Source organism: Streptomyces sp. NPDC001493, from assembly GCF_053597235.1.
Map to the genome: position 1 here is coordinate 1 of NZ_JBSFHV010000007.1, position 54,997 is coordinate 54,997.

The following is a 54,997-nucleotide window of genomic DNA, read 5'->3' on the forward strand; positions in this document are numbered from 1 at the left end:
CTCGCCGACCGCATCGCCGTCCTCCACGACGGGAAGATCGCCGCCGAAGGCACCGCCGAAGAACTCAAGCGCCTCGTCCCCGGCGGACACGTCCGTCTCCGCTTCACCGACCCCACCGCCTACCGCGACGCCGCCACCGCCCTGCCCGACGCCTCCCGCGACGACGACGCCCTCGCCCTCCAGATCCTCAGCGACGGCAGCCAGCGCGAACTCCGCACCATCCTCGACCGCCTCGACGCCGCCCACGTCGAAGCCGACGAACTCACCGTCCACACCCCCGACCTCGACGACGTGTTCTTCGCCCTCACCGGCGGCGCCCGCGTCCCGCACCAGTCCGACCCGTCCGGCGCGTCGGCCAAGTCAGTCAACTCCCAGGAGGACGAAGTCCGATGAGCTCCCTCTCCCTCGCCGTGCGCGACTCGTCCACGATGCTGCGCCGCAACCTGCTGCACGCCCGGCGCTACCCCTCGCTCACCCTCAACCTGCTGCTCACGCCGATCATGCTGTTGCTGCTCTTCGTCTACATCTTCGGCGACACCATGAGCGCGGGCATCGGCGGCGGGGACCGCTCCGACTACATCGCCTACATCGTCCCCGGCCTGCTGCTGATGACCATCGGGAGCACCGTGGTCGGCAGCGCGGTCTCCGTCTCCATGGACATGACCGAGGGCATCATCGCCCGCTTCCGCACCATGGCGATCCACCGGGGATCGGTCCTCATCGGGCACGTCGTCGGCAGCGTGCTGCAGTCGGTCGCCAGCGTGGTTCTCGTCGGGGCCGTCGGCGTCGCCATCGGCTTCCGCTCCACCGACGCCACCGTCCTCGAGTGGCTGGCGGCGTTCGGCCTGCTGGTGCTCTTCGCCCTGGCGCTCACCTGGATCGCGGTCGGCATGGGCCTGGTCAGCCCGACCGTCGAGGCGGCGAGCAACAACGCGATGCCGCTGATCCTGCTGCCGCTCCTCTCCAGCGCCTTCGTCCCCGTCGACACCATGCCCGGCTGGTTCCAGCCGGTCGCCGAGTACCAGCCCTTCACCCCGGCCATCGAGACCCTGCGCGGACTCCTGCTCGGCACCGAGATCGGCAACAACGGCTGGATCGCCGTGGCGTGGTGCCTGGGACTCTCGGTCCTCGGCTACCTCTGGTCTACCTCGACCTTCAACGCCGACCCGAAGTAACCGCCGTGACCACGCGGGCCGCAGCCCGCACCCCGTACCGCCCGAGGGCGGCGTGACCCGGCACCGAGCCGGAGAGCGCCGCCCCTCGGCGTTCCCGCCCCGGTCCGCACGCGGCCGGCGCCCACGTGACGCGTCTCCGGTCCTTGTCCGTACGCGCCCGGCGCCCACGTGACGCGGGTATCCGGCCCTTGTCCGCACGCGGCCGGCGCCCACGTGACGCGCGTCTCCGGACCCGGTCCGGCATCGGCTCTGGCGCGCAAAAACTAACAGCGTTAGTTTGGGTTCGGACGGCCAGGCCCGCGCGGGAGACGTCGGACGCCCAGGTCCGGCGACGCCAGTGGGCGGCCCGCACGCAGGTACCGCAAGCCCGGGAGGAACAGCCATGAAGGCCCATGACGGGATGTACATCGGCGGCGCCTGGCGGCCCGCCGAGGGGCGCGACACCATCGCGGTCGTGAACCCGGCCGACGAGCAGGTCATCGCTCATGTGCCCGCCGGTACCGCCGCCGACGTGGACGCCGCCGTACGCGCCGCGCGTGCCTCGTTCCCCGGCTGGGCGGCCACCCCGCCCGCCGAACGGGCCGCACGGCTCGCCGCCCTGCGCGACGCCCTCGCCGCCCGCGCCGAGGAGATCGCCGAGACGGTCACCGCCGAACTCGGCTCCCCGCTCAGGCTCTCGCGGGCCGTGCACGCGGGCGTCCCCGTGCTGGTCGCCGGTTCGTACGCCGAACTCGCCGCCGGCTACGCCTTCGAGGAGAAACTCGGCAGCTCCACCGTGCTGCACGAGCCGGTCGGGGTCGTCGGAGCCATCACCCCCTGGAACTACCCGCTCCACCAGATCGTCGCCAAGGTCGCCCCCGCGCTGGCCGCCGGCTGCACGGTCGTCCTCAAGCCCGCCGAGGACACCCCGCTGACCGCGCAGCTCTTCGCCGAGGCGACCGAGGAGGCCGGGATCCCGGCCGGTGTCTTCAACCTGGTCACCGGGCTCGGCCCGGTCGCGGGCCAGGCCCTCGCCGAGCACCCCGGGGTCGACCTCGTCTCCTTCACCGGCTCCACCGCCGTCGGCCGGTCGATCGGCGCCACCGCGAGCGGCGCCGTCAAGCGCGTCGCGCTGGAACTGGGCGGCAAGTCCGCCAACGTCATCCTGCCGGGCGCCGACCTCGCCAGGGCCGTCAACGCCGGCGTCGCCAACGTGATGTCCAACTCCGGCCAGACGTGCAGCGCGTGGACCCGGATGCTGGTGGACGCGGAGCGGTACGAGGAGGCCGTCGACCTCGCCGCGGCGGCCGTCGCCAAGTACGTACCCGGTGAACGGATCGGCCCCCTCGTCAACGCCAAACAGCAGGCGCGGGTGCGGAGTTACATCGAGAAGGGCCTGGCCGAGGGCGCCCGGCTCGTCGCGGGCGGCCCCGACTCCCCGCGCGAGAAGGGCTATTACGTCAGCCCCACCGTGTTCGCCGACGTCACCCCGGACATGGTCATCGCCCAGGAGGAGATCTTCGGCCCGGTCCTCACCATCCTCCGGTACGAGGACGAGGAGGACGCCCTCCGGATCGCCAACGGCACCGTCTACGGCCTGGCCGGTGCGGTCTGGGCGGCCGACGGCGAGCGGGCCGTGGCCTTCGCCCGCCGGATGGAGACCGGCCAGGTCGACATCAACGGCGGACGGTTCAACCCGCTGGCGCCCTTCGGCGGTTACAAGCAGTCCGGCGTCGGCCGCGAGCTCGGCCCGCACGGTCTCGCCGAGTACCTCCAGACGAAATCGCTCCAGTTCTGACAGCCGTCCCCTTCCGGAAGACTGTCCCGCCCGCAGCCGGGTCCCGCCGGGCCCGGTCGACCACACGAGGAGCCGTCCGTGGTTCGCGCCGCCGTACTGGCCGCCGTCCAGGCGCCGTTGGAGATCACCGACATCGAACTGCCGGAGACCGGACCGGGTCAGGTGAGAGTGGGCCTGGCCGCCGCCGGGGTCTGCCACTCCGATCTGTCCCTGAGCAACGGCACCATGCGCCTGCCGGTGCCCTGCGTCCTCGGGCACGAGGGCTCGGGCACCGTCCTGGAGGTCGGCGAGGGGGTCGAGCACGTCGCCCCCGGCGACGGAGTCGTCCTCAACTGGGCTCCCTCCTGCGGGAAATGCCACCCCTGCCGGATCGGCGAGGTCTGGCTCTGCGCCGACGCGCTGAAGGGCGCCGCGAACGTCCACGCCCGTCTCGCCGACGGCACCGAACTCCACCCCGGCCTGAACGTCGCCGCGTTCGCGCAGGAGACCCTCGTCGCCGCGAACTGCGTGCTGCCCGCCCCGGCCGGCATCCCGCTCACCGACGCGGCCCTCCTCGGCTGCGCGGTGCTCACCGGCTACGGCGCGGTCCACCACTCCGCCCGGGTGCGTGCCGGGGAGACCGTGGCCGTGTTCGGGATCGGCGGGGTCGGCCTCGCCGTGCTCCAGTCGGCGCGCATCGCCGGGGCGTCCCGGATCATCGCCGTGGACGTCACGCCGGAGAAGGAGGAACTGGCCCGGCTGGCGGGCGCCACCGACTACGTCGTCGCCTCCGCAACCACCCCGCGCGACATCCGTAAGCTCACCGACGGGGTGGGCGCGGACGTGGCCGTGGAGTGCGTGGGCCGTGCGCAGACCATCCGCACCGCCTGGGAGTCCACCCGCCGGGGCGGCCGCACCACCGTCGTCGGCATCGGTGCCAAGGACCAGGACGTCACCTTCAACGCCCTGGAGATCTTCCACTGGGGCCGCTCCCTGACCGGCTGCGTGTACGGCAACAGCGACCCCGAACGCGACCTGCCGGTGCTGGCCGAGCACATCCGCGCGGGCCGTTTCGACGTGTCGACGATGGTCACCGAGCGCATCTCGCTCGACGGCATCCCCGCCGCCTTCGAGAACATGATCGCCGGAAAGGGCGGCCGGGCCCTGGTCACCTTCTGAGCCGCGGCGCGCACCCGGTGGAGGGGAGCCGCCGCCCGCCCGTACCTCTCGGAACCGGCGGGCGGCGGCAGGACCGCGGGCGGTCCACCGGCGAGTCAGCGCACCGGGGCGTCGGCCCGTTCGACCTTCTGGGTGCCGTCGAGGGTGCGGTACGAGCGGACCCAGGCGGCCGTGGCGTCCTGGCGGGTCTTGTCGGAGACCGCGTAGTAGTCCATCTGCGCGCGCTCGGCGGTCACGTCGAGGACCCCGTAACCGTGCCCGTCCATGTCGACCCACTTGACGTGGCGGTTGGCGGACTTCACCGCGAGGGCGGCGACCTCGGAGACCGTGTGCGCGGGGACCCCCAGGATGTCGTCCAGGTTGTCCGAGGTCACCGACGTCACCACGAACTCGGTGGCGGCGGAGGCCGACAGCGGATAGGTCGCGGCCTTCACCGGCACGTCGTTGGCCCAGGCCATGTGGATGTCGCCGGTCAGGAAGACCGTGTTGGTCACCGACCTGTCCCGCAGGTGGCCGATCAGCTCCTTGCGGTCGTCGGTGTAGCCGTCCCACTGGTCGACGTTGACGGCGAGGCCGCCACCGGGCAGACCGAGCAGCTCGGCGAGGGGCGCGAGCACATCGGCCGGGACCGATCCGAAGGCGACCGGGGAGATCATCACCGACGTCCCGACCAGCTTCCAGCTGGCCGCCGAGGCGGCGAGACCGGCCTTCAGCCAGTCCAGTTGGGCCCGGCCGGTGATCGTGCGCTCCGGGTCGTCGACCGAGCCGCTGCCGACCGACGCCTGCGCGGAACGGAAGCTGCGCAGGTCGAGCAGGTGCAGTTCGGCGAGGCCGCCGAAGGAGAGGCGGCGGTAGACGGTGCCCTCGGTGGAGGCGCGGACCGGCATCCACTCGAAGTACGCCTGCTTGGCCGCCGCGACCCGGTCGGCCCAGACGCCCTCGGTCGCCGGGGTGTGGTTCTCGGCTCCGCCCGACCACGCGTCGTTGGCGAACTCGTGGTCGTCCCAGATCGCTATCACCGGGTGCGCGGCGTGCAGGGCCTGGAGATCGGCGTCCGTCTTGTACGTGGCGTGCCGGGTGCGGTAGTCGGCCAGGGTGAGGATCTCGTTCAGCGGGGAGTGCGGGCGCACCACGGTGTCCCCGTGGGCGTAACCGCCGGACGCGTACTCGTAGATGTAGTCCCCGAGGTGCAGCACGGCGTCCAGGTCGGCGCGGGCCGCGAGGTGCCGGTACGGGGAGAAGAAGCCGGCCTCCCAGTTGGCGCAGGAGACCACGCCGAAGCGGACACCGGGCGTCGCCGCTCCGGCGGCGGGCGCGGTGCGGGTGCGGCCGACGGGGGAGAGGACCTGCCCGTCGGCGGCCGAGAAGCGGAACCAGTAGGCGGTGGCCGGGCGCAGCCCCCGGACGTCCGCCTTGACGGTGTGGTCGGAGGCGGCCCGGGCGACCGAGGTGCCGGAGGCGACCGTCCGGGAGAACGCCTTGTCCTCGGCGATCTCCCAGCCGACCGGGGTGTCCGCGCCGAGGCCGGAGCCGGGTACGGCGTCCGGGGAGGGCGTGACGCGGGTCCACAGGAGGACGCCGTCGGGGAGCGGATCGCCGGAGGCGACGCCGTGCAGGAAGACCGGCCCGTCGGCGGCCCGGGCGGCACTCGCGCCGAGGAGGACGGGGGCGGCGACGGCCGTGGCGGCCGCTGCCTTGACGACCGTACGACGACTGGGTGCGGGAGCGTGGTGTGTGGTCACGGGCGCACACGCTACTGACGGGTACGGTCAACTGGCCTAAGAATGGCAGAAGTTCGCCGACCCGTCGGAATCCGGTCGCCCGGTGTTGTGCCGTGGTGCGCGTCGCTCCCGCCGAGGGCGGAAAAGCGGCCTCAGCCCTTCGGTGGCCTCAGCCCTTCGGGCCCTCCAGCTCTTCGGGCCCCCCAGCCCTTCGGCCCCCTCAGCTCTTCGGCGGCCTCGGGGCGAGCAGCCGGGCATCCATCTCGCCCTCCTCGAAGAGCCGGGACGCCGGGCCGACGACCAGCGGGTCCGGCGTACCGACCACCGAGGCGTCCTTGCCCGGGTAGTCGAAGCGGTCCAGCACGTGCCGCATCGCCTCCAGCCGCGCCCGCTTCTTGTCGTTGCTCTTCACCACCGTCCAGGGCGCGTCCGCCGTGTCGGTGTGGAAGAGCATCAGCTCCTTCGCCTCGGTGTACGCGTCCCACTTGTCGAGCGACGCCAGGTCGACCGGGCTCAGCTTCCACCGGCGCACCGGGTCGATCTGCCGGATCATGAACCGGTTGCGCTGCTCGTTGCGGGAGACCGAGAACCAGAACTTCACGATGTGGATGCCGTCGCGGACCAGCATCCGTTCGAACCCCGGGGCCTGGTGCATGAACTCCAGGTACTCGCGGGTGGTGCAGAACCCCATCACCCGCTCCACCCCGGCCCGGTTGTACCAGGACCGGTCGAAGAGGACGATCTCGCCCGCCGTCGGCAGATGGATGGCGTACCGCTGGAAGTACCACTGCGACCGCTCGCGTTCGGTCGGCTTCTCCAGGGCCACCACCCGGGCACCGCGCGGGTTGAGGTGCTCGGTGAACCGCTTGATGGTGCCGCCCTTGCCCGCCGCGTCCCGCCCCTCGAAGATGATCACCAGCCGCTCGTCGAGCTCCTTCACCCAGTGCTGGAGCTTGATCAGCTCGATCTGGAGGGCACGTTTCTGCTTGTCGTACGCCTTGCGGCCGAGCTTCTGCGGATACGGGTAGTCCTCCCGCCAGGCGTCCCGGGCGCGTCCTTCGGGGGTGACCAGCTCCGGGTCGTCGTCGCCCCGTTCGTGGAGCCCGAACCCCTCCAGGTGCGGCCCGCCGAACCGGGCGGCCCGGGCCACCTCCGACTCGGGCGGGGAGCTCTCGGCCGGGGAACCCTTCGCCGGGGAGCCCGCTCCCGCCGTTCTCCGCCGGGCCCCCCGGGCCCGCCCGTCAGACCCGTCCGGTTTCCTGCTGCTCGACGCCATCGGGGGTTCCCTCCACCGGCTCGGCCACGACCTTCCGCGTCCGCCCAGTCTGCGGACGGGTCCGGGAGACCGCCACCCCGGCCAGGCAGAGCAGCCCGCCGAGGACGGAGAGCGCGGCGGGCACCTCGTCGAGCACCAGCCACGACATCAGCACCACGAGCGCGGGCACCGCGTAGGTGGTGGAACCCATCCGGCCCGCCGTGGTGCGCGCCAGCGCGTACGCCCAGGTGGTGAAGGCCAGCGCGGTCGGGAAGACGCCCAGATAGATCATGTTGAGGGTGGCGGAGAGCGGGGCGTCGGCGGCCTCGTGGACCAGCACCCCGGTGAACGGAAGGCAGCCCGCCGCGCCGATCAGGCAGCCGAAGGCGGTGATCTGGAGGGGCGAACCGTGCCGCAGCGCGGGCTTCTGCGCGACCACGCCGGCCGCGTACGTCATGGCGGCGACGAAGCAGAGCAGCACCCCGAGCACCGAGGAACCGCCGTGCCCCGACATGGACAGACCGACGACGACGGCGCCCGCGAAGGACACCCCCATGCCCACGAGCAGCCGGGGCGGCAGCCCCTCGCCCAGCAGCCGGGCGCCGAGCAGGGCGATCAGGATCGGCCCGATGTTCACCACCATCGCGGCGGTCCCGGCGTCCACCTCCTGCTCGCCCCAGTTGAGCACCACCATGTAGAGCCCGAACCAGAGGAGCCCGGAGACGACGATGCCGGGCCAGGCGCCACGCGCGGGCAGCCCCTCGCGGCGTACGAGCAGCAGGGCGACGAGCACCACCGAACCCGCCAGCAGCCGGCCGAGGGCGAGCGCGCCGGGGGAGTAGGCGTCGCCCGCGCTGCGGATGGAGACGAACGCGGTCGCCCACAGCACGACGGTGAAGCAGGCGGCGGCGACGGCCCGCCGGTCGGGGCCGGATCGGGGCGGGGAGGCGGGGGTGGGCGGTGTGCTCATGGACAGGACCGTACGGGGCGTGAGGTCGGGCGCCCACCGAATTGCCGGGAAGAGTCAATCGTCCGCGCGACGGTCCCGGTCCGGTCGGTCCTGGTCCACCGCGCGAGGGCCCCGGGCGGAGGTACGGGCGGGATCCAGTTGCGCGTACTGGAGCGCCAGTCCGTCGAGCAGCGCCCGCAGCCCCGTCTCGAACGCCCCCTCGTCCACCTGTTGGCGCCGGTCGGCGAGCAGGTGGGCCTGGCCGAGGTGCGGATAGTCGGCGGGGTCGTACGCCGTCTCGTCGTCCACGAAACCCCGCGCGAAGGAGCCCAGCGCGGAGCCGGTGACGAAGTACCGCATCAGCGCCCCGATGTACGTGGCCTGGGCGCGCGGCCAGCCCGCGTCGACCATCGCGCCGAACACCGCGTCGGCCACCCGCAGCCCGGCGGGCCGCCGCCCGGGGCCCTGCGCCAGGACCGGCACGATGTGCGGATGGGCGGCGAGCGCGGCGCGGTAGGAGACGGCCCAGTCGCGCAGGGAACGCTGCCAGTCGCGCGGATCGTCCGCGTCGAACATCGACAGGTCGACCTGGGCGGACACCGCGTCGGCGACCGCGTCGAGGATCTCGTCCTTGTTCCGGAAGTGGTTGTACAGCGACGGCCCGCTGACCCCCAGCTCGGCTGCGAGCCGCCGGGTGGAGACCGCACCGAGGCCCTCCTGGTCCACCAGCGCGCCCGCCGCCTCGACGATCCGTTCTCTGCTCAGGAGGGGGGTACGAGGTCGGGCCATGCGGCACATAGTAGGGCCTGGCCGCCGGGAACCCGCTGGTCACGTTCTCCGGCGGCGGACAACGCCGGTCGCGGCCGTGCAACCGCTGAAGCGTGCTGCGGGAGTCCCACCAGTCCTCCGGGCGGACGGCGCTGCATTCGCGACGCGCATCAGCCCGTCGTCGCCCAGCGAACGATCGCGCCCACCCCCATCAGCAGCGCCGGCGCCGCCCACCACAGCCCCATGGTCCTGCGAACCGGCGGGAGGAGCAGGAGCCCTGCTGTCGCCGCGCCTGCCAGGAGGGTGAGGAGGCACGACAGCACGATGCCGGCGCGGGCATCGTCGTCCCAGCTGCCAGAGGGACGGATCGTCAGCGCCGTGTACAGGAAGAAGCCCGCGACCAGGTACAGGATCACCAACGGGACCATGAGGACCTGGCGCAGACAGCCCTGATCCCCGGACGCCTGCGGGGCGCCCTCGCGGCCGGTCATCGGTCCAGCGCTCCCCTCGCGTCGTCGAGGTTGTTGGTGAAGCCGCGGCCGTACGCCTGCGCGTCGGCGCCCTCCCAGTAGGGGCCACCGTTGTAGCGGGCCGCCAGCTCCTGGTACTGGGCGGGTGTCATCTCCGCCGCGGGCACGTCGGCGAACTCGCTCTCCGCCTTGAGCTGCGCCAGGTATCCGGAGGCGATGAATATGTTCTGTCCCGGGTCCTGGAGGGATTCCTCCACGATGGACCGCTGGTGCTCGGTGAGGCTGTCCGGATCGTAACCGAGCACTTCGGCGCCCCTGCGGATCTGGATGGCGATGGGGCCGAAGGACGTCTCGTCGGGGCTCCCGCCCAGCCGCCACGGCAGATTCTCGGGCGAGACCGGGCTGAGCCCCCAGGGGGCGTCCGCCTGTTCACGGATCGTGTCCGTGATGTCGTCCAGGTAGCCCGGCTGGCCACCGATCTCCTGCCAGGCGATACCGGCGACCATGTCCGCGGGCAGTCCCGAGTTCTCGGCGGCAGCCCGGATGATCTCCTTGTTCGCCGCGATCCAGGCCGCGCGGTCCTGGCCGGAGGACGGCGGGTTCCAGTAGCTGTCGGTCGCCCCCGGGAGTCCCGCGAGCTGAGTCCGGATGTCCTGCAAGGTGGGTGAGACGGGGCTGTCCCCGGTCGGCGGGGCGTACCCCTGTTTCGGGGCGCTGCCGGAGAGGTGAGTGAGAGGATTGCCGCTCGCCTCCCGGGCCTCGTTCCGTAGCGGTGCGACGGCTGAGGCGATGTCGACACGCTGGACGAACCCCAGGCGGAACTCGGGCAGCAGATCGTAGGCCTGCTTCAGCCCGTGCACGCAGATGTCCCGAGCCTCCTTCTCGGTCGAGCCCGCGCGTCGGAAGTCTTCTCCGGCGGCGTCGTGCAGCCGGTTCGCCTCGTCCCTGATGTCGTCGACGTCCATGGTGAGTTCGGCGAAGAAGTCGAGGACGCCCGTGGTCGCCCGCATGTCCTCCCACTGGCGCATCGGCTCCGCGTCCTGCGCCTCCCTCGTGATCGCGACGCCCTTGGTGCCGATCAGCCGCGCCAGGGCCTGCTCGTTGGCCTTCCCGTTGGAGTAGTGGCTCTTGGCGGATTCGAGCGCCCACGCGTAGGCGCGCAGCGAGCCACTGGCTTTGGCGTATCCCTCCGCGATGTTCCGCATCAGCTTGCGTGCCTCGGACAGACGTGCTTCGTAGTGCAGGCTTCCCTCGCTGCTCCAGTGGGTGTGCCGTTCCGCCCGTTCGGCGGGTTCATCGGTCTCCACCAGCACGTCGTGAATGCGCCGGAACTCGTCGGCGTTGCGCTCGACCAGAGCCGGATTGCACCCTTCCAGAAATTCGACGTCTTTGCGGTGGGTGAGCCCGCTCATTTCGCCTCCGGTGCCACGTACTGGCCATAGCGCAGGACTTCGTCGAGGAAGCGTCCGGCCTGGGCGTCGTCCACGGTCACCAAATCCGATCCTGCCGCTCTGAGGCGGGTGGAGAGTGCCGTGAACAGTGCGACGGTGTCCTGGAATTGATCATCGGCGAATCGGCCGAAACGCTCCACCTGTGCGGCTACGTCGCCGTGCGTCCTCGGCTCCCGCGCCATGGTGCACAGGTCGCCGTCCGGCCTGGCCTCGTACAGGAGCCCCGCTATTTCGATCAACAGATTCGCATTCCCGTTGATGGAATCGGTGTTGTAGTCCAATGCTGGTCCGGCGGGTGATCCGCCCGCTTCCGCGGGTAGTTGATCTATCCGCATGGCGGCATCCGCTTTCAGCTGAGCCCATTCCTCCGCGAACGACACGCAACCCCCCGTGGTTCTCCGTTCATCGCCGTATGAGCAGCCAGGGAATTTAGCAGGGGAAAGGAGAGAGGGCCATGCCCCGCCGCGTCCTCGGCCGAATCGTGTCGCCCATTGCCTGGGAGTGGTGGACGCACCCGTCCGGACAGGCGTCCGGAAGGGCTTGCGCCGCACGGCCCGGCGGCACATAGTGGGCTGCGACGGAAACTAGCAGTGCTAATTAAAGTGATCGGCGAGGTCGGGCGGCCCTGCGGTCCGGTACCCGATGGCGGAGGAGTGGAGTCCGATGAACCTGGAGCTCAGCGAGGAGCAGGAAGCGGTCCGCCGGCTGGCCAGGGACTTCGTGGCCCGGGAAGTGACCCCGCACGTCGCCGCCTGGGACCGTGCCGAGAGCGTCGACAAGTCGATCGTGAAGAAGCTGGGCGCTCTGGGGTTCCTCGGCCTCACCGTGCCCGAGGAGTACGGCGGCTCGGGCGGCGACCACCTCGCGTACTGCCTGGTCACCGAGGAGCTGGGGCGCGGCGACTCCTCGGTGCGCGGCGTCGTCTCGGTCTCCCTCGGGCTGGTCGCCAAGACCATCGCCGCCTGGGGCGACGAGGAGCAGAAGCGCCGCTGGCTCCCCGGGCTCACCGCCGGGGACCTGATCGGCTGCTTCGGGCTCACCGAGCCCGGCACCGGCTCCGACGCGGGGAACCTCACGACGAGGGCCGTGCGCGACGGCGACGACTACGTCATCGACGGCACCAAGATGTTCATCACCAACGGCACCTGGGCCGACGTGGTGCTGCTCTTCGCCCGTACCGGCGAGACCCCCGGCCACAAGGGTGTCTCCGCCTTCCTGGTGCCCACCGACACCCCGGGCCTCACCCGCAACACCGTCCACGGCAAGCTCGGCCTGCGCGGACAGGCCACCGCCGAACTGGTCCTGGAGGGCGTCCGGGTCCCCGCGGCCGCGCTGATGGGCCCCGAGGGCAAGGGGTTCTCGATCGCGATGTCCGCCCTGGCCAAGGGACGTATGTCGGTGGCGGCCGGCTGCGTGGGGATCGCACAGGCGGCCCTGGACGCGGCCGTCGGTTACGCGGGCGAGCGGCAGCAGTTCGGCAAGCCCATCGCGGGCTACCAGCTGGTCCAGGAACTTCTCAGCGACATCGCCGTGGACGTGGACGCCGCCCGCCTCCTCACCTGGCGGGTCGCCGACCTGATCGACCGGGGCGAGCCCTTCGCCACCGCCGCCTCCCAGGCCAAGCTCTTCGCCTCCGAAGCGGCGGTACGGTGCGCCAACAACGCCCTCCAGGTGTTCGGCGGTTACGGCTACATCGACGAGTACCCGGTGGGCAAACTGGTCCGCGACGCCCGCGTGATGACGCTCTACGAGGGCACCAGCCAGATCCAGAAGCTGATCATCGGCCGCGCGCTGACCGGGGTCTCGGCGTTCTGACCGGGGTCTCGGCCCGCTGGCCGGGTCTCCGCGCGATCGGGTCTCCGCCCACTGGCCGGGTTCTCGGCCTTCTGGCCCGGGTTTTCGCGTTCCGACCGCCCCGCACCGCGCCTGAGTACGGCCGTGAGTACGGGCACGGATGCGGCGCCCCCGCCCGGCGGCGGAAGCTCGGGGTATGAGCGACACGACACCGGTCAAGCAGCAGAGCACCGCCGCCTTCTACGGCCAGGCCGTCGCCTCCTTCGGGGTGGCGATGAGCGCGGTGGCCCTCGGTATCTTCTTCCTCCACGCGGACGGGTGGGTGCGGGGCTTCCTCGCCATCGGCGTCCTCTACCTCGTCACCTCGTGCTTCACCCTCGCCAAGGTCATCCGCGACCGCCAGGAGGAGGGCCGGATCGTCAGCCGCGTCGACCAGGCGAGGCTGGAGAAGATCCTCGCCGAGCACGACCCCTTCCAGAAGCTCTGACCGCCCCGCTCCCAATCCGCCGCCCCGCTCCCCGCCCGCCGCCCCGCTCCCCGTCCGCCCCTTCCGGGCGTGTCCCGTCCGCCGCCTTGGGCGTGCGGGCAGGAGCCCGCGGTCCCGCGCCCCGTACCGTGATCACGCGGTGCGGGGCGGAGTGGTTTTCGGTGAGGATCTCGTCCCACCTCCCCCTTTCGCACGGGCGGCGCTATTCTGCGGGCACGGTCCTAAGCGCTTGCTCAGGTTCGGGGTATGGTGTTCGTCCGGCGGACTGAGAGGGGCGCGTGACCATGGGTACGGCGGAGGAGACCGACGGCCAGGAGACGCCGTGGGGCGAAGTGACCCCCGAGGCCGCCCGGCGGCTCCTCGTGGCGGCGGTCGAGGCCTTCGCCGAGCGCGGCTACCACGCGACGACCACCCGTGACATCGCCGGCCGGGCCGGTATGAGCCCGGCGGCCCTCTACATCCACTACAAGACGAAGGAAGAGCTGCTCCACCGGATCAGCCGCATCGGCCACGACCGGGCGCTCTCCCTGCTGGAGGCCGCGGCGGACGGCGACGGCGCGGCTCCGGACCGGCTCGCCGTGGCCGTACGGGCCTTCGTCCAGTGGCACGCGGAGCGCTTCGCGACGGCCCGGGTGGTGCAGTACGAACTCGACGCGCTGAGCGACGAACACCGCGCCGAGATCATCGAACTGCGGCGGCGCACCGACGCGGTGATGCGGCGGATCATCAAGGACGGCGTGGACAGCGGGGAGTTCGACGTCCCCGACGTACCCGGCACCGCGCTCGCCGTCCTCTCCCTCTGCATCGACGTCTCGCGCTGGTTCAACGCGCAGGGCAGCCGCACGCCCGAGGAGGTCGGCGCGCTCTACGAGGACCTGGTGCTGCGCATGGTCGGCGCCCCGAAGTAGAACCGCCGGGCGCGCCCCGAAGTAGAACCTGCCGGGCGCGCGCCCCGAAGCAGAGCCCGCCGTCGCGCGCCCCGAAGTGGGGTCCGCCACCGCGAGCCCGGGCCACTCGCCTCCGGACGTGGCGACGGACCCGTCGCACCCCGCGTCCTCGCGGTGCGACGGGCCCGTCGCCGTCAAGGCCGTCCCGGGTGCGCCGGGTTCGGAATCAGAAGTAGTAGCGCGAGACCGACTCCGCGACGCAGGCCGGCTTCTCGCCGCCCTCGCGCTCCACGGTGACGAGCGCGGTGATCTGCACCCCGCCGCCCGCCTCCTCGACGCTCTTCAGCACGGCCGTGGCACGCAGCCGCGAGCCGACCGGGACCGTGGAGGGGAAACGGACCTTGTTGGTGCCGTAGTTGATGCCCATCTTCGCGCCCTCGACCGCCATGACCTGCGGGACGAGCGTCGGCAGCAGGGAGAGCGTCAGATAACCGTGGGCGATCGTCGTGCCGAACGGGCCGTGCGCGGCGCGTTCCGGATCGACGTGGATCCACTGGTGGTCGCCGGTCGCCTCGGCGAACTGGTCGATCCGCTTCTGGTCGATCTCCAGCCAGTCGCTGTGTCCCAGCTGCTCGCCCACTCCGTCGCGCAGCTCCTGTGCGGAGGTGAAGATCTTCGGCTCTGCCATGGTCCTGGTCCTGCCTTCCGGCTCACTGCCTCGATGTCTAAGCGCTTGCTCAGCATGGAGTGGCCGCAGGCTCCTGTCAACGAAGTGGCCGCGCTCCCGCTCCCGTAGATTTCGGGGCGTGCCCCAGATTCCCCAGTCGCTCCACGAGCTCACCGTCGGCCAGCTCGCCGCGCGCAGCGGCGCGGCCGTCTCCGCCCTGCACTTCTACGAGGCCAAAGGGCTGATCACCAGCCGTCGTACCAGCGGCAACCAGCGCCGCTACGACAGGGACGCACTCCGGCGGGTCGCCTTCGTGCGCGCGGCCCAGCGGGTCGGCATCCCGCTGGCCACCATCCGTGAGGCGCTCGCCGAACTGCCGGAGGAGCGCACGCCCACCCGGGAGGACTGGGCCCGTCTGTCGGGGGCGTGGCGCACCGAGCTGGACGAACGCATCAAGCAGCTCGGTCGGCTGCGCGACCATCTGACGGACTGCATCGGCTGCGGCTGCCTCTCGCTGGAGACCTGTGTCCTCTCCAACCCGGACGACATCTCCGGCGAGCGAATGGCCGGTTCCCGGCTGATGCCGGAGCGCCCGGCCGCGCCGGAGACGCGCGACTGACAGCCCGGGCCGGAGGGCGGGCCGGCCCGTCCCGGTCCCTCCCGGTCCTTCCGCGGCCGCGTCTCAGGCCGCCGAGGTCGCCCGCGTCTCAGGCCGCCGAGGTCAGTTGCTGGTGTCCGATCCGGTGGGCCCGGGCCAGGGTTCCCGGCGTCAGCGCCGACGGCGGTACGAGGATGCCGCAGCCTGTGCACACCGGTCCGGACCGGGGCTCGCGCCGCAGGTCCTGGCGCCAGACGATCCGGGTCTCCGCGCAGACCGGGCAAGCCGTGCCGGGCTCCGCGCCGAGCGCCGTGATCAGCCGGAGCAGCACCTCGGGGAGCGGGGCGCTCGGGTGCGTACCGGGGTCGGCGCAGCGGGCCACGCCGTTGCCGCCCCAGATCCGCCGGTGCCAGGCGTCGAAGCCGCCGGGCCTGCGCAGCCCCTCGCGCTTCTCGCGGCGCCGCCGTTCGGCGAACCCCGCCTCGTACGACAGCCAGAGGGCCCGGGCGGCCTCCAGTTCGGTCAGCGCGCCCGTCAGCCGCGCGGGGTCGGGGGCCCGGTCCTCCGGGGCGAACCCGTGCCGGGCGCACAGATGGTCCCAGGTCGCGCGGTGCCCGTAGGGGGCGAAGCGCTCCAGGCATTTGCGCAGCGAATACCGCCGCAGGGCCAGATCGGCCCGGGGGTCTCGGACCTGTCTCGCGAGGCTCCGGAAACCGGCCATGCCACCGCCACCTCCGTCGTTCGGTGTTCCTGTCGTGGAGTGGACGTACGCCTGCCCGTTCTGGTGCCCCCGAAAGATGATTTCCGGCCACGGATCGGACGGTGGTGCGCCGGGTGGTACGCGGCGCGGCGCGAGAGCCGGTACGCGGTGGGTGCACCGGGCAGTACGCGGTGGGGTGCACCGGGCGGTACGCGGGGCCGTGCGAGGGCGCCCGGCGAGGGCTCCGGCGGGGCGGGTGACGATTCGGCAAAGGTGACTGATGCTCACCTTACGGACCCGACTTACCGTCGGTAATCTCCGGCGCATCGGCCTCCCTGAGGAGTACGCATGCCCCCACGTACACGTACCGGCAAGCTCGCCGCGACCTTCGCGGCCGTCCTCGCACTCGGAACCTCCCTGCTGGCGGGATCACTCCCGGCCGGCGCCGCCCAGACCGCGGTCACCGCGGTCACCGACCACTGCGCCGGGCAGTGCGCGGACATCCTGCCGCCCGGCGCGAACGGCAACGCCACCCTCGCCGACATCCTCGGCAACAAGCTCTTCGGCACCCACCCCTCCCACAGCGACGACCAGCTCGACCGCTACACCTCGCTGATCTCCGGCCAGAGCACCCTCACCGACGCCAAGCTGACCGACTTCTTCAACGACGCCTCCTTCGGCGTCCCCTCCGGTCAGGTCGAGTCCACCGTCTCGCCCCGCAGCGACGTCACCATCACCCGGGACAAGAAGACCGGCGTCCCGCACATCGTCGGCACCACCCGCTACGGCACCGAGTTCGGCGCCGGATACGCGGCCGGCCAGGACCGGCTCTGGCTGATGGACCTCTTCCGCCACATCGGACGCGGCGAACTCACCTCCTTCGCCGGCGGGGCGCTGGCCAACCAGGGCCTGGAGCAGCAGTTCTGGCCGCAGGCCCCGTACACCGAGGCCGACCTCCAAGCGCAGGTCGAGCGGATCAGGACCACCGAGGGCACCCGCGGCGAGCTGGCCATGTCGGACGCGCAGGCCTACATCGACGGCATCAACGCCTACAAGGACAAGGCGAAGTCGAGCCGCAACTTCCCCGGCGAGTACGTCCTCACCGGCAAGATCGACTCGATCACCAACGTCGGCGAGATCGTGCCCTTCAAGCTCACCGACCTGATCGCCATCGCCACCGTCGTCGGCGGCCAGTTCGGCGGGGGAGGCGGCGGCGAGGTACAGGCCGCGCTCTCGCTGCTCGCCGCCCAGGAGAAGTACGGCGTCGCCGAGGGCACCCGGGTCTGGGAGTCGTTCCGGCAGCGCGAGGACCCGGAGGCCGTCCTCACCGTGCACGACGGCACCTCCTTCCCGTACGCCCAGAAGCCCGCCACCGCACGCGGCACCGCCCTCCCCGACAAGGGCTCCGTCACCGCCGAACCCCTGATCTACGACCGCACCGGCTCCGCGGGCACCAACCTCAAGGCCCCGGTCGCCGCGCCCGCCGCGCTCAAGCCGCTCCAGGGCGTCTTCGACGACGGTGTCATCCCCGAAGGGACCCTGCCCGGCTCCGGCACCGACGCCCAGAAGCGCGGCATGTCCAACGCCCTGGTGGTCTCCGGCTCCCGCACCGCCAGCGGGAACCCGGTCGCCGTCTTCGGACCCCAGACCGGCTACTTCGCCCCGCAGCTGATGATGCTCCAGGAGATCCAGGGACCCGGCATCAGCGCCCGGGGCGTCTCCTTCGCGGGCGTCGGCATGTACGTCCAGATGGGACGCGGCGAGGACTACGCCTGGAGCGCCACCTCCGCCGCCCAGGACATCACCGACACCTACGCCGTCCCGCTCTGCGAGGCGAGCGGCGCCACCCCGACGAAGAACTCCGCCTCCTACCTCTACCGGGGCACCTGCACGCCCATGGAGAAGATGGAGCGCGTCAACTCCTGGAAGCCCAGCACCGCCGACTCCACCGCCGCCGGCTCCTACCGGATGCAGGTCTGGCGCACCAACTACGGCATCGTCACCCACCGCGCCACGGTGGGCGGCAAACCCGTCGCGTACACCTCGCTGCGCACCACCTACCGCCACGAGGCCGACTCCATCATCGGCTTCCAGATGCTCAACGACCCCGCGTACGTGACCGACGCGGCCTCCTTCCAGCAGGCCGCGAGCAACATCGACTACGCCTTCAACTGGTTCTACGCGGACTCCCGCACCACTGCCTACTACAACAGCGGCATGAACCCGGAGCGGGCCGAGGGCGTGGACCCGGCGCTGCCGATCGCGGCGGACCGGGCGTACGAATGGCAGAACTTCGACCCCACGGCGAACACCGCCACCTACACGTCCTTCGCCGCGCACCCGCACTCCAGCGGCCAGGACTACTACGTCTCCTGGAACAACCGGCAGGCCAAGGGGTACGCCTCCGCGGGCTTCGGGTTCGGCGCCGTGCACCGGGCCGACCTGCTCGACGACCGGGTCTCCGCGCTGGTCGCCCAGGGCGGCGTCACCCGCGCCTCCCTGACCAGGGCGATGGAGCAGGCCGCCGTCACCGACCTGCGGGGTGAGCAGCTGCTGCCCGAGCTGCTGAAGATCATCCGATCCCAGCCCGTCACCGACACCGCCCTCGACGCGGTCGTCAAGCAACTGGAGACCTGGCAGGCGGCCGGCGCCCAGCGCAAGGAGACGGCCGCGGGCTCGGGGACGTACGCCAACGCCGACGCCGTACGCGTCATGGACGCCTGGTGGCCCGCGCTGATGGACGCGGAGTTCCGGCCCGGCCTCGGCGACGCGCTCTACGACGCCCTGGCCGTGAACCTCGCGGTGGACGAGTCCCCCGCCGCCAGCCACGGACCCAGCGGCGCGCACAGTGGCTCCGCCTTCCAGTACGGCTGGTGGGCCTTCGCCGACAAGGACCTGCGCCAGGTCCTCGGCGAGAACGTCCAGGGGCCGCTGGCCCACACCTACTGCGGCAACGGTGTCCTCGCCACCTGCCGCGACGCCCTGCTCACCACCCTGAAGCAGGCCGCCGCCAAGCCCGCCACCACCGTCTACCCGGGCGACGACAACTGCGCGGCGGGCAACCAGTGGTGCAGCGACGCGATCATCCACCGCGCGCTGGGCGGGATCACCCAGAAGACGATCCCGTGGCAGAACCGGCCGACCTACCAGCAGGTCGTGGAGTTCCCCTCGCACCGGTAGGGGAGCGGAACGGAACGCACAGGCGGTCCCGGTGCGGGGGTGTGGCCCACCCCTTCACCGGGACCGCGCGTCCGCGCGCGGGGGTCAGCCGACCGCCGGTGTGCCGAGGAGGGTGAGGAGTGCCAGGCGTTCGGCGTCCTCGGTGCGCGGCTCGGCCGTGTAGACCATCACGCGCAGATCGTCCCCGGCGACGGTGAGCACGTCGCAGTCGAGGGTGAGGGTTCCCACGTCGGGATGGTCGATCGTCTTCCGGGCCGACTCGTGGGTACCGACCGCCCCCGAGTCCCACAGCTCGGCGAACCGGGCGCTGCCCGCCCGCAGTTCCACCAGGAGGCTGGCGAGCCGTGGATCGCCCGGATAGCGGGCGGCGGCCGTGCGCAGGTCCGCGACCAGTACCGTTTCGAGCTTCCGCCGCTCCTCCGGGGTCTGGCGGACCCGGCTCGTGCCGGGGCCCAGCAGATTGCGCCAGACCCCGTTGCGCTCGTGGCCGCGCCACCCGGCCGGGTCGCCCATCAGCGCCGCGTACGGCGGGTTGGCCAGGAGCAGCGTCCAGGTGGCGTCGTACACCGCGACCGCGGTGCCGGTGAGCCGGTCGAGCAGCCGGTGGACGCTGGGCGAGATGCGGGTGGGTACGGTGCCGGGACCGGGCGGCGCGAGACCGGCCAGCCGGAAGAGGTGCTCGCGTTCCGCCCCCGACAGCCGCAGGGCCCCGGCGAGGGCTTCCACGATCTGCCCGGACGGGTGGGTGGCCCGGCCCTGTTCGAGGCGGGTCACGTAGTCGGCGGAGATCCCGGCGAGTATCGCCAGCTCCTCGCGCCGCAGCCCCGCCGCACGCCGGTGGCCACCGGGTACCAGCCCCGCGGCCTCGGGCGGCACCCGGTCGCGCCAGCGGCGCACCGCCTGCCCGAACTCCGCCTTCGCCATGCCCACCAGTGTGCACCGGCGCCCGCCCGTCTTCCTGGTACCGCCGGTCCCAGGAAGACGGGACGTCTGGCAGGCACCCCGGCCGGGCCGGACAGTGGGAGGCATGACGAAGACACTGATCACCGGAGCGAACAAGGGTCTCGGCTTCGAGACCGCCCGCCGGCTCGTCGCCGCCGGGCACACCGTGTACCTGGGCAGCCGCGACGCCGAACGAGGCAGGCGGGCGGCCGAACGGATCGGCGCCAGGCTCGTCCTCATCGACGTGACCGACGACGCCTCGGTCGAGGCCGCGGCGAAGACGATCGAGGACGGGGGCGGACTCGACGTACTGATCAACAACGCCGGGATCGAGGGACGTACCCCGGACGGAGGCGTCCTCGGCGCGGGCGCTGAGACGGCCGATTCGATGCGGACGATCCTGGAGACGAACGTGCTGGGCACCGTGCGGGTCACCCACGCCTTCCTGCCCCTGCTGGAACGCTCAGCCGCCCCGGTCGTGGTCAACCTCAGCAGCGGCCTCGCCTCGCTGGAGCGGATGGCCACCCCGGGCAACCCGGCCTCCGCGTACCCGGGCGTCGCCTACCCGGCGTCCAAGGCCGCGGTCAACATGATCACCGTGCAGTACGCCAAGGCGTTCCCCGGGATGCGGATCAACGCGGTGGAGCCCGGCTACACCGCCACCGACCTCAACGCGCGCACCGGCACCCAGACCGTGGAGGAGGGCGCGGAGATCATCGTGCGGATGGCGCTGGTGGGCCCGGACGGCCCGACCGGCGGCTACTTCGACGCGGAGGGCCCGCTGCCCTGGTGAGACCCGGGCCGGGCGGGGGAGCCGAGCGCTTCCCCGGACCCGGACCGCGTCCGCTCACCCCCCGTACAGCAGGTACTTCTTCCGCTTGGCCCGGAAGGCCGCGAGGTCCGAACGCCAGGCGGCCACCACCTCGTCGGTGTCCGCGCCCGCGTCGATCATGGTGCGGACCCGGGTGTTGCCGGTCAGCTTGTCGATCCAGTTGTCGGCCCGCCAGGCGAAGCCGCTCCAGGTCGCCTTGGCGGTCACCAGCAGCGCGATGCCGGTGCGTACCGGGTCGAAGACCTCGCGGTCGTCCACGTGGAGCTGCACCCCGCCGACCGTGACTCCGGAGAACTTGGAGAAGGTCGGCGCGAAGTACGCCTCGCGGAAGCGGACCCCGGGCAGCTCCAGCGCGTTGGCGGCGGCTGCCCAGCGGTGGTCGATCCCGGCCGCCCCGAGCAGCTCGAACGGACGGGTGGTGCCGCGCCCCTCGGAGAGGTTCGTCCCCTCGAAGAGGCAGGTGCCGGAGTAGACGAGCGCGGTGTCCGCCGTCGGCATGTTGGGGCTCGGCGGCACCCACGGCAGGCCCGTCGCGTCGAAGAAGTCGGAGCGCCGCCACCCCGACATCGTCACCGTGTCCAGATCCACCGGACGCGCGGAGAAGAACTCGGTGTTGAAGAAGAGCGCCAGCTCGGCGACGGTCATCCCGTGCGCCTGGGCGATCTCACGCCGCCCGACGAAGGTCCCGAACGCCGGGTCGAGCACGGGACCGAGCGCCGCACGCCCGGTGACCGGGTTCGGCCGGTCCAGGACGACGAACCGCTTGCCCGCGAGCGCCGCCGCCTCCATGCAGTCGTACAGCGTCCAGATGTACGTGTAGAAACGGGCGCCCGCGTCCTGGATGTCGAAGACGACCGTGTCCACGCCGGAGGCCGTGAACACGTCGGCGAGCGGCTGGCCGTTCTTCAGATACGTGTCGTAGACCGGCAGTCCGGTCGCCGGGTCGTCGTAGCGCCCCTCGGATCCGCCCGCCTGGGCGGTGCCCCGGAAGCCGTGCTCCGGGCCGAAGACGGCGGTGAGGTTCACCCGGTCGTCGGCGTGCATGACGTCCACGATGTGGCGCACGTCGGAGGTGATGCCGGTGGGGTTGGTGACGATGCCCACGCGTTCGCCGGCCAGCAGCCGGTAGCCGTCGGCGGCCAGCCGGTCGAAGCCGGTACGGACCGGCCCGCGCCCGCCGCGCCCGGGGCCGGTGCCGTGGCCGCCCGCGGCGGCCGCCGTACCCCCGCCGGCGGCGGTCACCGCGAGGGCTCCCAGGCCCCCGCCCGCCGCCAGTACACCCCGTCTGGTCAGGCTCATCCAGCCACCTCCATGATCGCGCGGACTGTCATGGGCATGCACGCTAGCGCGCGCGGGGCCCGTACGGAACGATCTCGGGCGGGCGGATTCACAAGCCCCGCCCGCGTCGGCTGGGCAGAACACCAGACCTTCCCGCGCCCCCTTCCCCGATCACATACCGACTGGTTAGTCTGCTGGGGAAGTCGTGCAGAGAGGCAGGACCCGATGAGTACGGTGCAAGGTGCCGGCGTAGTGGTCACGGGAGCCGGAGGCGGCATCGGCGCCGCCCTGGCCCGGAGATTCGCCGCCGAGGGTGCGCGGGTGGTCGTCAACGACCTCGACGCCGCACGGATCGAGCCGCTCGCCCGGGAGATCGGCGGCACCGCGATCGCCGGGGACGCCTCCGGGATCGTGGACGCCGCCCGGGACGCCCTCGGCGGCACCGTCGACGTGTTCTGCGCCAACGCCGGACTCGCCTCGCCCGGTGACGTCTTCGCCGACGAGGAGGTGTGGGCCGCCGCCTGGGACGTCAACGTGATGGCCCACGTCCGCGCGGCCCGGGCCCTGCTGCCCGAGTGGCTGGAGCGCGGCAGCGGCCGGTTCGTCACCACCGCCTCCGCCGCGGGTCTGCTCACCATGATCGGCGCCGCGCCCTACAGTGTCAGCAAGCACGGGGCCGTCGCCTTCGCCGAATGGCTCTCGCTCACCTACCGCCACCGGGGGATCAAGGTCCACGCGATCTGCCCGCAGGGCGTACGGACCGACATGCTCACCGCCGCCGGATCCGCCGGCGAGCTCGTCCTCGCCCCCACCGCCATCGAGCCGGACGCCGTCGCCGACGCCCTCTTCGACGCGATCGGCAAGGACCGCTTCCTCGTCCTGCCGCATCCCGAGGTGGCCGACTACTACCGGGCCCGGGCGAGCGACCCGGACCACTGGATCGGCGGCATGAACAAACTCCAGCGCACCTGGGAGAAGGGGACCCGCGCATGACCACCACCCCGGACACGAGCACCCCGGACACGGCCACCCCGGCCACGAACGTGCCGGACCCGACCGCCGCGGCCCCCTCCCCGTACGCCGCGAAGCCCTGGACCGGGCTGCTCTCCGCGACGCAGCTCACCCCGACCGAGCCCGCCGAGACGGTGGTGCACGCCTTCCGGGACGCCGTCGCCCGCGCCCCCGGACACACCGCCCTCGCCTACTTCGACGGACGGCTCGGCTACCGCGAGACCGACGAGCTGAGCGACTCCGTCGCCGGACACCTCGCCGCCCGGGGCCTGCGGCGCGGCGACCGCGTCGCGATCATGCTCCAGAACACCCCGCACTTCGTCCTCGCCCTGCTCGGCGCGTGGAAGGCGGGCGCCACCGTCGTACCGCTCAACCCCATGTACAAGGCCGGCGAGGTCGCGCACGTCCTGGCGGACGCCGGAGTGACCGCGCTGTTCTGCTCGGACCGGGCCTGGGAGTCGTACCTGCGCGACACCGCGGCCGCCGCGCCCGGGGTCACGATCGCCGTCACCGCCTGCGAGCTCGACCTCCAGACCGAGAACGACCCACGTGTCCTCGGCTTCGAGCGGCTGCCGGTCCCCGGCGACACCGACGACCTGGTGACCGTCGCCCGCAAGGGGCTCCCCGCCCCCGAGGACCGTGAGCTCACCGCCGCCGACACCGCGCTGATCAGCTACACCTCCGGCACCAGTGGCAAGCCCAAGGGGGCGATGAACTCCCACGGCAACGTCATGGTCAACGCCGAACGCCAGCGCAAGGACCACCCGGTCCCCGAGGGCGCCGCCTACTTCGCCCTCGCCCCGCTCTTCCACATCACCGGCATGGTCTGCCAGCTCGCCGCCTGCCTCGCCAACGCCGGCACCCTGGTGCTCGCCTACCGGTTCGAGGCGAGTGTGGTCCTCGAAGCCTTCGCCACCCACCGCCCCGCCTACACCGTCGGCCCGTCCACCGCCTTCATGGCGCTCGCCGCCCACCCCGACGCCACCCCCGCCCATTTCGAGTCCTTCGCGGTGATCTCCTCCGGCGGCGCACCGCTGCCGCCCGCGCTGGTGGAGAAGTTCCGGGCGGGCTTCGGCCCGTACATCCGCAACGGCTACGGCCTCACCGAGTGCACCGCCCCCTGCGCCGCCGTTCCCCCGCACCGGGAGGCACCCGTCGACCCCGTCTCCGGCACCCTGTCGGTCGGCGTGCCGAGCCAGGACACCCTCGTCCGCATCCTCGACGAGACCGGCGCGGAGGTGCCGCTCGGCGAGCAGGGCGAGATCGCGGTGCGCGGCCCCCAGGTCGTGTCGGGGTACTGGAACCTCCCCGAGGCCACCGCCGCCGCCTTCCCCGACGGCGAACTGCGCACCGGCGACATCGGCTTCATGGACCGCCAGGGCTGGCTCTACGTGGTGGACCGCAAGAAGGACATGATCAACGCCTCCGGGTTCAAGGTCTGGCCCCGCGAGGTGGAGGACGTCCTCTACACGCACCCCGCCGTACGCGAGGCCGCCGTCGTCGGCGTTCCCGACGCCTACCGCGGCGAGACCGTCCGCGCCTACGTCAGCCTCCGGCCGGGTGCCGAGGTGGGGCCGGACGAACTGGGCGCGTACTGCAAGGAACGCCTCGCCGCGTACAAGTACCCGCGCCAGGTCGAGATCCTGCCCGAGCTGCCGAAGACGGCGAGTGGGAAGATCCTCAGGCGGGAACTGCGTTCACCGCGTTAGACAGGTTCACGGTGGGAAGAAGGGCAGGTGGCGGCGATGGCCAAGGCTAGGGAAGGGAATGGGGTCCCCGTTCCCCAACGGCTGCTGGCCGCCGCCACCCGCCTCTTCGCGGAACAGGGGTACGACCGCACCTCCGTCCAGGAGATCGTCGAGGCCGCCGGGGTCACCAAGGGCGCCCTGTACCACTACTTCGGCTCCAAGGAGGACCTCCTCCACGAGGTCTACGCCCGGGTGCTCCGCCTCCAGCAGGAGCGCCTCGACGCCTTCGCCGACGCCGACGAACCGGTGCAGAAGCGGCTGCGCGACGCGGCCGCCGACGTGGTCGTGACGACCATCGAGAACCTCGACGACGCCTCGATCTTCTTCCGCTCCATGCACCACCTGAGCCCGGAGAAGAACAAGCAGGTACGCGTCGAACGCCGCCGCTACCACGAGCGCTTCCGCGCCCTGATCGAGGAGGGCCAGCGGTCCGGCGTCTTCTCCCTCGCCAGCCCCGCCGACCTCGTGGTCGACTACCACTTCGGCTCGATCCACCACCTCTCGACCTGGTACCGCCCCGACGGGCCGCTCACCAAGCAGGAAGTGGCCGACCACCTCGCGGACCTGCTGCTGAGGGCGCTGCGGCCGTAAGACCGAGTCGCCGGGGCGCTCAGCCCTTGAGCCCCCCGGCGAACCCCTTGATGACGTACCGCTGGAGCAGCAGGAACACCACGAGGACCGGCAGCGCGGCCAGGACGAGCCCGGCGAAGACGAGCCCGTAGTCCGACACGTACTGGCCGACGAAGGAGAACACCCCCACCGGCACGGTCTCCCTGGCCGACCCGCCCAGGTAGAGCAGCGGGGTGAAGAAGTCGTTCCAGACGAAGACGGCGTTCAGGATGATCACCGTGCCGGTGATCGGCCGCAGCAGCGGGAACACAATCCGGGTGAACGCCTGCCGGTGGTCGCACCCGTCGATCAGCGCGGCCTGCGCGTAGTCGGCGGGCAGGGTGCGGATGAAACCGGTGTAGAGGAACACGGTGAACGGCAGCTGGATGCCGGTGTAGAACAGCACCATTCCCTGGTACGTACCGAGCCAGCCGAGACTGTCGACCAGCTTGTACAGCGGGATCATCCCCAGCTGGAACGGCAGCACGATCCCCAGCAGGAAGAGGATGTACAGCCCGTACCCGAGCCCCTGGGCCCGGCGGGCCAGGAAGTACGCGCCCGTCGAGCCGACCACCACGAGCAGCACCAGGCTCAGGGTGGTGATCACCGCGCTGTTGACGAGCGCCGGACCCAGCGAGGCGGACGACCAGGCGTGGGTGAAGTTGTGCGCGGTGGGCGGGGCGGGCAGGCCCAGCGGGGAGTCGGCGATCTGCCGGGGCTCCTTGAGCGCCAGCGTGATCAGCGCGTACACCGGGAAGAGGAAGAGGACCGCGACGGCGACCATCACCAGCTCCAGGGCGTAGCTCCCGTACCGGGCGCGGCGGCGGACGGACTTCACGGACCGTGCCTGCTTCGCGGACCTGGCGGGCGTCGGACGGGTCACGCGGTCACCTCCCGCGCCCGCAGGAAGCGGAGCTGGACCAGCGAGACCGCCGCGACGAAGAGCGCGAGCACCAGGGCCACGGCGGTGCTGTAGCCGAACTTGCCGTACACGAAAGCCTCCTTGAAGAGGGCCGTCGACAGGGTCTCGCTGGCGGTGCCGGGACCGCCGTTGGTGGCCGCGTACACCTGGTCGAAGAGCTTCAGACCGCCGATGGTCGACAGCATGAGGTTGACGGTCAGCGCCGGGGCGAGCATCGGCCAGGTGACGTACCGGAACCGCTGCCAGGTCCCGGCGCCGTCGATCTTCGCCGCCTCGTGGAGCTCGGGCGGCACCCCCTGGAGCCCGGCGAGGAAGATGACCATCGAGTACCCGGCGTACTGCCAGACCACCATCGCGGCCACCGACCAGAGCGCCAGCGACGGATCGCCCAGCCAGTCCTGCCGCAGGGCGCCGAGGCCGACGGCCCCCAGCAGGCCGTTGAGCCCGGCGGTCGGCTCGGGGTTGTAGACGTACTTCCACAGGAACGCGACCATCACCGGACTGACGACCGCGGGGGCGAAGAAGACCACCCGCAGCAGCGACTTGCTCCGGATGTTGGTATCGACCCCCAGCGCGAGCAGCAGACCCACGACGTTCTGCACGACGACCACGGCGACGGTCAGCAGCAGCGTGTTCACCACCGAGTCCAGGGTCCGCTGGTCGTCCAGGAGCGCCCGGAAGTTCGCCAGACCGACGAACGAGGCGTCGCCGATGCCGGACCAGTCGGTGAAGGCGTACGCCACGCCCGCGATGCTCGGGTAGAGCACCACGAGCGCGTACACCAGCAGCGCGGGGACCACGAACCCCCAGGGCGGGACCGTGAGATCACGGCTCGGGCGCGTACGGGCGCGGGGGCGGGCCGGTGGCTGGGGCGGCGGGATCGGGATCGTGGGCGGGGTCTTCCCGGGGCGGCCCCTGGGCCCGGTCTTCCCGGGGTGAGCCCCGGGCCCGGTCTCACCGGGCCGGGTCCCCTCGGGCTCGATCTCTTCGGGCTGGGGGAGCGAGCGGCTCATGAGGCCCTCCGGTAGGCGTCGTCCATCTGCCCGAGCGCGCCCCGGACGTCCGTCTCGCCGGACAGCAGATCCTGTACGGCCGCGAAGTGCGCGGGCTGCACCTCGGCGTTGGGCCACCGCTGGTCCATGAACGGCACGGCGCGGCCTCCGTCCACGATCGGCAGGAAGGGCTCCAGGACCGGGTCGACGGCGGTGGACGCGTTCCGGCGGAAGGGGATCGCGAAGACGGCGGACGCCCAGCGGTCGATGTTCTCCTGCTTCCCGAGGAACGCGATGAAGTCCGCCGCCCGGGGGTCCCGTTTCGCCCGTACGGAGACGCCGAGGCCGACCACGATCCCGGCCGGGATCCACAGCCGCGCCGGATCGTCGCCGCCGGGGAAGGGGAACATCGCCAGGTCCTCCGGGCTCCCGGTGGCCTCCCGGAACACCCCGAGCACCGCGGAGACCTGGACGGCCATCGCCGCCTTCCCGGTGGCGACCATCGCGGTCTGCTGCTCGAACGTGGTGCCGTTGGGGTTGTCGTTGAAGAAACCTTTGCGCTGGAGCTCCTGGTACCGGCCCAGGGCATCGGCCCAGCCGGAGTCCCGGAAGGACGTCCGGCCGGCAGCCATGTCGTCGTCGAACCGGGCGTTGTGCGCGTAGACGGCGTTGGGCACCAGCGCGTAACTGATCAGCTGCGTCACCCACGGCGTCTGCGCGCCGAGCGCGATCGGCACGACGCCCCGCGCCCTGAGCCTCGTACAGACGGCGAGCAGCTCCTTCCAGGTCGAGGGCGGCTCGACACCGGCGCGGGCGAAGACCTTCTTGTTGTAGATCGCGCCGATCAGGCAGCTGCCCGCCGAGTAGAGGTAGGTGTGCCCCTCGTACCGGTAGGCCGTGCCGAAGGCCGCCGGGATGTTCGCCGCCCACGGCTGCGTACTGAGATCGGTGAGCAGCCCGGCCCTGGCCAGCTCGACCATGGACATCGCGCTGCCGCTGCCCGGGTACACCGCGTGCACGTCCGGGGCGTTGCCCCCGGCGAGCTGGGTGCGGACCACGGTCTGCATCTGCTCGGTGGGCGCGAACGAGGTGGTGAAGGACTCCCCGGGTCTGCTCCTGCGGTAGAGCTTCAGCAGCTCCTCCACCGGCTGCTGCTGGTCGGTGACCCCCACGATCCGCAGCCCGTCGCCGGAGCCGCCCGAGCATCCGGAGAGCACCGGCGTCAGCGCGGCGGCCGCCGCGATCCCGCCGCCGGCCCGCAGGAACCCCCGGCGGCCGCACGCGGGGGTGCCGCCCCAGCGGCCGGCGGCGCCGGTGCGAGCTGTGGTGCCTTCGTGGCCCTGACCCGTGGTCATGCGTGCCCTCCTGCCGAGGCGGTACGAGCCGGACGGCCGACCCGCCCTCCGGGCCCTCCCGCGCCGCGCGGGCCGAACCCGGGCCCCGGATCGCACGCGTGGACGGACACGACGGCATGGCGTCCGGCGCCTTTCGGGGGCATCCGGCCGAAAACTCTCGCCGTACCTTCGCAGCCGACCGCTCGCGCGCCGGGCAGCGACACGGAGCGGGCTTCCGCACGGGTGAGCCGCCGAGGAGGGCGGCCGGGAACGCGGGAGCGCGGGAGCGCGGCGGGCCGTCCGCCGTGACCGGTGGGCGAACCACGTAACGCCCCAACCTGCGGCGTCCGTTGACCGAACAGTCATGTCCGGTTCTTGCTCTTGACCGTGTACGGCTAACTGGCTGAATATCGGTCACGCACCGGCGTGCCCGGAACTCCGCACGCCGCGCCGCACCCGCACACGTACACCGCACGCCGCACCCGTACACCGCACACGTACGCCGCACGCGCGCCCGCACGCCGCATCGCACCGCGCACCACCAGCTCCAGGTCCGGCCGGGGGTACCGCCCCGGCCGGATACCCCCCGCGCCTTCCGTCACCTTTCACGGAAATCGGAGCATGTGATGAGACCGGTCCTGCGCAGAACCCTGCCCTCCGCCGCCGCCCTCGCGGTGGCCTCCCTGTTCGTGACGACGGGGGCCGCGCACTCCGCGGCCCCCGTCGTCGTACCCGCCCCCGCGACGGTGACGGCGGTCGCCGCCCCCGACATCCCGCTCGCCAACGTCAAGGCCCACCTGACCCAGCTCCAGTCGATCGCCACCGCCAACGGCGGCAACCGCGCCCACGGCCGTACCGGCTACAAGGCGTCCGTCGACTACGTGAAGGCGAAGCTCGACGCCGCCGGATACACCACCACCCTCCAGCAGTTCACCTCCAGCGGCTCCACCGGCTACAACCTGGTCGCGGACTGGCCGGGCGGCGACACCTCGAAGGTCCTGATGGCGGGGGCCCACCTGGACTCGGTGACCGCCGGCGCCGGGATCAACGACAACGGCTCCGGCTCGGCCGCCGTACTGGAGACCGCACTCGCCGTCTCCCGGGCCGGCTACCAGCCGGACAAGCACCTCCGCTTCGCCTGGTGGGGCGCGGAGGAGCTGGGCATGGTCGGGTCGAAGTACTACGTCAACAATCTGGCGGCCACCGAACGCGCCAAGCTCACCGGCTACCTCAACTTCGACATGATCGGCTCGCCCAACCCCGGCTACTTCGTCTACGACGACGACCCGACGATCGAGCAGACCTTCAAGGACTACTACGCGGGCCTCTCGATAGCGACCGAGATCGAGACCGAGGGCGACGGCCGCTCCGACCATGCGCCCTTCAAGACGGCGGGCGTCCCGGTCGGCGGACTCTTCTCCGGCGCCGACTACATCAAGACCGCCGCGCAGGCGCAGAAGTGGGGCGGCACCTCGGGCCTGGCCTTCGACCGCTGCTACCACGCCTCCTGCGACAGCTCCGTCAACATCGACGACACCGCACTCGACCGCAACAGCGACGCCATCGCCTACGCGGTCTGGAACCTCTCGGCCGCCACGGCCACCCCGCCGGCCGGGACGGTGTTCACCAACGCCACGGACGTGACCGTGCCGGACAACGGCGCTGCCGTCACCTCCGCCATCACCGTCTCCGGGCGCACCGGCAACGCGCCCGCCACCCTCAAGGTGGACGTGGACATCCGGCACACCTGGCGCGGTGACCTCGTGGTCGACCTGGTGGCACCGGACGGCACCGCCTACCGGCTGAAGAGCGCGAGCAGCAGCGACTCGGCGGACAACGTCGTGGCCACCTACACCGTCAACGCCTCGTCCGAAGTCGCCAACGGAGTCTGGAAGTTGAAGGTGCAGGACACGGCGTCCTCCGACACCGGGTACATCAACAGCTGGTCACTGACCTTCTGATCCCCGGCATCCGGCGGACACCGACCGGCGGTCCGGTGCGCGGAGCCCACACGCCCCGCGCACCGGCCGTCCGGCTTCTGCGGCACCCGTCGTCAGAGGTACTTCTTGATCTCCCGCCGCGCCAGCGAACGCTGGTGCACCTCGTCCGGCCCGTCCGCCAGGCGCAAGGTCCGCGCGGAAGCCCAGAGTTCGGCGAGCGGGAAGTCCTGGCTCACGCCCCCGGCGCCGTGCAACTGGACCGCGTCGTCGAGGATGCCGAGCACCGCGCGGGGCGTGGCGATCTTGATGGCCTGGATCTCGGTGTGCGCTCCCCGGTTGCCCACGGTGTCCATCAGCCACGCCGTCTTCAGTACCAGAAGCCGCAGTTGCTCGACGGTCACCCGGGCGTCCGCGATCCAGTTCTGCACCACGCCCTGCTGGGCGAGCGGCTTGCCGAAGGCCGTACGGGAGACCGCGCGGCGGCACATCAGCTCGATCGCGCGCTCCGCCATGCCGATCAGCCGCATGCAGTGGTGGATGCGCCCCGGGCCGAGCCGCGCCTGGGCGATGCCGAAACCGCCGCCCTCCTCGCCGATCAGATTGGCCACCGGCACGCGGACGTCGGTGAAGACGAGTTCGGCGTGTCCGCCGTGCCAGTGGTCCTCGTACCCGTACACCCGCATGGCGCGGCGCACTTCGAGGCCGGGGGTGTCGCGCGGGACCAGGATCATCGACTGCTGGCGACGGATGTCCTCGCCGTCCGGGTCGGTCTTGCCCATCACGATGAAGATCGCGCAGTCCGGGTTCATCGCCCCGGAGATGTACCACTTGCGACCGTTGATGACGTAGTCGTCGCCGTCGCGCGTGATCCGGGTCTCGATGTTGGTCGCGTCGGAGGACGCCACCTCGGGCTCCGTCATGGCGAACCCCGAACGGATCTCGCCCGCCAGCAGCGGCTCCAGCCACTGCTTCTTCTGCGCGTCCGTACCGAACTGGTGGAGCACCTCCATGTTCCCGGTGTCCGGCGCCGCGCAGTTCAGCGCGGTCGGCGCCAACTGCGGCGAGCGGCCGCTGATTTCGGCGAGCGGCGCGTACTGGAGGTTGGTCAGCCCCGCGCCGTGCTCGGCGTCCGGCAGGAAGAGGTTCCACAGACCCTGGCGGCGCGCCTCGGCCTTCAGCTCCGCCACCACCGGAGGGGTCTCCCAGGGCGAGGCGAGCCGTGCCCGCTGCTCCTCGGCGGTCTTCTCCGCCGGGTGGACGTGCTCGTCCATGAAGGTGAGCAGCCTGGTGCGCAGCTCCTCGGTGCGGGCGTCGAATGCGAAGTCCATGCGGGTGATCAGCCTTCCTGGAAGGTGGTGAGGCCGTGCTCGATGAAGAGGGGGACGAGTTCGCCGATGCGGTCGAAGCCCGCGCCGACCGTCTGGCCGAGGGTGTAGCGGTAGTGGATTCCCTCCAGGATCACGGCGAGCTTGAACCACGCGAACGCGGTGTACCAGGAGAGGGCGGAGGTGTCGCGGCCGGAGCGGGCGGCGTAGCGCTCGATCAGCTCGGCGGGGGAGGGGTGGCCCGGGGCGCCGCTCGTCGTGGAGACGGGCGACTTCGGGAGTCCCAGGTCGGAGCTGTACATCACCAGCAGGCCGAGGTCGGTGAGCGGGTCGCCGAGGGTGGACATCTCCCAGTCGAGCACGGCCTTGACGGAGTCGTCGGCGCCGATCAGCACGTTGTCCAGGCGGTAGTCGCCGTGCACCACGGTCGGGGCGGGCGAGTCGGGCAGCGCGCGGCCGAGGCCGGCGTGCAGTTCGTCGATGCCGGGCAGCTCGCGGTTGCGCGAGGCGTCCAACTGCTTCCCCCAGCGCCGCAGTTGCCGGTCGAGGAAGCCCTCGGGGTGGCCGAAGTCGCCGAGCCCGACCGCCGCCGGATCCACGGCGTGCAGGTCGACCAGGGTGTCCACCAGTCCCAGCACCACCTGCCGGGTCCGCTCGGCGCCGAGCGGGGCGAGCTGCTCGGCGGTACGGAAAGGGGTGCCCTCCACGTACTCCATGACGTAGAACGGCGCCCCGATGACGGAGTCGTCCTCGCAGAGCAGCACCGCCTCGGGCACCGGGACGGCGGTCGGGTGCAGGGCGTCGATCACCCGGTGCTCGCGCTTCATGTCGTGCGCGGTGGCGAGGACGTGGCCCAGCGGCGGTCTGCGGACCACCCAGGTGCGGACGGAGTCGGTGACGGTGTACGTCAGGTTCGACCGGCCGCCCTCGATGAGCCGCGCTTCGAGCGGTCCGCTCACCAGCCCCGGCCGCTCGCGGTCGAGATGGCCGCGCAGCAGGACGGGGTCGAGTCCTGGCGGGGGGACTGAGCTCATGACGCGCACCTCCGGGGGTGGTGGACCGAACGTGCCCATGATGCCGACCAGTCGGTATGTCGTCCAGTGAGTGGCCCGAATCCGCGGCCGTGAAGTGCGGCCGAGCCCAGGGGGCGGGCGTCCACCCGGGCCCCCGCCCCGGTGTCCACCGGATCCCCGTCCTGGTGGACGCCCTGGTGTTCGCCACGGCGTCCACCACGGCGTCCATGACGGCGTCCGCCCTGGCGTACGGACGTATCCCTGAATAGAGTTCACGTATGGATACAGCGTTGTTGATCGAGGATGTCCGGCTCACCCCGATTCTCATAGCCGACCCGCCGCTGCTCAACACCCAGGGCGTGCACCAGCCCTACACCCCGCGACTCATCGTGGAAGTGGTCACACGGGGTGGCGTCACCGGGATCGGGGAGACGTACGGCGACTCCGTCTACCTCGATCTCGCCCGCCCGCTCGCCCAGGCGCTGCCGGGCCGGTCGGTCAGCGATCTGAACGGCCTCTTCGCCGTCGCGGAGGAGGTGTGCGGCGACTCCCGTGCGGCCGGGGGCGAGGAGGAGGGCGTCGACGCGGGTGGCCTGCGGGGTGTCCGTACGGCCGACAAGCTCCGGCTCTCCGTCGTCTCCGGCTTCGAGGTCGCCTGCCTGGACGCGCTCGGCAAGGCGCTCGGCCTCCCCGTGCACGCCCTGCTCGGCGGCAAGGTCCGCGACGCCGTCGACTACAGTGCGTACCTCTTCTACCGCTGGGCGGCCCACCCCGAGGGCGGCGAGGCGGACGACTGGGGCGCCGCCGTCGACCCGGCCGGGGTCGTCGCCCAGGCCCGACGCTTCGCCCGGGAGTACGGTTTCGGCTCGTTCAAGCTCAAGGGCGGTGTCTTCCCGCCCGACGAGGAGATCGCCGCGATCCGCGCGCTCGCCGAGGCGTTCCCCGGCCGCCCGCTGCGACTCGACCCCAACGGCGCCTGGTCGGTGGAGACCTCGCTCCACGTCGCCCGCGAACTGGGCGGCGTACTGGAGTACTTGGAGGACCCGGCGAGCGGAACCCCGGCGATGGCGGAGGTATCGGCGGGCACGGACGTCCCGCTCGCCACCAACATGTGCGTCACCACGCTCGCCGAGCTGCCCGAGGCCTTCGCGAAGGACGCGGTGCAGGTCGTCCTCTCCGACCACCACTACTGGGGCGGACTGCACCGCACCCGTGAACTGGCAGGCATCTGCCGCACGTTCGGGGTGGGCCTCTCCATGCACTCCAACACCCACCTCGGCATCAGCCTCGCCGCGATGACCCACGTCGCCGCCACCGTGCCCAACCTCGACTACGCCTGCGACAGCCACTACCCCTGGCAGACCGAGGACGTCATCACCACCCGCCACGTGTTCGAGGACGGGCGGCTGACCGTCTCCGACGCACCCGGCCTCGGCGTCGAACTCGACCGGGACCGACTGGCCGCCCTCCACCGGCGCTGGCTGGACGACGACGGCACCATGCGCGACCGCGACGACGCGGCGGCGATGCGCAAGGCCGACCCCGCGTGGGCGACCCCGGCGATCCCGCGCTGGTGACACCGCCCGGGGAGCTGCCCGATGGTGCTGCTTGGTGACACCGCTTGGTGACACCGCTTGGTGACACCGCGCCGGCCGACCCTGACCCCGACCCCGATCCGGTGCGCGCCGGATCCGGATCGGGATCGGACCGGCGCGCGCCTCAGTCGTCCCAGCCCTGTGCCGCCACGAACGCGTCCCCGTGCTCGGCCGACCAGCGGCCCAGCGCCGCGATCGGCTCCAGCAGCGTCCGCCCGAGCGGGGTCAGCGCGTACTCGACGCGGCGCGGCGCCCCGGCGTGGACCGTGCGCTCCACCAGCGCGTACTCCGTGAGCCTGCGCAGGGTCTCGTTGAGCACCTTGGAGCTGATCGAGCCGATCGCCGCGCGCAGATCGCGCGGGCGCAGCGGGCCCGCTCCCAGTGCCTGGATCACCACGGCGTTCCAGGTGTTCGCCAGCAGGTCGAACCCGAGTCTCGCCCGGCAGTCGGCCAGCACCCGTTCCACAACGCCCCCTTTTCGCCGACCACTTGGGCACCACATGGTAGGTGTCGCATCTCCTAACGTCGCAGGAGCCGCTCCCGCACCGGAGAGCGGCGGCGACGGAGGAGGGAAGACGGATGCGCATCGGCGTGCTCGGTACGGGAAACATGGCGGACGCACTCGGTACGCGCTGGGTCGCGGCCGGACACGAGGTGCTCTTCGGCGGCCGGTCGCCGGAGCGGTCACGCGCCCTCGCCGCCCGGGCCGGCGGCCGCCCCGGCACCCTGGGCGAGGCGGCCCGGTTCGGGGACGCGGTCCTGCTCGCCCTGCCCCACGACACCCTGGCGGACGTACTGGCCGGACTCGGCTCCGGCACAGGGGCGTTGCGCGGCCGGACGCTGATCGACTGCACCAACGCGATCGGCCCCGGTCTGCTGCTCACCACCGGCACCGGCCCGGGTGCCGCCCGCACCCTCGCCCGTACCACCGGGGCCGAGGTGGTCAAGGCGTTCAACCACCTCCCCGACTCCGTGTGGCGGCTGGGCCCGCACGCCGCCGCCACCCCCGAGGGCCCGCTCGCCGTTCCGCTCTGCGGCGACGACGAGGCGGCGCTGGAGACCGTACGCACTCTGGTGCGCGATCTCGGACACGTACCGCTCACCGTCGGCGGCCTGGAGCGGGCCGATCAGCTGGAGGCGATGACCGCGCTCCTGATCGGTCTGTGGAAATCCGGCCAGGATCCCCGCACCCTGCTGCCGCCCTTCGAGGCCGTCACGGCCGGGGACCGAGCAGGGAGCCGGGAGCGGTGACGGACGCCACCTCCACCGCGGGGACGGCCCGGACGGGCCCGGTGCGCCGCAGGGCGGTGACGCCGAACGGTATCGACAGCAGGGCCAGCGCGCCGACCGCTCCCACGTAGCAGGTCGCGGTGGAGCGCAGACCCAGCGAGGGAATCGCGAGGCCGGCGGCGACGGCCGGGACACTGTTGGCCAGGTAGCACATGACGTAGACGGCGGAAAACAGCTGGGCCCGCTGCTCGTGGGCGGCGGTCTGCGCCAGCATGCGGAAGCCGCCGAAGAAGGCGGTGCCGAAGCCGAATCCGGCGACCACGGTGGCGGCCAGCAGCAGAGGCATCGACGGCATGAGGAGGGCCGGCAGGGTCAGCAGGGTTCCGGCGGCCAGGGCCACGGAGCCGGAGAGCATCATCGGCAGCGGGGCCATGTCGCGCAGCGCGAGGCAGGCGATCCCGGCGGTGCCGGGCAGCAGCGCCACCACGAGACCGGCGACGACGTGGTTGCCGGTGTGCAGGATCTCCGCCGTCAGCGACGATCCCAGCGAGAGGTACAGGCCGCCGATTGCCCAGCTGGCGATGAACGGGGGCGCGGCGATCAGGAACGCCTTGCGGTCCGCGTGCGGTACGGACACCCGCGGCCGGAGCGAGGCGAGCGTGCCGGGGCGCAGCGGGGAGGTCTCGGGCACCAGCGGTACGGCGACCGCCAGCGCCAGGGAGGCGGCCGCGAGCAGGGCGAAGACGACCACGTGCGGGGAGGGCGCGTACTGGGTGAGTACGCCACCGGCCAGCGCGCCCACCGCCATGCCGCCCGTGGTGCCGACGCTGTTCAGCAGCGCGCCGAGGCGGGAGCCCGGGTGCTGCAGATCGATCAGCCCGGCGCTGATGGCGCCGGCGGCGGCACCGGTGGCCAGCCCCTGAAGGGCCCGGCCGGCGATCAGTTGGCCCACCCCGTCGGCGGACAGCATCACCGCCATCGCCGCGGCCTCGCCGACGAGTGCGGCGACCAGCACCGGGCGGCGGCCCAGATGGTCCGAGAGGGCGCCCGCCACCAGCAGGGCCGCCAGGACGGCGAGGGCGTAGACGGCGAAGACGACGGTCACGGCGGTGGCCGACAGGCCCCAGTCGCGGGCGTATTCGGAGTAGAGCGGGGAGGGCGCGCTGCTGGCGGCCATCAGCGTGAACTGGGTCGTGGCCAGCAGCCAGAACCCGGCCGCCCGGGAGAGGCGGGGGCCCCGGACGGCCGGTGTCGGAGCGGGGTGGGGGGCGGTGGGAGGAGCGGGAGGCATGAAAGCTCCAGGAGGATGGTTCCAATATTTTCGAACAGTTGGAGCGTAGCCCACCGCGCCCGACAGTTCCAATTTTCTCGAACCACGACAGTTCCAGTATCCTCGAACCATGAGTGGATCGACCCGGGATCTCGCCCATCCGGAAACCGCGGCGCTGGAGTTGACCGGCGTCCTCTTCGCGCTGAGCGATCCGGCGCGGCTGGACATCGTGCGACGCCTCGCCGCCGCCGGTTCCCTGGAGGTCGCGGAGTGTCAGCCGGACTCCGGCCCCATTCCGAAGTCGACGCTCTCCCACCACCTGAAGACCCTGCGCGAGGCGGGCCTCGTCCGTAACGTCCCCCAGGGCCGTCAGCGCTCGCTCACCCTGCGCCGTGACGACCTCGACGCGCGCTTCCCGGGGCTGCTCGACGCCGTTCTGTAGGGCGGGTCCCGCGTGCGGGACGCCCCCGTCGCCTTCTATCTCCAACCTGCGTTGTTCCTAGAATGGCCGGGTGGAGGACATCGACGCGATCGCCATGCTGCAGGACCCGGTACGCCGCCGCCTGTACGAGTACGTGGCGGCCCAGGGCCGCGAGGTCGGCCGCAACGAGGCCGCCGAGGCGGTCGGGGTGGCGCGCACCCTGGCCGCGCACCATCTCGACAAGCTGGCCGGGGCCGGTCTGCTGGAGAGCGCCAGTCGCCGGCTGTCCGGCCGCTCGGGACCGGGGGCCGGGCGGCCCGCCAAGGTGTACGCGCGGGTGCGGGCCGAGTTCGCGGTCTCGCTCCCCGCCCGCGACTACCGCACCGCCGCCGAACTCCTCGCCGAGGCTGCCGAGGAGGCCGGCCTCGACGCCGGTCTCCGCGCGGCGGCGCGCCGCCGGGGCGAGGCGCTGCGCGGACCGGCGGCGGCCTGCGGCGACCTCGAAGAGGCCGCGCGGCTGCTGGCCGCGCGCGGCTACGAACCTCATCTGGAGGGTGCGGGCGCCCAGGAGGGTGCCGATGCGGTGACCCCCGTGGTCCGCATGCGCAACTGCCCCTTCCATGCGGTCGCCGAACGCTTCCCGCCGCTCGTCTGCGGCATGAACCTCGCGCTGCTGGAAGGGCTGCTCGGGACGGACGGCCCCGTCCGTGCCCGGATGGACGCCCGGCCGGGGGAGTGCTGTGTCGTGGTCGAGGATTCTAAAAACAACGAGCATTGACATAGAAAAGTGGGCCGTGCTGGGATGAGGCCATGACCGCATCCCCGCGCGCCGCCCACCTGGCCCAGCTCAATGTCGCCACCCTCCTCCACCCCCTGGACGACCCGCGCATCGCACCGTTCGTCGACGCCCTCGACCCGGTCAACGCCACGGCGGACGGCGCGCCCGGCTTCGTGTGGCGGCTCGTGGCGGACGGAACGGCCGACGCCACGGCCCTGCGCCCGGCCGGTGAGAACGTCATCGTCAACATGTCGGTGTGGGAGACCCCGGAAGCCCTCTGGGACTTCACCTACCGCAGCGGTCACCTGGAAGTGGTGCGACAGCGCCGCGACTGGTTCGACCGGCACGTCGAGGCGCACCTGGTGCTCTGGTGGATCCCCGCCGGGCACGTCCCGACCGTCGGCGAGGCGCTGGAGCGGCTGGCCGACCTGCGGACCAACGGCCCGTCCCCGCGCGCCTTCACCTTCACCTCCTCGTACTCCGCGGCGGAGGCCGCCGAGGCGGGTGCGGGTGAGCTGCTCCCCGAGTGAGGAGGCGGGCGGCGGGGCGCTCGCACCCGGTCCGCCGTGGGTGGGCCGGCGAGACGGGTCAGTCGCTCCATCACCCCCGGTCATGGACGGCGCGCGGCTACGGAGCGGTAGCCGGCGCCAAGAACCTCTACGAGGAAGGCGTGCGCCCGGTATCCACCCCGGCCGACTACGGATCGGAGAAGAACCACGGGCGGGCCGACCGGGCCCGGAGCGCGGTCGGTGACGCGCTCGGTCACCTCTCCGACGTCGACCCGCTTGGATGACACCGTGGACAACGCGACGCACACGTTTCTGATCTCCCCGGTCAACCCCGTTCCGGTGCCGGAACCGATTCCGGCCCATCTGCCACCCGACGCCGACATGACCGCGACGGTCCGCGCGCCCCACGCGCGGCGCCCCGAAGACGCGCCACTCGCCAGGGTGTTCACCTCCCGCGCCGAGGAGGGCCCGGGACGCCGGGCAGCCGCCCCGCCCTTCTGGATCCACGGGCCGGACGGCGACTTGTGGTGCGTGACCCACCCTGTCGCCCCGGACGTCCACGAGGTCCGCTCGCTCGAAGGCTCCACCCTGGCCCACGTCACCCGCCGGGCCTCCCGCCTCCTGCCCTGGCCGCGGCGCACCCGGTGGTCGGTACGGTTCGCCGGCTCGTCGCGGGAAGCCACGGGCCGGGTCGGTACCTGGTACGCCTGGCTGCTCTACGTGGTGACCGCTCCGGTCTGGTTCCTCTTCGCGCTCTGTGTGACGGTCTACTCCTTCTTCGACGGCACCGCCGAGGACGGTGGCTTCCGAAGCCCCACCCGCACCCGCTGGCGTCTGCCCGGTGCCGGAACGGTTTTGGACCACCGGGGTGCGGGCAAGGCCTACCGCCATCTCTCCGCGAGCCTGGACACCCGCGTCGCGTATGCCCTGGCGGTCCTACGGACCTGGGAACGCGGGCGCTGACCAGCCCGACCGGGGGCCCCTGCCTCCCGGGGCGGCAGAGGCCCCGGGTGTATGGGCCGCACCCCCGTATTCGAACAAATGAACTAGACTCGTAGGCCTCATGTCCTCATTTCTCCAGCCATCGCTCTTCGGCCAGTCCGACGGCCCCGCCCTCGCGCCCCTGACCGGACTGCGCCGGACGGAGCTCGGGCACGGAGCATGGATCGACCTGCTGCCGGGCTGGCTGTCCGGCGCCGACGAACTCTTCGCGCACCTCGAAACCGAGGTCCCCTGGCACGGGGAACAGCGCCGGATGTACGACCGCACCGTCGACGTACCGCGCCTGCTGGCCTTCTACCGGGCAGGTGACGCCCTGCCGCACCCCGTCCTCGCCGAAGCCCGCGATGCGCTGTCCGCGCACTACGCCGAGGAACTCGGCGAGCCCTTCGCGACGGCGGGACTCTGCCACTACCGCGACGGCCAGGACAGCGTCGCCTGGCACGGGGACCGGATCGGCCGGGGCTCGTACGAGGACACGATGGTCGCCATCCTCTCCGTGGGCGCCCCGCGCGACCTGCTGCTGCGCCCCCGCGACCACGCGGGCGGGACGCTGCGCCGCCCGCTGGGGCACGGGGACCTGATCGTGATGGGCGGATCCTGCCAGCGGACCTGGGAGCACGCGGTGCCGAAGACGACCCGGGCCTGCGGCCCGAGGGTCAGCATCCAGTACCGTCCGCGCGGGGTGCGCTGACCCGGCACGGGCATACGAGGGGTTCAGCCGGCCCGTACTTCAGGCGACCCGTACTTCAGGCGACCCGTACTTCAGGCGACCCGCACTTCAGGCGACCCGCACTTCAGCGGGCCCGTACTCAGCCGGCCCGTGTGGAGTGGTGGGCCTTGATGGCCCGGTGGGCCCACGGGCTCATGGTCAGATGTTCCATCGTCGGCAGTTCGAACCAGTGGAACATGATGCCCTCGCTGACCGGGAGGGCGTGCGCGTCGCCGTCCCAGTGGGCGGTGTAGACGTGGATGTGCCCCTCGGTGACGTACGGGCCGTCGGCATGCGCCGTGGTGAAGGCCGTGACGTCGGGCAGTACGAGACCGGTCTCCTCCTGGATCTCCCGCCTGATGGCGTCGTCCGGCGTCTCCGTCCCCTCGGCGCCGCCGCCCACCAGGGACCAGGTGCCGCTGTCGCAGATCGGCTTGTTGGCGTCGCGCAGATGCAGGAGGTACTCGCCTCGGCCGTTGGTGATGATCACAGCGGTGCTGGACCTCTCGGGAGCGTCCGGTACGGGCAGCTCAACCACCATCCTCGGTTCGTCCGGCCGCGATCCGCCGGTCGGCGGAGCCCCGGCCGATGCGCCGGTCCCCCGTGCGGCATGCCCGTACCGGGCACGGGGAAACGCCCTTCGGGCCGGGCCTCCGGGCGTGCGGGGGTGTGAGCGGCGCACGCTGGGCGCGGATCACCGGCGCGTCCCGCTCAGAACACCATCGCCGCCGCGAACACCGCCAGGGCCACCGTGCACGCGGCGGCGGTCAGTGCCGCTCGCGGGGGCAGCGTTTCGGGCCGGGCCGTACCGGTCGCCCGTACCCGCCGGTGCGCCACCCGCAGGAAGCCGATCCAGGCCGCCGCGCTCAGGGCCAGCGCGACCACCGCCCCGAGGGTCGCTCCACCGTGCAGGGCCTGTTTCCCGGCCAGCACCGCCGCCACGGTCGCGGACAGCGTGGTACGCCGCCAGGCCAGCCGGGTTCGTTCCGGCTGGAGGCCCGGGTCCCGGGCCGGGCCGGAAGCGGGCTCCGGTGCGGCTGCGGTCACCGGCCCTCCCAGCCGAAGAGGACGACCACCACCATCGCCACGGCCACCACCGCGACCACCAGGCTCAGCAGGGTCGGGAACCGGGAGACGGGCAGGTCCTCGCCCCGGCGCATGGCCCGTTCGCAGCGGACCCAGTGGTTCACGGCCCGCAGGGCGCAGAGCACTCCGGCCGCGAGGAGTCCGAACGCCAGGCCCGCGCGTACCCCCCGGGCGAGACCCGGCAGGAACTGGTCGACGGCGAAGCCGCCACCGATCAGGGCCAGGGCCGTACGGATCCAGGCGAGGAAGGTCCGCTCGTTGGCGAGCGAGAAGCGGTAGTCCGGGGTGTCGCCCTCGTCGCGGATCCGTTGCGGCACGAACCACAACCGCAGGCTCTGTATGAATTCCTTCACACGAGCACCCTATCCGCCCCTTTGTGAGCGGTTCTGATCACATCGGGCCGGAGTGATCATGTACCCGGGGTCAGCCCGCCTCCTCGCGCCCCGGAGCCGGCCCGCCCCACGCCCCGGAGCCGGCCTCCCTCCTCGCGTACCCGGAGTCAGCCCGCCTCCCCGTCCCGGAACGCACGCAGCCGGTGGTACGCCTCCAGCCCGTCGGGCGTCCACGTCCACTCGGGGATGCGTGCCGCCAGCTCCCCGTCCGCGAGGAAGCCGTGCCAGTCGATCTCCTCCTTCTGCGGATCGACCGGAAGCTCGCACCGCACCTGGTAGATCCGGGACCACCAGGAGTGCCCGTCCTTCTCGTACAGGAACGAGAACAGCGGCTCGGGCTGCGGCAGTCCGGAGACGCCGAGCTCCTCCTCCGCCTCCCGCAGCGCCGCCTCGTCGTACGACTCGCCCGCGCCGACCACGCCACCGACGAACATGTCGTAGTGCGAGGGGAAGACCATCTTGGTGGCCGTCCTGCGGTGCACGAACACCCGCCCCTCGGCGTCGCGCGCCTCGATGAACACGCACCGGTGGCGCAGCCCGCGCGCGGTCGCCTCACCGCGCGTCGCCCGCCCCACCACCTCGTCGTTCTCGTCGACGATGTCCAGGATCTCGTCAGCAGGATTCATGCCGCCCATCCAACAGCACGCCGCCGACCCCGCGCCGTGAGCCGGAGCAGGAGCCGGAGCCGGAGCCGGGCCGGATCCCGGGCGCCGTGCCCCCGAGCCGGACCCGGGCCGGATCCCGTCAGATCCCGCCCCCGTCCGTGGGCAGCAGGTCCCGGGCGGGATGGGCGCCGCCCTTGCCGCCGGGCAGCGCCGGATGCAGCCCGAGCAGCACGATCCCGGCGACGATCGCCGCCAGCCCGGCCGCCTGGCCCGCCAGCGCCGCCGGGTCCGTACGCACCTGGTCACCGAGGAAACCGATGCCGCAGGCGATCCCCGCGAGCGGCTGGGCGGCGGTCAGCGCGGGCAGCGACATCCTCAGCGGCGCCATCTCGAACGCGCTCTGCACCAGGATCAGCCCGGTCACACCGATCACCAGCACGACGTACGGCTGCCAGCTGCCCACCAGCGCGGGCCAGCCGCCGTCGGTCAGCAGCTGGCCGCTCTCCCGGGTGAGGGCGTCCTGGAGTCCGTACAGCAACCCCGCCGCCAGGGCCAGCAGCGAAGGCGCCACCGCGGGGCGGGCGTGCCGGGCGGAGGCGGCGAGGACCAGCGCGAGCCCCACCACCACGCCGATGATCAGCCAGTGCCGCAGCGGATCGGTCTCCGCCTGACCGCCGGTCGGCTGACCCGCGAGCAGAAACGCGGCGACCCCGCAGGAGAGCAGTACGAGCCCGCTCCACCCCTGGCGGCCGAGCCGCTGTCCGGTGAGCCCGCGCGACAGTCCCAGCGCGAAGAGCAGGTTGGTCGCCAGCAGTGGCTCCACCACCGACAGCTCGCCCTGGCCGAGGGCCAGCGCGCCGAGCACCATCCCGCAGACCATGAACCCGATGCCGGCCAGCCAGCTCCGTACCTTCATCAGGTCGAGCAGCAGCCGGGGGGAGAGGAAATCGCTCATCGGGGCGCGGCGGGCGGCGTCCTGCTGCAGGACGAAGCCGAAACCCAGGCACGCCGCCGCGCCCACGGAGAGGAGGACGACCAGCAAGGACACAGGTTTCTTCCTCGGATCGGGCGGGCGGAAACGGTGTGTTCCGAACGATATGCCCCTCGGTGTAGGGGAGCGGTGAGATTGGTCCGACCGGCCTGTTGACTCCGGCATCGGGGGGTGCCGAAGATCTGACGCACCAGTAACTTCCACGCTCCGCGACGTCCGGGACCTCCGGGACTCCCACGGACCGGCCCGCGGGACCCCGGCCGGCGCTCCCACGCACGTCCGCCGCCCCGTTCCGGTGCCGAGCCCCGGCCGGACACCGCACCGCCTCGCCCGAAGGATGGAACCCATGGCGTACGACGCCGATGTGATCGTGATCGGAGCCGGCCTCGCGGGGCTGGCCGCCACGGCGGAGCTGGCCGACGCGGGGCGCTCCGTGATCCTGCTCGACCAGGAACCCGAGCAGGCGCTCGGGGGCCAGGCGCACTGGTCCTTCGGCGGCCTCTTCCTCGTCGACTCGCCGGAGCAGCGCAGGTTCCGGATCAAGGACAGTCGGGAGCTGGCCCTCCAGGACTGGTTCGGTACGGCCGGTTTCGACCGGAAGGAGGACCACTGGCCGAAGAAGTGGGCCGAGGCGTACGTCGACTTCGCCGCCGGTGAGAAGCGCTCCTGGCTGCGTGCGCAGGGGCTGCGGCTCTTCCCGGTGGTCGGCTGGGCCGAGCGCGGCGGCTACGACGCGACCGGCCACGGCAACTCCGTCCCCCGCTTCCACATCACCTGGGGCACCGGTCCCGGGGTCGTCGCCCCCTTCGAGCGGCGGGTGCGCGAGGGCGTCGCCAAGGGGCTCGTCGAGTTCCGCTTCCGGCACCGGGTGACGGGCCTCGGCCGTACCGGGGGCGCCGTCGACACCGTGACCGGCGAGATCCTGGAGCCCAGCGCCGCCGAGCGTGGCACCGCAAGCAGCCGGACCGCCACCGGCGCCTTCGAGCTGCGGGCCCAGGCGGTGATCGTCACCTCCGGCGGGATCGGCGGCAACCACGACCTCGTACGGGCCCAGTGGCCCGAGCGGCTCGGCACCCCGCCCGCGAAGATGCTCTCCGGAGTCCCCGCCCACGTGGACGGACTGATGCTCGGCATCGCCGAGGAGGCCGGGGCCCACCACATCAACCGTGACCGCATGTGGCACTACACCGAGGGCATCGAGAACTGGAACCCGGTCTGGGACAAGCACGCCATCCGGATCCTGCCCGGCCCGTCCTCCCTCTGGTTCGACGCCCGGGGCAAGCGGCTGCCGGTCCCGCTCTTCCCCGGCTTCGACACCCTCGGCACCCTCGAACACATCATGAAGTCCGGGTACGACTACACCTGGTTCGTCCTGGACCAGCGGATCATCGGCAAGGAGTTCGCGCTCTCCGGCTCCGAGCAGAACCCGGACCTCACCGGCAAATCGGTCCGCGACGTCATCGGCCGGGCCCGCGCCGAGGTCCCCGGACCGGTCAAGGCGTTCATGGACCACGGCGTGGACTTCGTCGTGGAGAACGACCTCGGCGCGCTCGTACGCGGCATGAACGCCCTGACCGGCGACGGGCTCATCGACGAGGACGAACTGCGCCGCGAGATCACCGCGCGCGACCGTGAGATCGCCAACCCGTTCACCAAGGACCTCCAGATCACGGCGATCCACGGGGCGCGTTCGTACCTCGGCGACAAGCTGATCCGCACGGCGAAGCCGCACCGCATCCTCGACCCGAAGGCCGGACCGCTGATCGCCGTCCGGCTGAACATCCTCACCCGCAAGTCGCTCGGCGGGCTGGAGACGGACCTCTCCTCCCGGGTGCTGACCGCGGACGGATCCCCGCTGCCCGGGGTGTACGCGGCGGGGGAGGCGGCCGGGTTCGGCGGCGGCGGGGTGCACGGCTACCGCTCGCTCGAGGGCACCTTCCTCGGCGGCTGCATCTTCTCCGGCCGCACGGCGGGCCGGGCCGCGGCGGCGGCGCTCGGCTGACGGGCGCCGGCCGGGCGCGTACGGCCGCACCCATGACGAAGGCGCCCGGCCGGTCCGGTACGCATGTATGGGCATGCGGACCGGACCGGTCGGGCGCCTTGAGGAGTCGAGCACGGGGCGGGGACCGTCAGGTGCCCCGCACCCCCCGCCCTACAACACCAGGGAGAGGAGCAGGATGAAGACCAGCGAGCAGACGGAGATGATGCTCTCCATCACCGACCAGGTCTTGACCGTCTGACCGACGTCCATCCCGAAGTACTCCTTAACCAGCCAGAAACCCGCGTCGTTGACGTGGCTGAAGAAGAGCGAGCCCGCGCCGACCGCGAGGACCAGCAGGGCGGCGTGCGCGGTCGACATGTCGGCCGCCAGCGGGGCGACCAGACCGGCCGCCGAGATGGTCGCCACCGTCGCCGAACCGGTCGCGAGCCGGATGCCGACCGCGATCAGCCAGCCGAGCAGCAGCGCGGGGATCGACCAGTTCTCGGAGAACTCCAGGATCATCCGGCCCACGCCGGCGTCGATCAGCGTCTGCTTGAAGCCACCGCCCGCGCCGACGATCAGCAGCACGCCCGCGATCGGGGCGAGCGACTTCTCGACGGTGGAGGCCAGCCGGTCCTTGGTGAACCCGGCGGCCCGGCCCAGCGTGAACATGCCGACGATCACGGCGGCGAGCAGGGCGATCAGCGGGGAGCCGATGACGTCCGTGACCTTCTGGACGTGGTTGTCGGGGTTGTCCACGACGATGTCGACCAGGGCCTTCGCCAGCATCAGCACGACCGGCAGCAGCACGGTGGCCAGCGTCGCGCCGAAGCTCGGGCGGTGCTCCAGCTCCTCCGAGGCGCGCTCGGGGACCATGCGCTCGGGCGCCTTGATGTCCACCCAGCGGGCGGCGAACCGGGAGAAGACCGGACCGGCGAGGATCACGGTCGGAATGGCGACGACCACACCGAGGGCCAGCGTGACACCGAGGTTGGCGTCGATCGCGTCGATCGCGACGAGCGGGCCGGGGTGCGGGGGGATCAGCCCGTGCATCACGGAGAGACCGGCGAGCGCCGGGATACCGATCCGCATCAGGGAGTAGTTGCCGCGCTTGGCGACGAGCAGCACCACCGGGATCAGCAGCACGATGCCGACCTCGAAGAAGAGCGGCAGACCGATGATCGAGGCGATCAGCACCATCGCCCAGGGCATCGCCCGGCCGCTCGCCTTGGCGAGGATGGTGTCCACGATCTGGTCGGCGCCGCCGGAGTCGGCGAGCAGCTTGCCCAGGATCGCGCCCAGGGCGATGAGGACACCGACGCCCGCCACGGTGGAGCCGAGCCCGGCCGTGAAGCTGGCGATCGTCTTCTCCAGCGGAGCCCCGGCGAAGGAGCCGAGCGCCAGCGAGCCGATGGTGAGCGCCAGGAAGGCGTGCAGCTTGAACTTGGTGATGAGCAGGACGATGACGGCGATGCCCAGGACGACGGCGATGCCCAACTGCGCGTTGCCCGCGGAGGTGATGGGATCGACGGCGTCCGCTGCCAACGTCTCGACGCTGAGACTGGTCACGGTGAGGGGTCCTTAGCTTCCGAGCCGGCGCAGTGCGGCGACGGCCCGTTCGGTTATTTCTTCAGGGGTGCCGGTCACGTCGACCTCGACGCCCGCCTCGTCCGCCTCCAGCGGCTGGAGGGTGGCGAACTGCGAGTCGAGCAGTGCGGTCGGCATGAAATGGCCCTTGCGCGCGGACATCCGCCCCTCGATGAGGGCGCGGTCGCCGGTCAGGTGCAGAAAGACGGCGCCGGGCGCCTCGGCGCGCAGCCGGTCGCGGTAGACCCGCTTGAGCGCCGAGCTGGAGACGACACCGCCGAGCCCGGCCCGGCCGTGCGCCCACTGTCCGATGGCGTCCAGCCAGGGCCAGCGGTCCGAGTCGTCCAGCGGGGTACCGGCGGACATCTTGGCGATGTTCGACTCGGGGTGGAAGTCGTCGCCCTCGGCGTACGGGACGCCCAGTGCGGTGGCGAGCAGGGGGCCGATCGTGGTCTTGCCGGTCCCTGCCACGCCCATCACCACGACGACGTGGGGGGTGCTCATTGGTGCCTCGCTGTCTTCTTCGACATCGGTCCGTCGGGATTACTGAAACTCATAAGGTCGTACTTATTCAAGTGAGTGTGACCTAAACGTCGTACTTAATGGTCCCCGGGATGTCGTGAGGCCCTGCCGAACCGCCCCCGCAGGCGTTCCGGGGCCCCCGCGCCGGTGCCGCAGGCCGACCGGAGTGTCCCGGAACCGCCCCGTACCCTTGCCCCATGACCACGACGAGCCAGGGGCTCCATACGCATGTGCTGGACGCCCTTGGTCTGGAGATCACCTCGGGGGAGCGCAGGCCCGGCGACGTACTGCGCACCGACGAGATCGCCCAGCGGTTCGAGGTCTCCCGCACGGTCGTCCGCGAGGTGGTCCGCGTCCTGGAGTCGATGCACCTCGTCGAGTCCCGGCGCCGGGTCGGCGTGACCGTACGCCCCACCGAGGCGTGGAACGTCTACGACCCCCGGGTCATCCGCTGGCGGCTCGCCGGCGCCGACCGCCCGCGCCAGCTCCGCTCGCTGACCGTGCTCCGGTCCGCGATCGAACCCGTCGCCGCCTCGCTCGCCGCCCGGTACGCCTCACCCGCACAGTGCGCGGCCCTCACCGAGTGCGCCCTCGGCATGGTGGAGACCTCGCGCGGCCAGCGACTGGAGGAGTACCTCCGCCACGACATCGCCTTCCACCGGGTGGTGCTGAACGCCTCGGGCAACGAGATGTTCGCCCGGCTCGGGGACGTCGTCGCCGAGGTCCTGGCCGGCCGCACCCACCACCAGGTGATGTTCGAGGACCCCGACCCGGCCGCCGTGACCCTGCACGTCAAGCTCGCCGAGGCGGTACGCCAGGGGGACGCGGAGGCCGCCGAGCGGCTCACCCGCGAGATCGCGGCCGGCGCCCTGGACGAACTGGACGTACTCGCGCCCTGACGGCCCCGCCCGCGTCCGCGCACGCCCACCCCCAGCGCGTACCTTTGTCCGAGTTCGATCTTCGGACAGCGGTCGGACGTCGCAGGGGCTCGGGCCGTGCCTGGAGCCGCCACAGAGAAGGAGACCAGGGTATGCCGCAGCAGGTGCAAGGTGTCATCGCGCCGGGCAAGAACGAGCCGGTGCGGGTGGAGACGATCGTGATCCCCGACCCCGGACCCGGCGAGGCCGTGGTGAAGATCCAGGCGTGCGGGGTCTGCCACACCGACCTGCACTACAAGCAGGGCGGCATCAACGACGAGTTCCCGTTCCTCCTCGGCCACGAGGCGGCGGGCGTCGTGGAGTCGGTCGGCGAGGGCGTCACCGACGTCGCGCCCGGCGACTTCGTCATCCTCAACTGGCGGGCCGTCTGCGGCCAGTGTCGCGCCTGTCTGCGCGGACGCCCCTGGTACTGCTTCAACACCCACAACGCCAAGCAGAAGATGACGCTGCTCGACGGCACCGAGCTCTCCCCGGCGCTCGGCATCGGCGCGTTCGCGGAGAAGACCCTGGTGGCCTCCGGGCAGTGCACCAAGGTCGACCCCGAGGTGTCCCCGGCCGTCGCCGGTCTGCTCGGCTGCGGTGTCATGGCGGGCATCGGCGCCGCCATCAACACCGGTGAGGTGGGCCGGGGCGACTCCGTCGCGGTCATCGGCTGCGGTGGCGTCGGCGACGCCGCCGTCATGGGCGCACGGCTCGCCGGCGCGGCGAAGATCATCGCCGTGGACATCGACGACCGCAAGCTGGAGACGGCGAAGAAGATGGGTGCCACGCACACCGTCAACTCCCGCACCGGCGACCCGGTCGAGGCGATCCGCGCCCTCACCGACGGCAACGGCGCCGACGTCGTCATCGAGGCGGTCGGCCGCCCCGAGACGTACGAGCAGGCGTTCTACGCCCGCGACCTGGCCGGCACCGTCGTCCTGGTCGGCGTCCCCACGCCCGAGATGCGCCTCGAACTCCCCCTCCTCGACGTGTTCGGCCGCGGCGGCTCGCTGAAGTCCTCCTGGTACGGCGACTGCCTGCCGTCCCGCGACTTCCCGATGCTCGTCGACCTGCACCAGCAGGGCCGGATCGACCTCGGCGCGTTCGTCACCGAGACCATCGGCATCGGCGACGTCGAGCGCGCCTTCGAGCGGATGCACGACGGCGACGTGCTGCGTTCGGTGGTGGTCTTCTGATGACCGCCCGCATCGACCACCTGGTCACCTCCGGCACCTTCGCCCTCGACGGCGGCGAGTGGGACGTCGACAACAACGTCTGGATCGTCGGCGACGACCACGAGGCGATCGTCATCGACGCCGCCCACGACGCCGACGCCATCCTGGCCGCCCTCGGCGGACGGACGCTGCGCGCCATCGTCTCCACCCACGCGCACAACGACCACATCGACGCCGCCCCGGCCCTCGCCGAGGCCACCGGCGCCCCGGTGCTGCTCCACCCGGACGACCTGCCGCTGTGGAAGCAGACCCACCCCGACCGCACGCCCGACGGCGAACTGGCGGACGGTCAGGAACTGGAGGTCGCCGGCACCCGGCTGACCGTCCTGCACACGCCGGGCCACGCCCCGGGAGCCGTCTGCCTGTACGCCCCCGAGCTGGCCACGGTCTTCACCGGGGACACCCTCTTCCAGGGCGGACCCGGCGCCACCGGCCGGTCCTTCTCGCACTTCCCGACGATCGTCGACTCGATCCGGGACCGGCTGCTCGCCCTCCCGGCGGACACCACCGTCCGCACCGGACACGGCGACTCCACCACCATCGGCGCGGAGGCCCCGCACCTGGAGGAGTGGATCGCGCGCGGTCACTGACCGCCGCGACCCCTCCCGGTCACCGGTCCGGCCACGCGGAGAGCCGCAGCCCGCTCCTGAAGCGGCGCGGCCCACCCGTGACCGGATCGGTGAACTCCAACGCCCGCGCCAGGAGTTGCAACGGCCGCGACCAGTCGTCCGGTGCGCCCTCCGGCTCCACCACCGGATACAGCGGGTCGTTGACCAGTGGCAGTCCCAACGTGCTCATGTGCAAGCGCAGTTGATGGGTGCGCCCGGTGGCGGGCAGCAGCCGGTAGCGGCCGAGCCCGCCCCGGTGCTCCAGCAGCTCGACCCGGCTCTCGCTGTTCGGCTCGCCCGGCTCCTCGCGCGCGGCCACCACCCCGTGCTCCTTCACGATCCGGCTCCGCACGGTCCGCGGGAGCACCAGCCCCGGGTCGTACCCGGCGACCGCCTCGTACTCCTTGCGCACCAGCCGGTCCCGGAACAGCGTCTGGTACGCGCCCCGGTCCTCGGGGCGTACGACGAAGAGCACCAGGCCCGCCGTCAGCCGGTCCAGCCGGTGTGCGGGCTGGAGGTGCGGCAGCCCCAGCTCGTGCCGGAGCCGCGCCACCGCCGTCTGCGTCACATGCCGGCCGCGCGGGGTGGTGGCCAGGAAGTGCGGCTTGTCGGCGATCACGAGGTGCTCGTCGCGGTACACCACCCCGACCGGGAACGGCACCGGCTCCTCGGGCGCGAACTCCCGGTGGAACCAGAGCCCGAGCCCGCTCTCGTACGGCCGTGTCCCCGGCACCGGCCGCCCGTCCGCCCCGACGAAGAGCCCCTCGGCCAGCATGGCCTCCACCCGCGCCGGCCCGACCGCGGCACCGAACCGCTCCCGCAGATGGTCGCCCACGGTCGCCCACGCCCCCTCGGGGTCCACGGGCAGCCGCACCCGCACGGGATCGACGCCCTCGCGCTGCGGGAGCGGCGAGGCGACGGACCTCCGGCGCCCCCTCACCGGGCCCCCTCCCGGAGCCGTACGGCACGGAGCCCCGCCGCAGGCAGGGGCGACGGGCGGACGGGCGCGGGGCGGGGCATGGGGGTGACCTCTGCGGTGAAGGGCGGTGGGGAGGTGCTCCGGAGCGGAGCGGGCCGGCGGGCGGCCGGAAGCGACCGTAGCCGGAAAAGCAGAAAGACCCCAGATGAACTGGGGTCTTTCGTTGGTGTCCGAGGGGGGACTTGAACCCCCACGCCCGATAAAGGGCACTAGCACCTCAAGCTAGCGCGTCTGCCATTCCGCCACCCGGACAAGGTGTCTGTCGTTCCCGGGGCCGTTGTTCCGTTCCCGTTCCGACGTGGAAAACAATACCAAACATTCGGGGGCCCTCGATCACCCCCCGGGTTCACGCCTCCGGCCCACCTCTCGGGAGCCCCCGCGCCGCCCCCGCTCCCGCTCCCGGGGCGGCCCTGTGTGACAGGCGTATGTCGTCGGGGGGACGGCCTTGGGGTGCGCGGGGCGGGCGCGCGAGGATGAGGGGGAGCACCACCGTGACAGTGGAAGGAATCAGTGTGAGCGAGAGCAGCGCCTCCCAGGCAGGTCCGTCCGGGAAGACCGGCAACGCCGAGAACGAGGTCGTGGACCTCTGTCGTGAGCTGATCCGGATCGACACCAGCAACTACGGGGACCACTCCGGCCCCGGCGAGCGGCTCGCCGCGGAGTACGTCGCGGAGAAGCTCGCCGAGGTCGGGCTGGAACCGCAGATCTTCGAATCGCACAAGGGCCGCGCGTCGACCGTGGCCCGGATCGAGGGCGAGGACCCCTCCCGGCCCGCGCTTCTCATCCACGGGCACACGGACGTCGTCCCGGCCAACGCGGCCGACTGGACCCACGACCCGTTCTCCGGCGAGATCGCGGACGGCTGCGTCTGGGGACGCGGCGCGGTCGACATGAAGGACATGGACGCCATGACGCTCGCGGTCGTCCGCGAGCGGATGCGCAGCGGCCGCAAGCCCCCGCGCGACATCGTGCTGGCGTTCCTCGCGGACGAGGAGGCCGGCGGCACGTACGGCGCCCGCTACCTCGTCGACAACCACCCGGGACTCTTCGAGGGCGTCACCGAGGCCATCAGCGAGGTCGGAGGCTTCTCGCTGACGGTCAACGAGCAGCTGCGCCTCTACCTGGTGGAGACGGCCCAGAAGGGCATGCACTGGATGAAGCTGACCGTGGACGGCACCGCCGGGCACGGTTCGATGATCCACAAGGACAACGCCATCACCGAGCTGTCCGAGGCGGTCGGCCGGCTCGGGCGCCACCAGTTCCCGGTCCGGGTCACCAAGACCCTGCGCCACTTCCTGGACGAGCTCTCGGACGCCCTGGGCGTCGAGCTCGACCCGGAGAACATGGACGAGACCCTCGCCAAGCTGGGCAGCGTCGCCAAGCTGATCGGTGCCTCCCTGCGCAACACCGCCAACCCGACGCAGCTCGGCGCGGGCTACAAGGTCAACGTCATCCCGGGCCAGGCGACCGCCCACGTGGACGCCCGCTTCCTGCCGGGGTACGAGGAGGAGTTCCTCGCCGACATCGACCGGATCCTCGGCCCGAACGTACGGCGCGAGGACGTGCACGCGGACAAGGCGCTGGAGACGACCTTCGACGGCGCCCTCGTGGACGCCATGCAGAAGGCCCTGGTGGCCGAGGACCCGATCGCGCGGGCCGTGCCGTACATGCTGTCGGCCGGCACGGACGCCAAGTCCTTCGACGACCTGGGCATCCGGGGATTCGGCTTCGCGCCGCTCAAGCTGCCGCCGGAGCTCGACTTCGCCGGCATGTTCCACGGCGTGGACGAGCGCGTGCCGGTGGACGGCCTGCAGTTCGGCGTACGGGTGCTGGACCGGTTCATCGACCACAGCTGAGCCGGCACTCCGCGCTTCCGATCCGCCCCGGTGACGTAATTCGCCCGCCTGTCCGTACCTCACCGGAAAGAGTGAAAGGGGGGTTGGGCTCGTAGCCCTCTGAATTTCTCCTCGTTACAGGTGATGCGGTCCGCGGCTGGGACCGCATTTCCAACGAGGAGGAACAATGATCAAGAAGATTGCCGCCGCTGCGGCTGTCACCGGTGGTCTCGTGCTCGCGGGCGCCGGCATGGCCGTTGCCGACGCGGGTGCCCAGGGTGCTGCCATCGGCAGCCCCGGCGTCATCTCGGGCAACACCATTCAGGTCCCCGTCCACGTTCCGGTGAACGTGTGCGGCAACACGATCTCCGTGATCGGGCTCCTGAACCCGGCCTTCGGCAACACCTGCGTCAACGCCTGACGTTGAGCGTCAACCCGTAAGGGTTTGAGCCCGGTCGGCCCCGGAGCGCGCGCCATGCGCTCCGGGGCCGACCGGCATTCGGCCCTCGCACGGTCGTGTCCGGGGGTAATTCGGAAGTGCAGAAGGCAGGAAAACACCTATGCGACAGGTCACTCGTAAAGGCCTGATCACCATGGCGGCGGCGGGCGGAGTGCTCGCACTCGGTGGGGGCTACGCGCACGCCGACTCCGGCGCGGCAGCCGCCGCGACGAATTCCCCGGGAGTGGCATCCGGGAACAGCATCCAGATTCCGATCGAGGTTCCGGTCAACGTCTGCGGAAACTCCGTCGACGTCATCGGTCTGCTCAACCCGGCATTCGGAAACAGCTGCGCGAACACCTCGCAGGGCGGCTCCGTGGCCGACGGAACCGGCCGGACGTCCGGCGCTCCGCACGCGGGCTCCGGCGACTCCTCGGCGCACCAGGGCGGGAACGCGGCCCCGGGCACCGGCAAGCACCGCGCCACCGACTCCACCAAGGCCCTCGGCGGCGGTGGCGCCACGGCGGAGGGGGTCGCGCAGGGTTCCCCCGGCATCCTCTCCGGCAACAACGTCCAGGCACCGGTCGACGTCCCCGTCAACGCCTGCGGAAACTCCGTGGACATCGTGGGCCTGCTCAACCCGGTCTTCGGCAACGACTGCGCGAACGGCGACACGTACGTTCCGCCGCCCGTCGTGCCGGAGGTCCCGGTCACGCCCGAGGAGCCCGTCGCTCCGCCGGCCCACGAGCCGCCCGCCCCCGAGGTGCACACCCCTCCGCAGCTCGCGGAGACCGGTGCCGGTGATCTCGGCATGCTGATCCCGGCCGGCGCGGGCATGCTGCTCGCCGGCGCCGGAGCGGTGTTCTACCGCCGCTCGCGCAGCGCCGCCTAGGCGGCCGATCCGGGACCAGGACAGGAAGGGGCCTTCCAACCGGACCGGGCCGGGGCGCGCGAGCCCGCCACGGTCCGGACGGAAGCCCTGCCGACCCGGTGCCGTGCATGACGAGGAGGAGCGGGTCCCGCGGTCGCGGGGCCCGCTCCTGGCGTCACCAAGTGGCCCTGAGCTGGCGGATGATCCTCCGCCGCAACCGCACCCTGCGGCTGCCGTCGTGGCGGAGCGTCAGGCGGTCCAACTCCCAGTGCCCGTACTCGGCGTGGTCGGTCAAAAGTCGGGCCGCATCCTTGCGGGAGACCCCGCGCGGCACGTACACGTCGACAAATTCGTATTCCGGCATCGCATCTATTGTGCGGGCAGAGCCCCGGTACGGATAGCGTCTGCCTCATGTCTGATGCTGCGCAGCCCACCGCTGCCGAGGTACG

56 protein-coding genes, 1 tRNA gene and 1 pseudogene (1 of these 58 cut by a window edge) are annotated in these 54,997 nt (G+C 71.9%); 30 read left to right on the plus strand and 28 right to left on the minus strand.

Annotated features, from left to right (window positions below):
- The 4 genes and pseudogenes from ACWCWD_RS12505 to ACWCWD_RS12520 all read left to right on the plus strand — a co-directional run.
- Positions 1–393, plus strand: a pseudogene (locus ACWCWD_RS12505) (ABC transporter); the annotation flags it as partial.
- Positions 390–1,175, plus strand: coding sequence for an ABC transporter permease (locus ACWCWD_RS12510; RefSeq protein ID WP_450772364.1), 786 nt, complete (start codon positions 390–392; stop codon positions 1,173–1,175). The pseudogene ACWCWD_RS12505 and the gene ACWCWD_RS12510, both read left to right, overlap by 4 nt.
- Positions 1,176–1,557: 382 nt before the next feature.
- Positions 1,558–2,952, plus strand: a complete 1,395-nt coding sequence (locus ACWCWD_RS12515) for an aldehyde dehydrogenase family protein (protein WP_450772365.1) — start codon at positions 1,558–1,560, stop codon at positions 2,950–2,952.
- Positions 2,953–3,030: 78 nt separating this feature from the next.
- Positions 3,031–4,110 carry a Zn-dependent alcohol dehydrogenase gene (locus ACWCWD_RS12520; protein ID WP_450772367.1) on the plus strand — a complete coding sequence of 360 codons (1,080 nt, stop codon included), beginning with the start codon at positions 3,031–3,033 and terminating at the stop codon, positions 4,108–4,110.
- 95 nt (positions 4,111–4,205) lie between these two features.
- Here ACWCWD_RS12520 and ACWCWD_RS12525 read toward each other — a convergent pair whose 3' ends face one another.
- The 7 genes from ACWCWD_RS12525 to ACWCWD_RS12555 form a co-directional block, all read right to left on the minus strand.
- Positions 4,206–5,852: an alkaline phosphatase D family protein gene (locus ACWCWD_RS12525; RefSeq protein WP_450772369.1), complete on the minus strand. Its 1,647-nt coding sequence runs from the start codon at positions 5,850–5,852 to the stop codon at positions 4,206–4,208.
- Between the two features lie 199 nt (positions 5,853–6,051).
- Complete coding sequence (gene ppk2 / locus ACWCWD_RS12530; protein WP_450772371.1) at positions 6,052–7,107, minus strand: polyphosphate kinase 2; 1,056 nt, start codon at positions 7,105–7,107, stop codon at positions 6,052–6,054.
- Positions 7,073–8,056 (minus strand): DMT family transporter, encoded by a 984-nt coding sequence (locus tag ACWCWD_RS12535; protein ID WP_450772372.1) that lies wholly within the window; start codon positions 8,054–8,056, stop codon positions 7,073–7,075. The genes ppk2 and ACWCWD_RS12535 overlap by 35 nt, the downstream gene beginning before the upstream one ends.
- 54 nt (positions 8,057–8,110) lie before the next feature.
- Positions 8,111–8,824: a TetR/AcrR family transcriptional regulator gene (locus ACWCWD_RS12540; protein WP_450772373.1), complete on the minus strand. Its 714-nt coding sequence runs from the start codon at positions 8,822–8,824 to the stop codon at positions 8,111–8,113.
- Between the two features lie 149 nt (positions 8,825–8,973).
- Positions 8,974–9,294, minus strand: a complete 321-nt coding sequence (locus ACWCWD_RS12545; protein WP_450772374.1) for a hypothetical protein — start codon at positions 9,292–9,294, stop codon at positions 8,974–8,976.
- Complete coding sequence (locus tag ACWCWD_RS12550; protein ID WP_450772376.1) at positions 9,291–10,685, minus strand: hypothetical protein; 1,395 nt, start codon at positions 10,683–10,685, stop codon at positions 9,291–9,293. The genes ACWCWD_RS12545 and ACWCWD_RS12550 overlap by 4 nt, the downstream gene beginning before the upstream one ends.
- Positions 10,682–11,104 carry a hypothetical protein gene (locus tag ACWCWD_RS12555; RefSeq protein WP_450772377.1) on the minus strand — a complete coding sequence of 141 codons (423 nt, stop codon included), beginning with the start codon at positions 11,102–11,104 and terminating at the stop codon, positions 10,682–10,684. The genes ACWCWD_RS12550 and ACWCWD_RS12555 overlap by 4 nt, the downstream gene beginning before the upstream one ends.
- Positions 11,105–11,387: 283 nt before the next feature.
- On the opposite strand from ACWCWD_RS12555, the gene ACWCWD_RS12560 reads away from it, so the two are divergent.
- From ACWCWD_RS12560 to ACWCWD_RS12570, 3 genes are all read left to right on the plus strand, one after another.
- Positions 11,388–12,539: an acyl-CoA dehydrogenase family protein gene (locus tag ACWCWD_RS12560; RefSeq protein ID WP_450772378.1), complete on the plus strand. Its 1,152-nt coding sequence runs from the start codon at positions 11,388–11,390 to the stop codon at positions 12,537–12,539.
- A 175-nt stretch (positions 12,540–12,714) separates the two neighbouring features.
- A complete protein-coding gene (locus tag ACWCWD_RS12565; protein WP_450772379.1) occupies positions 12,715–13,005 on the plus strand; it encodes a YiaA/YiaB family inner membrane protein in 291 nt (96 codons plus the stop codon).
- A 284-nt stretch (positions 13,006–13,289) separates the two neighbouring features.
- Positions 13,290–13,913 (plus strand): TetR/AcrR family transcriptional regulator, encoded by a 624-nt coding sequence (locus ACWCWD_RS12570; RefSeq protein WP_450772708.1) that lies wholly within the window; start codon positions 13,290–13,292, stop codon positions 13,911–13,913.
- A 205-nt stretch (positions 13,914–14,118) separates the two neighbouring features.
- On the opposite strand, the gene ACWCWD_RS12575 is transcribed toward ACWCWD_RS12570, so the two are convergent.
- On the minus strand, positions 14,119–14,580 hold the full coding sequence (locus ACWCWD_RS12575) for a MaoC family dehydratase (RefSeq protein ID WP_450772380.1): 462 nt from the start codon (positions 14,578–14,580) through the stop codon (positions 14,119–14,121).
- 118 nt (positions 14,581–14,698) lie between these two features.
- Between ACWCWD_RS12575 and soxR the strand changes: the two genes are divergently transcribed.
- Positions 14,699–15,178: a redox-sensitive transcriptional activator SoxR gene (soxR, locus tag ACWCWD_RS12580; protein WP_450772382.1), complete on the plus strand. Its 480-nt coding sequence runs from the start codon at positions 14,699–14,701 to the stop codon at positions 15,176–15,178.
- Positions 15,179–15,266: 88 nt separating this feature from the next.
- Here soxR and ACWCWD_RS12585 read toward each other — a convergent pair whose 3' ends face one another.
- Positions 15,267–15,878: a hypothetical protein gene (locus ACWCWD_RS12585; RefSeq protein ID WP_390964855.1), complete on the minus strand. Its 612-nt coding sequence runs from the start codon at positions 15,876–15,878 to the stop codon at positions 15,267–15,269.
- 327 nt (positions 15,879–16,205) lie between these two features.
- Here ACWCWD_RS12585 and ACWCWD_RS12590 point away from each other — a divergent pair, with 327 nt between their 5' ends.
- Positions 16,206–19,037, plus strand: coding sequence for a penicillin acylase family protein (locus ACWCWD_RS12590; protein WP_450772384.1), 2,832 nt, complete (start codon positions 16,206–16,208; stop codon positions 19,035–19,037).
- A gap of 84 nt (positions 19,038–19,121) precedes the next feature.
- On the opposite strand, the gene ACWCWD_RS12595 is transcribed toward ACWCWD_RS12590, so the two are convergent.
- Positions 19,122–19,961: a helix-turn-helix transcriptional regulator gene (locus ACWCWD_RS12595; protein ID WP_450772385.1), complete on the minus strand. Its 840-nt coding sequence runs from the start codon at positions 19,959–19,961 to the stop codon at positions 19,122–19,124.
- Positions 19,962–20,064: 103 nt separating this feature from the next.
- Here ACWCWD_RS12595 and ACWCWD_RS12600 point away from each other — a divergent pair, with 103 nt between their 5' ends.
- A complete protein-coding gene (locus ACWCWD_RS12600; RefSeq protein WP_450772386.1) occupies positions 20,065–20,772 on the plus strand; it encodes an SDR family NAD(P)-dependent oxidoreductase in 708 nt (235 codons plus the stop codon).
- A gap of 54 nt (positions 20,773–20,826) precedes the next feature.
- Here ACWCWD_RS12600 and ACWCWD_RS12605 read toward each other — a convergent pair whose 3' ends face one another.
- A complete protein-coding gene (locus tag ACWCWD_RS12605; protein ID WP_450772388.1) occupies positions 20,827–22,110 on the minus strand; it encodes an exo-beta-N-acetylmuramidase NamZ family protein in 1,284 nt (427 codons plus the stop codon).
- Between the two features lie 204 nt (positions 22,111–22,314).
- Between ACWCWD_RS12605 and ACWCWD_RS12610 the strand changes: the two genes are divergently transcribed.
- The 3 genes from ACWCWD_RS12610 to ACWCWD_RS12620 are packed head-to-tail and all read left to right on the plus strand — an operon-like array spanning position 22,315 to position 25,439.
- Positions 22,315–23,082 carry an SDR family oxidoreductase gene (locus ACWCWD_RS12610; RefSeq protein WP_450772390.1) on the plus strand — a complete coding sequence of 256 codons (768 nt, stop codon included), beginning with the start codon at positions 22,315–22,317 and terminating at the stop codon, positions 23,080–23,082.
- Complete coding sequence (locus ACWCWD_RS12615) at positions 23,079–24,809, plus strand: AMP-binding protein (protein ID WP_450772391.1); 1,731 nt, start codon at positions 23,079–23,081, stop codon at positions 24,807–24,809. The genes ACWCWD_RS12610 and ACWCWD_RS12615 overlap by 4 nt, the downstream gene beginning before the upstream one ends.
- A gap of 36 nt (positions 24,810–24,845) precedes the next feature.
- Positions 24,846–25,439, plus strand: coding sequence for a TetR/AcrR family transcriptional regulator (locus tag ACWCWD_RS12620; protein WP_450772393.1), 594 nt, complete (start codon positions 24,846–24,848; stop codon positions 25,437–25,439).
- A 19-nt stretch (positions 25,440–25,458) separates the two neighbouring features.
- Here the strand turns inward: ACWCWD_RS12620 and ACWCWD_RS12625 are convergent, their stop codons facing one another.
- Genes ACWCWD_RS12625 through ACWCWD_RS12635 form a run of 3 tightly spaced genes read right to left on the minus strand, consistent with a single transcriptional unit; the run spans position 25,459 to position 28,726 of the window.
- Positions 25,459–26,340, minus strand: a complete 882-nt coding sequence (locus ACWCWD_RS12625) for a carbohydrate ABC transporter permease (RefSeq protein WP_450772394.1) — start codon at positions 26,338–26,340, stop codon at positions 25,459–25,461.
- The gene (locus ACWCWD_RS12630; RefSeq protein ID WP_450772395.1) at positions 26,337–27,392 is read right to left on the minus strand and encodes a carbohydrate ABC transporter permease; all 1,056 of its coding nucleotides are present in this window, start codon (positions 27,390–27,392) and stop codon (positions 26,337–26,339) included. The genes ACWCWD_RS12625 and ACWCWD_RS12630 overlap by 4 nt, the downstream gene beginning before the upstream one ends.
- The gene (locus ACWCWD_RS12635) at positions 27,389–28,726 is read right to left on the minus strand and encodes an ABC transporter substrate-binding protein (protein ID WP_450772397.1); all 1,338 of its coding nucleotides are present in this window, start codon (positions 28,724–28,726) and stop codon (positions 27,389–27,391) included. Before ACWCWD_RS12635 ends, ACWCWD_RS12630 begins: the two co-directional genes overlap by 4 nt.
- Before the next feature lie 605 nt (positions 28,727–29,331).
- On the opposite strand from ACWCWD_RS12635, the gene ACWCWD_RS12640 reads away from it, so the two are divergent.
- Complete coding sequence (locus ACWCWD_RS12640; protein ID WP_450772399.1) at positions 29,332–30,666, plus strand: M28 family metallopeptidase; 1,335 nt, start codon at positions 29,332–29,334, stop codon at positions 30,664–30,666.
- A gap of 92 nt (positions 30,667–30,758) precedes the next feature.
- Here the strand turns inward: ACWCWD_RS12640 and ACWCWD_RS12645 are convergent, their stop codons facing one another.
- Together ACWCWD_RS12645 and ACWCWD_RS12650 are read right to left on the minus strand one after the other, a co-directional pair.
- Positions 30,759–31,973, minus strand: coding sequence for an acyl-CoA dehydrogenase family protein (locus tag ACWCWD_RS12645; protein ID WP_450772401.1), 1,215 nt, complete (start codon positions 31,971–31,973; stop codon positions 30,759–30,761).
- Positions 31,974–31,981: 8 nt separating this feature from the next.
- Entirely contained in the window at positions 31,982–33,004 is a 1,023-nt protein-coding gene (locus ACWCWD_RS12650) for a phosphotransferase family protein (RefSeq protein ID WP_450772403.1), read from the minus strand.
- 257 nt (positions 33,005–33,261) lie between these two features.
- Here ACWCWD_RS12650 and ACWCWD_RS12655 point away from each other — a divergent pair, with 257 nt between their 5' ends.
- Entirely contained in the window at positions 33,262–34,560 is a 1,299-nt protein-coding gene (locus tag ACWCWD_RS12655) for a glucarate dehydratase family protein (RefSeq protein WP_450772404.1), read from the plus strand.
- 142 nt (positions 34,561–34,702) lie between these two features.
- Here ACWCWD_RS12655 and ACWCWD_RS12660 read toward each other — a convergent pair whose 3' ends face one another.
- Positions 34,703–35,080, minus strand: coding sequence for a winged helix-turn-helix transcriptional regulator (locus ACWCWD_RS12660; RefSeq protein WP_450772406.1), 378 nt, complete (start codon positions 35,078–35,080; stop codon positions 34,703–34,705).
- A gap of 77 nt (positions 35,081–35,157) precedes the next feature.
- Here ACWCWD_RS12660 and ACWCWD_RS12665 point away from each other — a divergent pair, with 77 nt between their 5' ends.
- Positions 35,158–35,829, plus strand: coding sequence for an NADPH-dependent F420 reductase (locus ACWCWD_RS12665; protein ID WP_450772408.1), 672 nt, complete (start codon positions 35,158–35,160; stop codon positions 35,827–35,829).
- On the opposite strand, the gene ACWCWD_RS12670 is transcribed toward ACWCWD_RS12665, so the two are convergent.
- Complete coding sequence (locus ACWCWD_RS12670; protein ID WP_450772410.1) at positions 35,792–37,099, minus strand: MFS transporter; 1,308 nt, start codon at positions 37,097–37,099, stop codon at positions 35,792–35,794. The genes ACWCWD_RS12665 and ACWCWD_RS12670 overlap by 38 nt on opposite strands.
- A gap of 109 nt (positions 37,100–37,208) precedes the next feature.
- On the opposite strand from ACWCWD_RS12670, the gene ACWCWD_RS12675 reads away from it, so the two are divergent.
- The 6 genes from ACWCWD_RS12675 to ACWCWD_RS12700 all read left to right on the plus strand — a co-directional run bounded on the left by ACWCWD_RS12675 (position 37,209) and on the right by ACWCWD_RS12700 (position 40,479).
- On the plus strand, positions 37,209–37,520 hold the full coding sequence (locus ACWCWD_RS12675) for an ArsR/SmtB family transcription factor (protein ID WP_450772412.1): 312 nt from the start codon (positions 37,209–37,211) through the stop codon (positions 37,518–37,520).
- Between the two features lie 70 nt (positions 37,521–37,590).
- A complete protein-coding gene (locus tag ACWCWD_RS12680; RefSeq protein ID WP_450772414.1) occupies positions 37,591–38,277 on the plus strand; it encodes a helix-turn-helix transcriptional regulator in 687 nt (228 codons plus the stop codon).
- A gap of 32 nt (positions 38,278–38,309) precedes the next feature.
- Positions 38,310–38,807, plus strand: coding sequence for a DUF3291 domain-containing protein (locus ACWCWD_RS12685; protein ID WP_450772416.1), 498 nt, complete (start codon positions 38,310–38,312; stop codon positions 38,805–38,807).
- Between the two features lie 140 nt (positions 38,808–38,947).
- Positions 38,948–39,070, plus strand: coding sequence for a hypothetical protein (locus ACWCWD_RS12690; protein ID WP_450772418.1), 123 nt, complete (start codon positions 38,948–38,950; stop codon positions 39,068–39,070).
- 4 nt (positions 39,071–39,074) lie between these two features.
- Positions 39,075–39,749, plus strand: coding sequence for a hypothetical protein (locus ACWCWD_RS12695; protein WP_450772419.1), 675 nt, complete (start codon positions 39,075–39,077; stop codon positions 39,747–39,749).
- Positions 39,750–39,849: 100 nt separating this feature from the next.
- Complete coding sequence (locus ACWCWD_RS12700; protein WP_450772421.1) at positions 39,850–40,479, plus strand: alpha-ketoglutarate-dependent dioxygenase AlkB; 630 nt, start codon at positions 39,850–39,852, stop codon at positions 40,477–40,479.
- Between the two features lie 118 nt (positions 40,480–40,597).
- Here the strand turns inward: ACWCWD_RS12700 and ACWCWD_RS12705 are convergent, their stop codons facing one another.
- From ACWCWD_RS12705 to ACWCWD_RS12725, 5 genes are all read right to left on the minus strand, one after another.
- Entirely contained in the window at positions 40,598–41,038 is a 441-nt protein-coding gene (locus tag ACWCWD_RS12705; protein ID WP_450772422.1) for an NUDIX domain-containing protein, read from the minus strand.
- Between the two features lie 170 nt (positions 41,039–41,208).
- On the minus strand, positions 41,209–41,544 hold the full coding sequence (locus ACWCWD_RS12710; RefSeq protein WP_450772423.1) for a DUF202 domain-containing protein: 336 nt from the start codon (positions 41,542–41,544) through the stop codon (positions 41,209–41,211).
- Positions 41,541–41,936, minus strand: a complete 396-nt coding sequence (locus tag ACWCWD_RS12715) for a YidH family protein (protein ID WP_450772425.1) — start codon at positions 41,934–41,936, stop codon at positions 41,541–41,543. The genes ACWCWD_RS12710 and ACWCWD_RS12715 overlap by 4 nt, the downstream gene beginning before the upstream one ends.
- 146 nt (positions 41,937–42,082) lie before the next feature.
- Positions 42,083–42,601, minus strand: a complete 519-nt coding sequence (locus ACWCWD_RS12720) for an NUDIX hydrolase (protein WP_450772427.1) — start codon at positions 42,599–42,601, stop codon at positions 42,083–42,085.
- A 118-nt stretch (positions 42,602–42,719) separates the two neighbouring features.
- On the minus strand, positions 42,720–43,628 hold the full coding sequence (locus ACWCWD_RS12725) for a DMT family transporter (RefSeq protein ID WP_450772429.1): 909 nt from the start codon (positions 43,626–43,628) through the stop codon (positions 42,720–42,722).
- A 289-nt stretch (positions 43,629–43,917) separates the two neighbouring features.
- On the opposite strand from ACWCWD_RS12725, the gene ACWCWD_RS12730 reads away from it, so the two are divergent.
- Positions 43,918–45,573 carry an FAD-binding dehydrogenase gene (locus ACWCWD_RS12730; protein ID WP_450772431.1) on the plus strand — a complete coding sequence of 552 codons (1,656 nt, stop codon included), beginning with the start codon at positions 43,918–43,920 and terminating at the stop codon, positions 45,571–45,573.
- 150 nt (positions 45,574–45,723) lie between these two features.
- Here ACWCWD_RS12730 and ACWCWD_RS12735 read toward each other — a convergent pair whose 3' ends face one another.
- Positions 45,724–47,121, minus strand: a complete 1,398-nt coding sequence (locus tag ACWCWD_RS12735) for a GntP family permease (protein ID WP_450772433.1) — start codon at positions 47,119–47,121, stop codon at positions 45,724–45,726.
- Between the two features lie 12 nt (positions 47,122–47,133).
- Entirely contained in the window at positions 47,134–47,643 is a 510-nt protein-coding gene (locus ACWCWD_RS12740) for a gluconokinase (protein WP_450772434.1), read from the minus strand.
- A gap of 215 nt (positions 47,644–47,858) precedes the next feature.
- Between ACWCWD_RS12740 and ACWCWD_RS12745 the strand changes: the two genes are divergently transcribed.
- The 3 genes from ACWCWD_RS12745 (at position 47,859) to ACWCWD_RS12755 (ending at position 50,406) form a co-directional block, all read left to right on the plus strand.
- Entirely contained in the window at positions 47,859–48,560 is a 702-nt protein-coding gene (locus ACWCWD_RS12745; RefSeq protein WP_450772436.1) for a FadR/GntR family transcriptional regulator, read from the plus strand.
- Between the two features lie 131 nt (positions 48,561–48,691).
- Positions 48,692–49,777, plus strand: a complete 1,086-nt coding sequence (locus tag ACWCWD_RS12750; protein ID WP_390964883.1) for an S-(hydroxymethyl)mycothiol dehydrogenase — start codon at positions 48,692–48,694, stop codon at positions 49,775–49,777.
- Positions 49,777–50,406, plus strand: a complete 630-nt coding sequence (locus ACWCWD_RS12755; protein WP_450772437.1) for an MBL fold metallo-hydrolase — start codon at positions 49,777–49,779, stop codon at positions 50,404–50,406. The genes ACWCWD_RS12750 and ACWCWD_RS12755 overlap by 1 nt, the downstream gene beginning before the upstream one ends.
- A 19-nt stretch (positions 50,407–50,425) precedes the next feature.
- Here ACWCWD_RS12755 and ACWCWD_RS12760 read toward each other — a convergent pair whose 3' ends face one another.
- A complete protein-coding gene (locus tag ACWCWD_RS12760; RefSeq protein WP_450772438.1) occupies positions 50,426–51,364 on the minus strand; it encodes a pseudouridine synthase in 939 nt (312 codons plus the stop codon).
- Positions 51,365–51,567: 203 nt separating this feature from the next.
- Positions 51,568–51,655: transfer RNA gene (locus ACWCWD_RS12765), tRNA-Leu, on the minus strand.
- A 260-nt stretch (positions 51,656–51,915) separates the two neighbouring features.
- Here ACWCWD_RS12765 and ACWCWD_RS12770 point away from each other — a divergent pair.
- From ACWCWD_RS12770 to ACWCWD_RS12780, 3 genes are all read left to right on the plus strand, one after another.
- On the plus strand, positions 51,916–53,259 hold the full coding sequence (locus ACWCWD_RS12770) for a M20/M25/M40 family metallo-hydrolase (protein ID WP_450772440.1): 1,344 nt from the start codon (positions 51,916–51,918) through the stop codon (positions 53,257–53,259).
- A 166-nt stretch (positions 53,260–53,425) separates the two neighbouring features.
- Positions 53,426–53,659, plus strand: a complete 234-nt coding sequence (locus ACWCWD_RS12775) for a chaplin (RefSeq protein WP_386888983.1) — start codon at positions 53,426–53,428, stop codon at positions 53,657–53,659.
- A gap of 139 nt (positions 53,660–53,798) precedes the next feature.
- Positions 53,799–54,569, plus strand: coding sequence for a chaplin (locus ACWCWD_RS12780; RefSeq protein ID WP_450772442.1), 771 nt, complete (start codon positions 53,799–53,801; stop codon positions 54,567–54,569).
- A gap of 154 nt (positions 54,570–54,723) precedes the next feature.
- On the opposite strand, the gene ACWCWD_RS12785 is transcribed toward ACWCWD_RS12780, so the two are convergent.
- On the minus strand, positions 54,724–54,912 hold the full coding sequence (locus ACWCWD_RS12785) for a DUF5703 family protein (protein WP_266702672.1): 189 nt from the start codon (positions 54,910–54,912) through the stop codon (positions 54,724–54,726).
- Positions 54,913–54,959: 47 nt separating this feature from the next.
- Here ACWCWD_RS12785 and ACWCWD_RS12790 point away from each other — a divergent pair, with 47 nt between their 5' ends.
- Positions 54,960–54,997 carry the start of a hypothetical protein gene (locus ACWCWD_RS12790; RefSeq protein ID WP_450772444.1) on the plus strand. 631 nt of this gene lie beyond the right edge of the window, so only the first 38 of its 669 coding nucleotides appear in the window; it begins with the start codon at positions 54,960–54,962; the stop codon falls past the right edge of the window.

Excerpts from the sequence above, each read along its gene's own strand:
- ACWCWD_RS12590 (WP_450772384.1), top strand. The coding sequence starts at position 16,206 with ATGCCCCCACGTACACGTACCGGCAAGCTCGCCGCGACCTTCGCGGCC.
- ACWCWD_RS12575 (WP_450772380.1), bottom strand. The coding sequence starts at position 14,580 with ATGGCAGAGCCGAAGATCTTCACCTCCGCACAGGAGCTGCGCGACGGA.
- ACWCWD_RS12510 (WP_450772364.1), top strand. The coding sequence starts at position 390 with ATGAGCTCCCTCTCCCTCGCCGTGCGCGACTCGTCCACGATGCTGCGC.
- ACWCWD_RS12755 (WP_450772437.1), top strand. The coding sequence starts at position 49,777 with ATGACCGCCCGCATCGACCACCTGGTCACCTCCGGCACCTTCGCCCTC.
- ACWCWD_RS12660 (WP_450772406.1), bottom strand. The coding sequence starts at position 35,080 with ATGTGGTGCCCAAGTGGTCGGCGAAAAGGGGGCGTTGTGGAACGGGTG.
- ACWCWD_RS12550 (WP_450772376.1), bottom strand. The coding sequence starts at position 10,685 with ATGAGCGGGCTCACCCACCGCAAAGACGTCGAATTTCTGGAAGGGTGC.
- ACWCWD_RS12515 (WP_450772365.1), top strand. The coding sequence starts at position 1,558 with ATGAAGGCCCATGACGGGATGTACATCGGCGGCGCCTGGCGGCCCGCC.
- ACWCWD_RS12635 (WP_450772397.1), bottom strand. The coding sequence starts at position 28,726 with ATGACCACGGGTCAGGGCCACGAAGGCACCACAGCTCGCACCGGCGCC.
- ppk2 (WP_450772371.1), bottom strand. The coding sequence starts at position 7,107 with ATGGCGTCGAGCAGCAGGAAACCGGACGGGTCTGACGGGCGGGCCCGG.
- ACWCWD_RS12565 (WP_450772379.1), top strand. The coding sequence starts at position 12,715 with ATGAGCGACACGACACCGGTCAAGCAGCAGAGCACCGCCGCCTTCTAC.
- ACWCWD_RS12620 (WP_450772393.1), top strand. The coding sequence starts at position 24,846 with ATGGCCAAGGCTAGGGAAGGGAATGGGGTCCCCGTTCCCCAACGGCTG.
- ACWCWD_RS12605 (WP_450772388.1), bottom strand. The coding sequence starts at position 22,110 with ATGAGCCTGACCAGACGGGGTGTACTGGCGGCGGGCGGGGGCCTGGGA.
- ACWCWD_RS12685 (WP_450772416.1), top strand. The coding sequence starts at position 38,310 with ATGACCGCATCCCCGCGCGCCGCCCACCTGGCCCAGCTCAATGTCGCC.
- ACWCWD_RS12740 (WP_450772434.1), bottom strand. The coding sequence starts at position 47,643 with ATGAGCACCCCCCACGTCGTCGTGGTGATGGGCGTGGCAGGGACCGGC.
- ACWCWD_RS12720 (WP_450772427.1), bottom strand. The coding sequence starts at position 42,601 with ATGAATCCTGCTGACGAGATCCTGGACATCGTCGACGAGAACGACGAG.
- ACWCWD_RS12775 (WP_386888983.1), top strand. The coding sequence starts at position 53,426 with ATGATCAAGAAGATTGCCGCCGCTGCGGCTGTCACCGGTGGTCTCGTG.
- ACWCWD_RS12570 (WP_450772708.1), top strand. The coding sequence starts at position 13,290 with ATGGGTACGGCGGAGGAGACCGACGGCCAGGAGACGCCGTGGGGCGAA.
- ACWCWD_RS12640 (WP_450772399.1), top strand. The coding sequence starts at position 29,332 with ATGAGACCGGTCCTGCGCAGAACCCTGCCCTCCGCCGCCGCCCTCGCG.
- ACWCWD_RS12595 (WP_450772385.1), bottom strand. The coding sequence starts at position 19,961 with ATGGCGAAGGCGGAGTTCGGGCAGGCGGTGCGCCGCTGGCGCGACCGG.
- ACWCWD_RS12665 (WP_450772408.1), top strand. The coding sequence starts at position 35,158 with ATGCGCATCGGCGTGCTCGGTACGGGAAACATGGCGGACGCACTCGGT.
- ACWCWD_RS12750 (WP_390964883.1), top strand. The coding sequence starts at position 48,692 with ATGCCGCAGCAGGTGCAAGGTGTCATCGCGCCGGGCAAGAACGAGCCG.
- ACWCWD_RS12780 (WP_450772442.1), top strand. The coding sequence starts at position 53,799 with ATGCGACAGGTCACTCGTAAAGGCCTGATCACCATGGCGGCGGCGGGC.
- ACWCWD_RS12650 (WP_450772403.1), bottom strand. The coding sequence starts at position 33,004 with ATGAGCTCAGTCCCCCCGCCAGGACTCGACCCCGTCCTGCTGCGCGGC.
- ACWCWD_RS12585 (WP_390964855.1), bottom strand. The coding sequence starts at position 15,878 with ATGGCCGGTTTCCGGAGCCTCGCGAGACAGGTCCGAGACCCCCGGGCC.
- ACWCWD_RS12655 (WP_450772404.1), top strand. The coding sequence starts at position 33,262 with ATGGATACAGCGTTGTTGATCGAGGATGTCCGGCTCACCCCGATTCTC.
- ACWCWD_RS12610 (WP_450772390.1), top strand. The coding sequence starts at position 22,315 with ATGAGTACGGTGCAAGGTGCCGGCGTAGTGGTCACGGGAGCCGGAGGC.
- ACWCWD_RS12785 (WP_266702672.1), bottom strand. The coding sequence starts at position 54,912 with ATGCCGGAATACGAATTTGTCGACGTGTACGTGCCGCGCGGGGTCTCC.
- ACWCWD_RS12675 (WP_450772412.1), top strand. The coding sequence starts at position 37,209 with ATGAGTGGATCGACCCGGGATCTCGCCCATCCGGAAACCGCGGCGCTG.
- ACWCWD_RS12630 (WP_450772395.1), bottom strand. The coding sequence starts at position 27,392 with ATGAGCCGCTCGCTCCCCCAGCCCGAAGAGATCGAGCCCGAGGGGACC.
- ACWCWD_RS12615 (WP_450772391.1), top strand. The coding sequence starts at position 23,079 with ATGACCACCACCCCGGACACGAGCACCCCGGACACGGCCACCCCGGCC.
- ACWCWD_RS12535 (WP_450772372.1), bottom strand. The coding sequence starts at position 8,056 with ATGAGCACACCGCCCACCCCCGCCTCCCCGCCCCGATCCGGCCCCGAC.
- ACWCWD_RS12705 (WP_450772422.1), bottom strand. The coding sequence starts at position 41,038 with ATGGTGGTTGAGCTGCCCGTACCGGACGCTCCCGAGAGGTCCAGCACC.
- ACWCWD_RS12645 (WP_450772401.1), bottom strand. The coding sequence starts at position 31,973 with ATGGACTTCGCATTCGACGCCCGCACCGAGGAGCTGCGCACCAGGCTG.
- ACWCWD_RS12700 (WP_450772421.1), top strand. The coding sequence starts at position 39,850 with ATGTCCTCATTTCTCCAGCCATCGCTCTTCGGCCAGTCCGACGGCCCC.
- ACWCWD_RS12560 (WP_450772378.1), top strand. The coding sequence starts at position 11,388 with ATGAACCTGGAGCTCAGCGAGGAGCAGGAAGCGGTCCGCCGGCTGGCC.
- ACWCWD_RS12545 (WP_450772374.1), bottom strand. The coding sequence starts at position 9,294 with ATGACCGGCCGCGAGGGCGCCCCGCAGGCGTCCGGGGATCAGGGCTGT.
- ACWCWD_RS12745 (WP_450772436.1), top strand. The coding sequence starts at position 47,859 with ATGACCACGACGAGCCAGGGGCTCCATACGCATGTGCTGGACGCCCTT.
- ACWCWD_RS12670 (WP_450772410.1), bottom strand. The coding sequence starts at position 37,099 with ATGCCTCCCGCTCCTCCCACCGCCCCCCACCCCGCTCCGACACCGGCC.
- ACWCWD_RS12730 (WP_450772431.1), top strand. The coding sequence starts at position 43,918 with ATGGCGTACGACGCCGATGTGATCGTGATCGGAGCCGGCCTCGCGGGG.
- ACWCWD_RS12540 (WP_450772373.1), bottom strand. The coding sequence starts at position 8,824 with ATGGCCCGACCTCGTACCCCCCTCCTGAGCAGAGAACGGATCGTCGAG.
- ACWCWD_RS12600 (WP_450772386.1), top strand. The coding sequence starts at position 20,065 with ATGACGAAGACACTGATCACCGGAGCGAACAAGGGTCTCGGCTTCGAG.